This is a genomic window from Streptomyces scopuliridis RB72 (assembly GCF_000718095.1).
GTDB classification, from domain to species: Bacteria; Actinomycetota; Actinomycetes; order Streptomycetales; family Streptomycetaceae; genus Streptomyces; species Streptomyces scopuliridis.
The window spans coordinates 57,672-115,342 of record NZ_JOEI01000011.1 but is presented as its reverse complement, the minus strand read 5'-3'; the positions used below and the strand labels follow the sequence as shown (position 1 = coordinate 115,342).

The 57,671-nt window shown below is 69.5% G+C and carries 48 protein-coding genes and 3 pseudogenes (2 of these 51 cut by a window edge); 30 read left to right on the top strand and 21 right to left on the bottom strand.

All coding sequences use genetic code 11. From position 1 onward, the window contains the following. A protein-coding gene (locus IF11_RS0116025) for a glycoside hydrolase family 48 protein (RefSeq protein WP_078490714.1) crosses the window boundary here: on the bottom strand, nt 1-2,062 show its 5' portion. The gene continues 941 nt to the left of window position 1, outside the view; 2,062 of the gene's 3,003 nt are visible here — the first part of the coding sequence; its start codon is at nt 2,060-2,062; its stop codon lies beyond the left edge, outside the window. Nucleotides 2,063-2,322: 260 nt separating this feature from the next. On the opposite strand from IF11_RS0116025, the gene IF11_RS0116020 reads away from it, so the two are divergent. From IF11_RS0116020 to pspAB, 4 genes are all read left to right on the top strand, one after another. Further along, entirely contained in the window at nt 2,323-3,828 is a 1,506-nt protein-coding gene (locus tag IF11_RS0116020) for a cellulase family glycosylhydrolase (RefSeq protein ID WP_030352271.1), read from the top strand. Continuing rightward, nucleotides 3,825-5,567, top strand: coding sequence for a glycoside hydrolase family 6 protein (locus tag IF11_RS0116015; RefSeq protein WP_030352270.1), 1,743 nt, complete (start codon nt 3,825-3,827; stop codon nt 5,565-5,567). The genes IF11_RS0116020 and IF11_RS0116015 overlap by 4 nt, the downstream gene beginning before the upstream one ends. A gap of 166 nt (nt 5,568-5,733) precedes the next feature. Beyond that, nucleotides 5,734-6,639 carry a zinc metalloprotease HtpX gene (htpX, locus tag IF11_RS0116010; RefSeq protein ID WP_030352269.1) on the top strand — a complete coding sequence of 302 codons (906 nt, stop codon included), beginning with the start codon at nt 5,734-5,736 and terminating at the stop codon, nt 6,637-6,639. Between the two features lie 118 nt (nt 6,640-6,757). Further along, a complete protein-coding gene (gene pspAB / locus IF11_RS0116005; RefSeq protein ID WP_030352268.1) occupies nt 6,758-7,342 on the top strand; it encodes a PspA-associated protein PspAB in 585 nt (194 codons plus the stop codon). A 42-nt stretch (nt 7,343-7,384) separates the two neighbouring features. Here pspAB and IF11_RS0116000 read toward each other — a convergent pair whose 3' ends face one another. Both IF11_RS0116000 and IF11_RS0115995 read right to left on the bottom strand, forming a co-directional pair. Continuing rightward, entirely contained in the window at nt 7,385-8,749 is a 1,365-nt protein-coding gene (locus IF11_RS0116000; RefSeq protein ID WP_037727853.1) for an MFS transporter, read from the bottom strand. Nucleotides 8,750-8,988: 239 nt separating this feature from the next. Continuing rightward, nucleotides 8,989-9,348 (bottom strand): ArsR/SmtB family transcription factor, encoded by a 360-nt coding sequence (locus tag IF11_RS0115995; protein WP_030352266.1) that lies wholly within the window; start codon nt 9,346-9,348, stop codon nt 8,989-8,991. 86 nt (nt 9,349-9,434) lie between these two features. On the opposite strand from IF11_RS0115995, the pseudogene IF11_RS42100 reads away from it, so the two are divergent. Then, a pseudogene (locus IF11_RS42100) lies at nt 9,435-9,548 on the top strand (IS5/IS1182 family transposase); the annotation flags it as partial. Nucleotides 9,549-9,671: 123 nt separating this feature from the next. Beyond that, the gene (locus IF11_RS0115990) at nt 9,672-10,178 is read left to right on the top strand and encodes a DUF6624 domain-containing protein (protein ID WP_030352265.1); all 507 of its coding nucleotides are present in this window, start codon (nt 9,672-9,674) and stop codon (nt 10,176-10,178) included. Nucleotides 10,179-10,260: 82 nt separating this feature from the next. On the opposite strand, the pseudogene IF11_RS38940 reads toward IF11_RS0115990, so the two are convergent. Next, nucleotides 10,261-10,419, bottom strand: a pseudogene (locus tag IF11_RS38940) (transposase); the annotation flags it as partial. A gap of 57 nt (nt 10,420-10,476) precedes the next feature. After that, on the bottom strand, nt 10,477-11,097 hold the full coding sequence (locus IF11_RS0115985; RefSeq protein WP_030352264.1) for a TetR/AcrR family transcriptional regulator: 621 nt from the start codon (nt 11,095-11,097) through the stop codon (nt 10,477-10,479). A gap of 118 nt (nt 11,098-11,215) precedes the next feature. Between IF11_RS0115985 and IF11_RS0115980 the strand changes: the two genes are divergently transcribed. Then, the gene (locus IF11_RS0115980) at nt 11,216-12,238 is read left to right on the top strand and encodes a glycoside hydrolase family 113 protein (RefSeq protein ID WP_030352263.1); all 1,023 of its coding nucleotides are present in this window, start codon (nt 11,216-11,218) and stop codon (nt 12,236-12,238) included. A gap of 328 nt (nt 12,239-12,566) precedes the next feature. Here the strand turns inward: IF11_RS0115980 and IF11_RS0115975 are convergent, their stop codons facing one another. Beyond that, a complete protein-coding gene (locus tag IF11_RS0115975) occupies nt 12,567-13,430 on the bottom strand; it encodes an SMP-30/gluconolactonase/LRE family protein (protein ID WP_030352262.1) in 864 nt (287 codons plus the stop codon). 54 nt (nt 13,431-13,484) lie between these two features. Next, nucleotides 13,485-14,303 carry a helix-turn-helix transcriptional regulator gene (locus tag IF11_RS0115970; RefSeq protein ID WP_030352261.1) on the bottom strand — a complete coding sequence of 273 codons (819 nt, stop codon included), beginning with the start codon at nt 14,301-14,303 and terminating at the stop codon, nt 13,485-13,487. Nucleotides 14,304-14,445: 142 nt separating this feature from the next. On the opposite strand from IF11_RS0115970, the gene IF11_RS0115965 reads away from it, so the two are divergent. Beyond that, nucleotides 14,446-15,267, top strand: a complete 822-nt coding sequence (locus IF11_RS0115965) for a hypothetical protein (protein WP_051745967.1) — start codon at nt 14,446-14,448, stop codon at nt 15,265-15,267. An 84-nt stretch (nt 15,268-15,351) separates the two neighbouring features. Here IF11_RS0115965 and IF11_RS0115960 read toward each other — a convergent pair whose 3' ends face one another. Both IF11_RS0115960 and IF11_RS0115955 read right to left on the bottom strand, forming a co-directional pair. After that, nucleotides 15,352-16,224: a S1 family peptidase gene (locus IF11_RS0115960; protein WP_030352259.1), complete on the bottom strand. Its 873-nt coding sequence runs from the start codon at nt 16,222-16,224 to the stop codon at nt 15,352-15,354. A 177-nt stretch (nt 16,225-16,401) separates the two neighbouring features. Next, nucleotides 16,402-16,659, bottom strand: coding sequence for a hypothetical protein (locus IF11_RS0115955; RefSeq protein ID WP_030352258.1), 258 nt, complete (start codon nt 16,657-16,659; stop codon nt 16,402-16,404). 143 nt (nt 16,660-16,802) lie between these two features. On the opposite strand from IF11_RS0115955, the gene IF11_RS0115950 reads away from it, so the two are divergent. Next, on the top strand, nt 16,803-17,417 hold the full coding sequence (locus IF11_RS0115950) for an ArsR/SmtB family transcription factor (RefSeq protein WP_030352257.1): 615 nt from the start codon (nt 16,803-16,805) through the stop codon (nt 17,415-17,417). 69 nt (nt 17,418-17,486) lie between these two features. Here the strand turns inward: IF11_RS0115950 and aspA are convergent, their stop codons facing one another. From aspA to IF11_RS0115910, 8 genes are all read right to left on the bottom strand, one after another. Then, nucleotides 17,487-18,911, bottom strand: a complete 1,425-nt coding sequence (gene aspA / locus IF11_RS0115945) for an aspartate ammonia-lyase (RefSeq protein WP_030352256.1) — start codon at nt 18,909-18,911, stop codon at nt 17,487-17,489. Nucleotides 18,912-19,014: 103 nt separating this feature from the next. Further along, nucleotides 19,015-20,118 carry an asparaginase gene (locus IF11_RS0115940; protein WP_051745966.1) on the bottom strand — a complete coding sequence of 368 codons (1,104 nt, stop codon included), beginning with the start codon at nt 20,116-20,118 and terminating at the stop codon, nt 19,015-19,017. Between the two features lie 18 nt (nt 20,119-20,136). Next, the gene (locus IF11_RS0115935) at nt 20,137-21,627 is read right to left on the bottom strand and encodes an amino acid permease (RefSeq protein WP_030352254.1); all 1,491 of its coding nucleotides are present in this window, start codon (nt 21,625-21,627) and stop codon (nt 20,137-20,139) included. Then, nucleotides 21,624-22,361 carry a FadR/GntR family transcriptional regulator gene (locus tag IF11_RS0115930; RefSeq protein WP_030352253.1) on the bottom strand — a complete coding sequence of 246 codons (738 nt, stop codon included), beginning with the start codon at nt 22,359-22,361 and terminating at the stop codon, nt 21,624-21,626. The genes IF11_RS0115935 and IF11_RS0115930 overlap by 4 nt, the downstream gene beginning before the upstream one ends. Before the next feature lie 69 nt (nt 22,362-22,430). Then, complete coding sequence (locus tag IF11_RS0115925; protein WP_030352252.1) at nt 22,431-23,387, bottom strand: TauD/TfdA dioxygenase family protein; 957 nt, start codon at nt 23,385-23,387, stop codon at nt 22,431-22,433. A 277-nt stretch (nt 23,388-23,664) separates the two neighbouring features. Then, nucleotides 23,665-24,528, bottom strand: a complete 864-nt coding sequence (locus IF11_RS0115920; RefSeq protein WP_030352251.1) for a helix-turn-helix domain-containing protein — start codon at nt 24,526-24,528, stop codon at nt 23,665-23,667. Between the two features lie 141 nt (nt 24,529-24,669). Continuing rightward, complete coding sequence (gene def / locus IF11_RS0115915) at nt 24,670-25,326, bottom strand: peptide deformylase (protein WP_030352250.1); 657 nt, start codon at nt 25,324-25,326, stop codon at nt 24,670-24,672. A gap of 157 nt (nt 25,327-25,483) precedes the next feature. Continuing rightward, nucleotides 25,484-25,969: an SPW repeat protein gene (locus tag IF11_RS0115910; protein ID WP_030352249.1), complete on the bottom strand. Its 486-nt coding sequence runs from the start codon at nt 25,967-25,969 to the stop codon at nt 25,484-25,486. Between the two features lie 154 nt (nt 25,970-26,123). Here IF11_RS0115910 and IF11_RS0115905 point away from each other — a divergent pair, with 154 nt between their 5' ends. Genes IF11_RS0115905 through IF11_RS0115895 form a run of 3 tightly spaced genes read left to right on the top strand, consistent with a single transcriptional unit; the run spans nt 26,124 to nt 29,480 of the window. Further along, the gene (locus IF11_RS0115905) at nt 26,124-27,869 is read left to right on the top strand and encodes an FUSC family protein (RefSeq protein ID WP_030352248.1); all 1,746 of its coding nucleotides are present in this window, start codon (nt 26,124-26,126) and stop codon (nt 27,867-27,869) included. 33 nt (nt 27,870-27,902) lie between these two features. Continuing rightward, nucleotides 27,903-28,412 carry a MarR family winged helix-turn-helix transcriptional regulator gene (locus IF11_RS0115900; protein ID WP_030352247.1) on the top strand — a complete coding sequence of 170 codons (510 nt, stop codon included), beginning with the start codon at nt 27,903-27,905 and terminating at the stop codon, nt 28,410-28,412. Nucleotides 28,413-28,472: 60 nt separating this feature from the next. Beyond that, nucleotides 28,473-29,480: a 1-aminocyclopropane-1-carboxylate deaminase gene (locus IF11_RS0115895; protein WP_030352246.1), complete on the top strand. Its 1,008-nt coding sequence runs from the start codon at nt 28,473-28,475 to the stop codon at nt 29,478-29,480. Between the two features lie 35 nt (nt 29,481-29,515). On the opposite strand, the gene IF11_RS0115890 is transcribed toward IF11_RS0115895, so the two are convergent. Beyond that, complete coding sequence (locus tag IF11_RS0115890) at nt 29,516-30,436, bottom strand: AEC family transporter (RefSeq protein ID WP_030352245.1); 921 nt, start codon at nt 30,434-30,436, stop codon at nt 29,516-29,518. A 305-nt stretch (nt 30,437-30,741) separates the two neighbouring features. Between IF11_RS0115890 and IF11_RS0115880 the strand changes: the two genes are divergently transcribed. Together IF11_RS0115880 and IF11_RS0115875 are read left to right on the top strand one after the other, a co-directional pair. Further along, the gene (locus IF11_RS0115880) at nt 30,742-32,034 is read left to right on the top strand and encodes a cation:proton antiporter (protein WP_030352243.1); all 1,293 of its coding nucleotides are present in this window, start codon (nt 30,742-30,744) and stop codon (nt 32,032-32,034) included. A gap of 50 nt (nt 32,035-32,084) precedes the next feature. Beyond that, the gene (locus IF11_RS0115875) at nt 32,085-33,629 is read left to right on the top strand and encodes a carboxylesterase/lipase family protein (RefSeq protein WP_030352242.1); all 1,545 of its coding nucleotides are present in this window, start codon (nt 32,085-32,087) and stop codon (nt 33,627-33,629) included. Nucleotides 33,630-33,738: 109 nt separating this feature from the next. Here the strand turns inward: IF11_RS0115875 and IF11_RS0115870 are convergent, their stop codons facing one another. The 3 genes and pseudogenes from IF11_RS0115870 to IF11_RS36690 form a co-directional block, all read right to left on the bottom strand. Then, the gene (locus tag IF11_RS0115870) at nt 33,739-34,884 is read right to left on the bottom strand and encodes an NADH:flavin oxidoreductase (RefSeq protein WP_051745964.1); all 1,146 of its coding nucleotides are present in this window, start codon (nt 34,882-34,884) and stop codon (nt 33,739-33,741) included. Nucleotides 34,885-34,973: 89 nt separating this feature from the next. Then, on the bottom strand, nt 34,974-35,531 hold the full coding sequence (locus tag IF11_RS0115865; RefSeq protein ID WP_240627547.1) for a TetR/AcrR family transcriptional regulator: 558 nt from the start codon (nt 35,529-35,531) through the stop codon (nt 34,974-34,976). Nucleotides 35,532-35,604: 73 nt separating this feature from the next. After that, a pseudogene (locus IF11_RS36690) lies at nt 35,605-36,466 on the bottom strand (M20/M25/M40 family metallo-hydrolase). Nucleotides 36,467-36,517: 51 nt separating this feature from the next. On the opposite strand from IF11_RS36690, the gene IF11_RS42095 reads away from it, so the two are divergent. From IF11_RS42095 to IF11_RS0115785, 16 genes are all read left to right on the top strand, one after another. Continuing rightward, nucleotides 36,518-36,958, top strand: coding sequence for a hypothetical protein (locus IF11_RS42095; protein ID WP_240627549.1), 441 nt, complete (start codon nt 36,518-36,520; stop codon nt 36,956-36,958). 18 nt (nt 36,959-36,976) lie between these two features. Next, nucleotides 36,977-38,065 carry a winged helix-turn-helix transcriptional regulator gene (locus tag IF11_RS0115855; RefSeq protein ID WP_051745963.1) on the top strand — a complete coding sequence of 363 codons (1,089 nt, stop codon included), beginning with the start codon at nt 36,977-36,979 and terminating at the stop codon, nt 38,063-38,065. A 212-nt stretch (nt 38,066-38,277) separates the two neighbouring features. After that, nucleotides 38,278-40,008 (top strand): aa3-type cytochrome oxidase subunit I, encoded by a 1,731-nt coding sequence (gene ctaD / locus IF11_RS0115850; RefSeq protein WP_030352238.1) that lies wholly within the window; start codon nt 38,278-38,280, stop codon nt 40,006-40,008. A gap of 58 nt (nt 40,009-40,066) precedes the next feature. Continuing rightward, nucleotides 40,067-40,408 carry a hypothetical protein gene (locus IF11_RS0115845; protein ID WP_030352237.1) on the top strand — a complete coding sequence of 114 codons (342 nt, stop codon included), beginning with the start codon at nt 40,067-40,069 and terminating at the stop codon, nt 40,406-40,408. Between the two features lie 454 nt (nt 40,409-40,862). Continuing rightward, entirely contained in the window at nt 40,863-42,713 is a 1,851-nt protein-coding gene (locus IF11_RS0115840) for a phage tail sheath C-terminal domain-containing protein (protein ID WP_030352236.1), read from the top strand. 28 nt (nt 42,714-42,741) lie between these two features. After that, complete coding sequence (locus tag IF11_RS0115835) at nt 42,742-43,266, top strand: phage tail protein (protein WP_030352235.1); 525 nt, start codon at nt 42,742-42,744, stop codon at nt 43,264-43,266. A 148-nt stretch (nt 43,267-43,414) separates the two neighbouring features. Then, on the top strand, nt 43,415-44,161 hold the full coding sequence (locus IF11_RS0115830; protein ID WP_030352234.1) for a T4 family baseplate hub assembly chaperone: 747 nt from the start codon (nt 43,415-43,417) through the stop codon (nt 44,159-44,161). Continuing rightward, nucleotides 44,154-44,906, top strand: a complete 753-nt coding sequence (locus tag IF11_RS0115825) for a hypothetical protein (RefSeq protein WP_037727850.1) — start codon at nt 44,154-44,156, stop codon at nt 44,904-44,906. Before IF11_RS0115830 ends, IF11_RS0115825 begins: the two co-directional genes overlap by 8 nt. Nucleotides 44,907-44,910: 4 nt before the next feature. Beyond that, a complete protein-coding gene (locus tag IF11_RS0115820; protein ID WP_030352232.1) occupies nt 44,911-45,795 on the top strand; it encodes a Pvc16 family protein in 885 nt (294 codons plus the stop codon). A 33-nt stretch (nt 45,796-45,828) separates the two neighbouring features. Beyond that, nucleotides 45,829-47,832 (top strand): ATP-binding protein, encoded by a 2,004-nt coding sequence (locus tag IF11_RS0115815; protein ID WP_030352231.1) that lies wholly within the window; start codon nt 45,829-45,831, stop codon nt 47,830-47,832. Continuing rightward, complete coding sequence (locus IF11_RS0115810) at nt 47,823-48,122, top strand: hypothetical protein (RefSeq protein ID WP_030352230.1); 300 nt, start codon at nt 47,823-47,825, stop codon at nt 48,120-48,122. Before IF11_RS0115815 ends, IF11_RS0115810 begins: the two co-directional genes overlap by 10 nt. Next, on the top strand, nt 48,119-54,820 hold the full coding sequence (locus IF11_RS0115805) for an eCIS core domain-containing protein (RefSeq protein ID WP_030352229.1): 6,702 nt from the start codon (nt 48,119-48,121) through the stop codon (nt 54,818-54,820). Before IF11_RS0115810 ends, IF11_RS0115805 begins: the two co-directional genes overlap by 4 nt. Nucleotides 54,821-54,826: 6 nt before the next feature. Continuing rightward, nucleotides 54,827-55,516, top strand: a complete 690-nt coding sequence (locus IF11_RS0115800) for a hypothetical protein (protein ID WP_133243189.1) — start codon at nt 54,827-54,829, stop codon at nt 55,514-55,516. Next, a complete protein-coding gene (locus tag IF11_RS0115795) occupies nt 55,513-56,205 on the top strand; it encodes a hypothetical protein (protein WP_030352227.1) in 693 nt (230 codons plus the stop codon). Before IF11_RS0115800 ends, IF11_RS0115795 begins: the two co-directional genes overlap by 4 nt. A 6-nt stretch (nt 56,206-56,211) precedes the next feature. Further along, the gene (locus IF11_RS0115790) at nt 56,212-56,559 is read left to right on the top strand and encodes a LysM peptidoglycan-binding domain-containing protein (RefSeq protein WP_030352226.1); all 348 of its coding nucleotides are present in this window, start codon (nt 56,212-56,214) and stop codon (nt 56,557-56,559) included. After that, nucleotides 56,552-57,671, top strand: partial view of a hypothetical protein gene (locus IF11_RS0115785; RefSeq protein ID WP_030352225.1) — the 5' portion only. Its footprint extends 20 nt past the window's final position; only the first 1,120 of its 1,140 coding nucleotides appear in the window; it begins with the start codon at nt 56,552-56,554; its stop codon lies off the right edge, out of view. The genes IF11_RS0115790 and IF11_RS0115785 overlap by 8 nt, the downstream gene beginning before the upstream one ends.

Here is a 57,671-nt window from a genome sequence, read left to right as displayed (position 1 = left end):
TACGCCAGGCCCAGCCGGCCGAGGCGTCGGTGGCGCCGCCCCAGGCGTAGTACCAGGAGAGCAGATAGTGCGAGCTGTTCTTGCCGCTGCCCGCCGGGCAGGCCGTCTCGCCCACGCAGTCGCCGACCTTCTTGAAGTACTTGTCGTACATCGCGTAGCGGAGGTAATCCCCCATCTTGGCCGCCTTGGCGACATTGGCGGCGACCTCGCCGCCCTTGCCCTGCTCCTTGGCCCATTCCGAGGCCCAGTAGGCGGCCTGGACGGCGCGGGCGTCGGCGTCCGGCGCGTTGGTGAACTTCCACTGCTTCGCGTAGGCGGCATCCCCGGTGAACAGATCGAGATAGCCGTTCTTGCCGCCGTACTTGAAGGAGTCGCAGGTCGGCTGGGTCACCGTCTCCCAGACGGATTCCTGCGGTCCGCGCTGGAAGGTGTTGATGTACGAGGGCCCCTGGTCGGCCGGTCCCGCCTCGCACTTCCCGGGCGAGTTGCCGAAGCCGTAGACGTTGTCGACGTCCTGGATCCAGTGCATGCCATAGATGTCATCGGTGCCGTAGGCGCTCTTCAGCTCGCCCGCGAGGGGGTCGTTGCCGACCGGGACATTGGTGTTGAGCTGCGAGGGGTACTGCGAGGGCAGATCCCACTCGGGGGCGTACGTGGCCGGTTTCGACGCGTTGTAGAAGCTGTTCGTGGGCTGGTCGGCGTGGGTGGGGATCATGTACTTCTCCATGGTGGCCCACGCGCCGTTGAACTTGCTCCAGTCGCCGGTGACCTTGCCGTACATGGCCTGGAGCCAGATCAGATAGCTGTACGCCTCGGAGGTCGTCTCATGGCCCTGGTCGGGCGCCTCGACGATCAGTGTCTCCACCGAGTGGTACGGGATGCCCTCGGGCGAGAAGTAACCGGCGGCCGGGTCGGTGATCTTGCCGTACAGATCGAGGAACCGGGCGTCATAGGCGCCGGCCGCGGCCAGCTGGGTGACGGTCACCTCGGCCTTGGCCTGGCCGGGCGCGGTCGCGGTGAAGGTGGCGGCGCCGGTGCCGGTGGCCGCGGCGGAGACGGTCACCTGCTGGGCGGTGCTCCAGTTGGCGCCGGTGAAGGTGAGGGTGGAGCCGGAGGTGACGGTGAGGCCGGTGTTGCCCGCGGTACGGGCCACGGTGACCGTCACATCGGCGGCGGGACGGGTGGAGAGCTTCACCCCGAAGGTGCCGGTCCTGCCCTGCTGTACTCCGAGTTGGGCGGGGCTCGCGACCAGCGACGGGCCGGCGGTGACCCGTACCCCGACCGGGGTGGACTCCGCCGCGGCGCCCTGGCCGTCGTACGCCTTCGCGTAGAGCGAGAGATCGCCCGCGGGGACGTTCGCGTAGTCGAAGGTGTACGGCGAGGTGGTGTCGGTGCCGAGCAGCTGGGTGTCGCTGTAGAACTCGACCTTGGAGATCCCGGCGCCGTCGGCGGCGACAGCGGTGGCGGCCATCGGGATGGTGCCACCCGCGGTGATCACGGCGCCGGGCGCCGGGCTGGTCAGTACGGCGAGGGGCGGCTGATGCGCGCCCGTACAGCTCACGCCGTTGACGGCGAAGACGGTGGGCGCGGCGTTGGCGCCGCTGTAGTCGAAGTTGGCGCCGGCGGTCGCCGCGGCTCCGGGCGCGATCTTCGCGTTGTGCGCGGCGTTCTTGACGGTGACGGTCCTGCCGGCCTGGCTCCAGGTGCCGTTCCAGCCGTTGGTGAGCTTCTGGTTGCCCGCGTAGTCGTAGCTGAGCGTCCAGCCGTCAATGGGGTCCGTACCACGATTGGTGATCGTGAGGTCGGCCGTGAAGCCGGAGCCCCAGTCATTGGTCTTGTAGTCGACGCCGCACTGGACGGCCGCGGCGTGAGCGGGGGTGCTGTTGACCGCGGTCAGACCGAGCGGCAGGGAAAGGGCCGCGGCCAGCGCGGTGAGCAGCCGCCGGATGCCGCGCGGTCGGATCGTACGTGGCCGGACTCCACGCGGCCGGACTCCATGCTGCCGACTGGATCTTCCGGGTGGCGGTGGTGCCCCTGGTGGTGAACCTCGCAAGCCGAGCATGGGGTGGTCCTCCTCGCGGTCCGGTGCGGGTGGTGTGGGGGGTGCGAACCAGTGGGAGCGCTCCCAAGCGTTGAGCGGGACCGTGGACCTGTCAAGAGTTTGAACACGACGCACGTCCGGGCGAGTTGACCGATAAAAGAATTCAACTGGACTGTTGACTCATGCGACTTCGGCGCTACCGTCGGAAGCCAACCAGTGGGAGCGCTTCCATCAGTCATACGCCGTGTCAGGCGGCGTATCGGCCATCGAGGAGTCGCTCCATGCGAGCACCACCGCGCCTCACCGCACTGCTGGCCGCCGCGGCCCTGGCCGTGGCGGGCACCGCTCTCGCACCGCAGCTGACCACGTCGGGAACCGCGGCCGGCTGCACCGTCGCCTACAGCACCACCAGCCAGTGGGACAGTGGCTTCCAGGGCGCTGTCACGCTCACCAACAACGGGTCACCGGTCGAGAACTGGACACTCGCCTTCGACTTCCCCGGGGACCAGAAGGTGACCCAGGGCTGGAACGGGAAATGGTCGCAGTCCGGGAAGACCGTGACCGCCGTCAACGAGAGCTGGAACGGGAAGATCGCCAACGGCGGCTCGCTCAGCGCCGGGTTCATCGCCTCCTGGTCCGGGTCCAACCCGGCGCCCACCGCGTTCAGGCTCAACGGCGTGGCGTGCGAAGGCGGTCCGGGAGGGGGCGATCCCTCCGACCCGCCGACGGATCCCCCCACGGATCCGCCGACCGATCCGCCGGGACCGGGCGGCGCTCCACCGAAGCTGCGCGCCTCGGGCAACAGACTGGTCGACGAGAACGGCGCGACCCGCCGCATGCTCGGGGTCAACCGCTCCGGCGGCGAGTTCGCGTGCATCCAGGGCTATGGCATCTTCGACGGTCCGGTGGACGACGCGTCGGTGCGGGCCATCGCGGACTGGAAGGTCAACACCGTACGGGTACCGCTCAACGAGGAGTGCTGGCTCGGCCTCTCGCATGTGAAGCCGGAGTACGCCGGCGCGAACTACATCGCGGCGGTCAAGCAGTTCGTGACCAGGCTGGAGGCGCACGGCATCACGCCGGTCGTCGAACTGCACTGGACCCACGGCAAGTACACGGGCAACGACAACCACTGCCCGGACACCGAGTACGCGACCTGTCAGAAGCCGATGCCGAACGCGCGGTACACACCGGCCTTCTGGACCTCGGTCGCGCAGACCTTCAAGGACGACCCGGCGGTGGTCTTCGACCTCTTCAACGAGCCGTTCCCGGACCGGGCCACCAGCAATCTCGACGCGGCCTGGACCTGCTGGCGCGACGGCGGCAGCTGTCCGGGGATCGATTTCGAGGTGGCCGGAATGCAGTCGCTGGTGAACGCGGTACGGGCCACCGGTGCCCGGAACCTGGTGCTGATCCCCGGCATCGCCTACTCCAACGACATGCGGCAGTGGCTGAAGTACCGGCCCGCCGACCCGGCGGGCAATCTGGCCGCCGCCTGGCACACGTACAACTTCAACGTCTGCGCGAGCGAGAGCTGCTGGAACGAACAGCTCGCGCCGGTGGCCGCCCAAGTGCCCTTCGTGGCAGGCGAGATCGGCGAGAACACCTGCTCGCACGGCTATATCGACCGGGTCATGGCCTGGCTCGACAGCCATGGCGCCTCGTATCTCGGGTGGACCTGGAACACCTGGGACTGCTCCTCGGGGCCCGCTCTGATCAGCGACTACAACGGCACGCCCACCAACTTCGGCGCAGGACTCCGTGACCATCTGAAGGGACTCTCATGAGCCGCACCCCCACCCCTCCGCGACGTGCACGAGGCGCGGCGCTCGCCGCGTTCGCGCTGGTCGCCGCCGCGGCCGGCACCGCGACCGCGCTGGACGCGCCCACCGGCGCCGCCGCGGCCGGCTGCACCGTCGACTACCGGATCCAGACCGCCTGGAACGGCGGCTTCACGGCCGATGTCAGCGTGACCAACACCGGCGACGCGATCAGCTCCTGGAAGCTGGAGTGGAGCTTCGCCGGCGACCAGAAGGTGACGCAGGGCTGGAACTCCACGATCACCCAGAGCGGTACGGCCGTCTCCGCCGCCAATGTGTCGTACAACGGCGCGCTGACGACCGGCTCCTCGGCGTCCTTCGGCTTCAACGCCTCGGTCACCGGTTCCAACGCGGTTCCGGCCGCCTTCAAGCTCAACGGTGTCACCTGTAACTCCCCGGGTGGCGGCGGTCCCACGGATCCGCCGACCGACCCGCCCACCGATCCGCCCGCCGGCGCCAAGGTCGACAACCCGTACGCGAACGCCGGGGTGTACGTGAACCCGGAGTGGTCCGCGAAGGCCGCCGCCGAGCCCGGTGGCAGCAGGGTCTCCAACCAGCCGACCGGTGTGTGGCTGGACCGGATCGCGGCCATCGAGGGCGTCGGCACGGGCATGGGGCTGCGCGACCACCTCGACGAGGCGCTGCGGCAGGCCGCGGGCAGGCCGTTCGTCGTCCAGCTCGTGATCTACAACCTGCCGGGCCGTGACTGCGCCGCGCTCGCCTCCAACGGAGAGCTGGGCCCGACGGAGATCGGCCGCTATCAGAGCGAGTACATCGATCCGATCGCCGCCATACTCGCCGACAGCAAGTACGCCGGTCTGCGGATCGTGACGACCGTCGAGATCGACTCGCTGCCCAACCTGGTCACCAATGTCACGCCCCGGCCGACCGTCACCCCGCAGTGCGATGTGATGAAGGCGAACGGCAACTACATCAAGGGCGTCGGTTACGCACTCAACCACCTCGGCGCCATCCCCAACGTCTACAACTATGTCGACGCGGGCCACCACGGCTGGATCGGCTGGGACGACAACTTCAACGCCTCGGCACAGGTCTTCAAGCAGGCCGCGACCGCCGAGGGCAGCACGGTCGACAAGGTGCACGGCTTCATCGTCAACACCGCCAATTACGGCGCGCTCAAGGAGAACAACTTCACCATCAACGACAACGTCGCCGGCAAGTCGGTCCGCGAGTCGAAATGGGTGGACTGGAACCGCTACGTCGACGAGCAGTCGTTCGCCCAGGCGTTCCGGCAGGAGCTGGTGGGCGTCGGCTTCCCGTCGGGCATCGGCATGCTGATCGACACCTCCCGCAACGGCTGGGGCGGCTCGGCCAGGCCCGCCGGGCCCGGCCCGCAGACCAGTGTGGACACCTATGTGGACGGCGGGCGCTACGACCGCCGGATCCACCTGGGGAACTGGTGCAACCAGTCCGGAGCCGGACTGGGCGAGCGGCCGAAGGCGGCGCCCGCCGCCGGGATCGACGCGTACGTGTGGATGAAGCCCCCGGGCGAGTCGGACGGTTCGAGCAAGGAGATCCCGAACAACCAGGGCAAGGGCTTCGACCGGATGTGCGACCCGACGTACACCGGCAACCCCCGGAACAACAACCACATGTCCGGCGCGCTGCCGAACGCTCCACTGTCCGGTGACTGGTTCTCCGCGCAGTTCCAGGAGCTGCTGAAGAACGCGAACCCGGCGCTGTAGCTGTTGTGGCCGCCGTAGCTCCTGAAGCGAGCGGCGGCGGGAGCCAGGCGTGGGACCGGCGGAAGCCCTACGGGGAGCCGGTCCCACGCCTTCCATATATTCCACTTATTCCGTTTCGCCGGGAAAGGAGGAAAATGACAGAAGACAGAACTAATGGAGGCGAGCGATGACACAGACCCGCTACACCCAGGACCGCGGTCTGACCACCCGCATGGTGACCACCATGTTCCTGATCGGCCTGCTCTATGTGGTCCTGGTCGGTGTGCTGCTGGCCGTGCTGGGGAAGTTCTGGCCGGTCATCCTGATCCTCGTCGGAGGGCTGTTCATCGCGCAGTTCTGGTTCAGCGACAAGATCGCGGCCTTCGGGATGGGCGCGCGCGAGGTCACCCCCGAGCAGGCTCCCGCGCTGCACGGCGCCGTCGACCGGATCTGCGCGCTGGCCGATATGCCCAAACCCAAGGTCGCGATCGCACAGAGTGACATACCGAACGCCTTCGCCACCGGCCGGAGTGAACGCAGCGCGCTGGTCTGTGCCACGACCGGTCTGCTCCGCAGACTGGAGCCGGAAGAGCTGGAGGGCGTCCTCGCCCATGAGATGTCGCATGTCGCGCACCGCGATGTCGCCGTGATGACCATCGCCTCGTTCCTGGGCGTGCTCGCGGGTCTGATCACCCGGATGGCGCTCTACAGCGGGCTGTCCAGGAGCGCCAGGAACGCCGGCCCCGCCGGGATCGCGATCATGCTGATTCCGCTGGTCAGCGCGGTGGTGTACGCGATCGGCTTCCTGCTGACCCGGCTGCTCTCCCGGTACCGCGAGCTCTCCGCCGACCGTACGGCCGCGCTGCTCACCGGCCGGCCCTCGGCGCTCGCCTCGGCGCTGACCAAGGTGAGCGGCCAGATGGCGCGGATCCCGACGGAGGACCTGCGGAAGGCGGAGCCGTACAACGCCTTCTACTTCGTGCCCGCGTTCGCCTCGCGGGAGAGCCTGGGGCAGCTGCTCGCCTCGCACCCGACGCTGGAACAGCGGCTGGACCAGCTCGCCCGTATCTCCGCGGAACTCGCCCGTCCGTGAGCACCTGGTCCGGTGACCGCGTGATCCCGTGACCGCGCCCGTGACCGCGTGATCCCGTGACCGCGTGATCCCGCCCGATCGTCACTGTGTCCGATCGTCACTGTGAGGAGCTGGTCCTGTGGGCCTTCTCGACGTCATCCTCGGCCGGAGCAAACCGGTCATCCCCAATCTCGACCAGCTCTTCGCCCTCCCGTCCGCCGCGCTCACCCTCCAGGCCGGGGCCGGATACACCCCCACCGGCCTCGGCTCGGTCTGTTTCGCGGGCGTCGAGGGCGGCGGCTTCGCCCGGATCAGGCAGGACGTACAGGAACTGCTCGACGCGGACACCGGCCAGGACAGCCGCCCGGTGGAGTTCAGCCAGGACTCGTACGGCTACACCTGGCTGCTCGCGCGACGGGCGCCGGACGACACGGCCACCCTGGTCAACGATCTGCACGCGGTCAACACCCTGCTCCAGGACGGCGGCTTCGGCCCGCAGCTGCTCTGCTCACTGCTCAGTTTCCGGGACACCGAACAGCGGCCGCTCGCTCTCGTCTATCTCTACAAGCGCGGCAGCTTCTACCCCTTCGCGCCCCTGCCCGGCACCGCCGAGAAGCGCGACAATCAGCGGGAACTCCAGGTCAGAGCGGTGCTCGGGGACGATCTGCGGATCGAGCCGGATCTCGCGCGCTGGTTCCCCGTCTGGGGTGCGCCGGGGCTCTGAGCGGACCATCGGGCTCCTGCCGCCCACCACTGGACCAGGCGGTCAGCCCCGCTCGGAGGATCGCCGGGGCGTGGGCCAGTGGCTGTGCAGGGTGTCGATACGGTAGTCGTGGCCATGCCACCAACCGTCACGGACGCGGATCGCGTCCCGTACATGCGGATGCTCGGCGGGGAGTTCGTCATGCAGGTGGTCGAGATGGCCGGGGTCCTGACGCGGCCAGATGGCCAGTGCGGTGACGGCGGCGGCGAGTGCGACGGCGGCCAGTGCGGCAGTCGCCACAGACATGCCCGCCTTTGCCGCCAGCCAGCCGGCGAGCGGGTAGGTGAGCAGCCAGCAACTGTGAGAGAGGGAGAACTGCGCGGCAAATGCGGCCGGGAGGTCAGCGGTCGTGGCGGAGCGTCTCAGGAGTCGTCCGCCAGGGGTGAGGACCATGGAGGATGCGGCGCCGAGCACCGCCCACGCGGTGAGCAGGGCCGGCCAGGCCCAGGGGCCGGGTGTGACGGCTGTGCCGAGGGCAAGGGCGGTCAGCACACCGGTCAGGGCGAAGCTCGCGGGCAGCATCACCGTGCGGTCATTGACGCGATCAAGTACTCGCGGCAGCGACAGCGCGGCGACCATGGATCCGGCTCCGTAGGCGCCCAGCGCCAACGAGACGTCGCCGACGGTCCGGTCCAGGTTGTCGCGCACCAGCACCACCGTGTTGACGGTGACCATGGCCCCGCCGGCCGCGACCGCCAGGTCCAGCGCCAGCAGGGCACGGAGCCTGGGGGTGGCCAGGAACAGCCGCGTACCGAAGGATGCCTTCGCGTACACGCCACCACCGCGTTCGACGGGGGCGGGCCGCGGCAGCAGCACCGAGACCACCAGTGCGCCCGAGGCCACAAAGCCCACCGTGGTGCCCACGAACAGCCAGTTGTAGGAGATCAGGGTGAGCAAGCCGGCGGCCAGCGCCGGGCTGAACAGGCTCTCAAGGTCGTACGCCAGCCGCGAGAGCGACAGCGCGCGGGTGTAGTCGCGCTCCTCGGGAAGGACTTCCGGAATCGTCGCCTGGAACGCCGGGGTGAAGGCCGCCGAGGCACATTGCAGCAGGAAGACCAGGACATAGACCTGCCATACCTGGGAGACGAAGGGGAGCGAGAGCGCGACACCGGCGCGGATCAGGTCCATCGACACCAGCAGCGCGCGCCGCGGTATCCGGTCGGCGAACGCGCCGACGGCCGGGGCGACGCCCACGTACGCGACCATTTTGATCGCCAGAGCCGTACCCAGAACGGCGGAGGCGTTCGAGCCGGCCATGTCATAGGCGAGCAGGCTCAGGGCCACCGTAGCGAGTCCGGTTCCGACGAGCGCGATGACCTGGGCCGTGAAGAGATGCCGATAAGTGCGGTTGCGCAGCACAACGAGCATGCGACGTGCTCCTTGGTCGGCGGGCGGAATACGCTCAACCAATCTAGTGCACGTGTGCGCATTCATGCACGCATTGGAGTCGGATCCGGCCGGGAGAGAGAGCGTGCCGACGCTGGTCAGACATGGCTACAGTTCGCGCTCGCGCGGCGGCATCCGCAACCTGGCTGGACTTCGAGATGGTCCGCACGGTCGCCGAACAGCACAGCGAGGTCCACGAGGCCGTACCCGACCGTAGGGAATCAGTCGTGCCAGGGTTCCCCGGTGACCTGGTGGTTCGCGTGACTGATCGCTTCAACGACCAGGCGACGCAGGTGTCCGTCCGTGAGCGCGTAGACGACATGGCGGCCGTCCTTGCGCGCCTGCACCAGCTCCGCCAGCCGCAACTTGGCCAGATGCTGGCTCACCGCGGGCCGCGCCGCGCCGCATGCGGCCGCCAGTGCGGTCACATCGGACTCACCCCGGGTGAGCAGCCACACCAGATGCAGTCGGGTGGGGTCGGCGAGCAGCGAGAACACCGACGCTGCTGCCGCAAGCTCGCGGACGCTGGGCGTGTGCTGATGCACATCACTCGCTGTTGACGATTCTTTGCGTCCGGACATGAACACATCTTAGGCATCCGCACCTGGGAAACCCCCGCCACTGCGCGCGATGCTCGGACCGTCTCCGAGATAAAGCGCGGGGGGGGACGATCAATGCCCTCAAGGTTTTCCGAGCGGTGGCTTCGCAATACGACAAGCGCGCCTATGTCTTCCACGGCACCGTGACCAGCACGGCGATCCGGCTTTGGCTCCGGGGGTAGATCCATTATCCCGGTGCGTGGAGGTGCCTGTCACCGTTCTACGGAATGATCTTTAAGACCGATATGCGCCTTTAGGGTTGCGGGAAACAAGCACAACGCACCTACCTGACCTGGGAGTCGAGAATGGCGCACGACATTGCCGCGCTGGCGACGGAACTGGCCGACATGGCCGCGGCCGATCACCGGTCCTCAATCCGCGCGAACAGCGATGACCCGGCCGAGCAGTTGGCGTGGCGCCGGCTGACCGCACGGCACGGTGACCGGCTCAGCGAGATCATGAATGAGTACGGCTGGCCGACGGCAGAACTGGTCGGCGAGGAGGCCGCACGCGCGGCGTGGCTGATCGCCCAGCACGCCGACCGGCAGCTCGACGTTCAGCGACGGGCCCTGCAGCTGATGCGGCAGGCGGTTTCGGAAGGGTCGGCCGGCCCGCGCGAGCTGGCCTTTCTGCGCGACCGGACGCTGGTCAATGAGGGCCGTAAGCAGGTCTACGGCACTCAGATCGCTGGCGTGAAGGACGGGTCACCGGTTCCGTGGCCCTGTGAAGAGCCCGAGCGCATGGACGAACTCCGTGCGGAAGTAGGCATCGAGCCCTTCGATGAATACGTTGCCAAGTTCGCGATGGCCTGACGACCCGTTCTCAGCCGCATCCTGCGGATCATTTGCCCGGGGGCTCACCTGCCCCGGGGCAATGATCCGCCGGACAGGCCCTGGGCATGTTCCGCCACGGAATGCCGGTCCGGACCCGGAAGCGTATGCCGTCGATCAGCTGCCGCCGGGTCCAGGTCGGCGGCCGTCCGGGCTCTTTGTCCGTGGGCAACAGCGGCTCCAGCGCCGCCCATCGCTCGTCCGTCAGATCCCCTCGCGCCATGGGCCGAGATCATCGCATGGCTGAGATGCGCCGGTGATGTCTTCAGGCCGGATGTCTTCAGGCTGGCGGTGCACTTCGGCCGCGCACCAGTGGCAGGTACACCTCGTCGACGATCTCGATGAGGACCTCGTCGGGGGCGCTGGGGGCCCCGCGCACGACGAATTCGTTGCGCAGCAGGGTCATGGCGATGGTGGCGACCCTGGGGTGGAGTGCTTCGGGGGAGGCTTCGCCGCGTGCGATCGCGCGCCCAAGGATCGTCAACCAGGGGGCGGCCGCCGCATCGCCGGACTGTTCCTGGAGTTGCGCCAGGAGTTCCGTGGCACCGCCGGCGGCGGCAAGCAGTTCGCGCAGGATCGCGCCTTGGGGGGAGCTCCAGTAGCGGTTCGCCCGGCGTAGCCACTCCAGGACGTCGCTTCGCAGGCTGCCGGTATCGGGCGGCTGGACCGTCGTGGCAAGCCGCCGGTAGGCGGCGATGGCGAGGGTGAGGCGGTTGGGCCAGCGGCGGTAGAGGGCGTTCTTGTTGGTGCCGGCACGGGTGGCGACCTTGTCCATGGTCAACCTCGAAAATCCGGCCTCAGTGAGTTCGTCCGCCGCCGCGCGCAGGATCGCATCCTCCAGGGCGGCTCCGCGTCGCCGCGTCTGCCCGGCATCCGACGAACCCCTCGGCCTCTCCGGCATGACCCCTACTCGCTATCGGCACTCTGCGTACCTTCCTATCTTGACCGCCTGCATCGATCCACAGCAATTAGGGTACGTTCAGTACCGTAAATCTTCTCGATCGAAGAGGAGGCGACACATGCACGCCAAAGGCATCAGCTACGACACCGGATTCGTCTACAACGGCCGCCTCGGCCGTGAGCGATTCGACGCGGAGGTGGTGCGGCGCGAGCTGACGATCATCCGCGATGACCTGCACTGCACCGCGGTCCGCGTCATGGGCGGGGACCCGGACCGGATCGAACTCGCCGCGGGATACGCCGCCGACCTCGGGCTTGAGGTCTGGTTCTCCCCCTACCCGCTCGAACTGACCACCGGCGAAATGCTGTCCCTCTTCGCCGACTGCGCAGAGCGCGCAGAGCGGCTCAGGCAACGTGGAGCCGACATCGTGTTCGTCACCGGCGCCGAATTGAGCCTGATGAACAAGGGATTCCTGCCCGGCGACAGCACCGACGACCGCGTCGCGCTCCTGAGCCGCCCCGAGCGGGTGCGCGAGTGCATCGGCGAGGCCGGCGCCCGGGTCAACGAGTTCTTGGCCAAGGCCGTGACAGTGGTCCGCGAACGCTTCGGCGGCAAGGTCACCTACGCCGCCGTTCCGCTGGAGAACGTCGACTGGGCCCCGTTCGACTTCATGTCCATGGACCTCTACCGGTCGGCCGAGATCGCCGACCAGTTCGCGGCAGGCATCCAGCACCTCGTCGCGCAGGGCAAGCCGGTGGCCATCACCGAGTTCGGCGCGGCCGGCTACCAGGGCGCCGCCGACCAGGGTGCTCGCGGCCTGGAGATCGTCGAATACGACGGCGACACCCGCGCACCGCTGCGACTCGACGGGAAGCACGCCCGTGACGAAGTCGGTCAGGCCGCCTATCTGCGTGAACTGCTGGAAGCGTTCGACGCCGGAGGTATCGACAGCGCCTTCGTCTTCACCTTCGCTCTCTACGACTTCCCGCACCGCCCCCACGGCGACCCCTGCGACGACTTGGACCTGGCCAGCTACGGCATCGTCAAGGTCCTCGAAGACCACCCCGGCGCCACCTACCCCGACATGCCGTGGGAACCCAAAGCCGCGTTCACCGCGGTCGCCGACTACTACCGCGACTGAACGGCGCTGAAACGGCCACGGAGAGATCCCGCATCGCCGCCGGGGAGCGAAGCGGCAGCCGCTGGCCCGGGTGCTAGGCCCTGTCCGGCCGAGCCGCGCCCGGGGTCCGGGGCAGCTGGCGCCGAGGAGATCCAGCAGGTTGACGGGATCGGCACGGAGAAGGCTCCGCTGATCGTCGCGGAACCAAGCGCACCACACTCCTGGTCGCCGGTGAGAAGGCCGGATCCAAGCGGACCGAGGCCGAGGCGCTGGGGATACGTAACGCCTCGCCCGAGGAGTCCGCCGTGCTCGTGGCCGGTCTGCTCGAAGACGCCGGACGGCCGCGTCGCTATCCGGCGTACGGCAGCGGGGCGAGTCCGGCGATCCCCGGTGCGATGGTGAACACGGCGCCCGCCGCCGGGTCGTCGCCGTCCGCGAGGTCCTGGCGCGAGGTGGTGATGAAGAGCCTGCGATAGCCGTCACCGCCGAACGAACAGGCGCTGACCTGGCGGGCGTTGACCTCGACCACCTCGTCCAGGGTGCCGTCGGCGGCGTAGCGACGGACGGCGGAGCCGCCCCACAGGGCGACCCACACTCCCCCTTCGGCATCCACGGTGAGGCCGTCGGGGGAGCCGTCGGCCGGGTCGATGGTGACCCAGGGCTCGGGGGTGGAGAAGCGTCCGGTCGAGGGGTCGGTTGTGATCCGGGCGATGGTCTGGGTGGGGGTGTCTACGTAGTAGGCGAAGTCACCGTCCGGGGCCCACGCGAGGCCGTTGGAGATGGTGACCCCGGTGTGGACGACCGAGGTGGCGCCGTCGGGGGTGAGGCGGTGCACGGAACCGGCACCGGGGCGGGTGTCGTACGCCATGGAACCGCAGTAGAAGTTGCCGGCCGGATCGCAGGCCCCGTCGTTCATCCGGACCGTGGGGTCGGTCCACAGCTCCTTGCCGGGCGTGACCGTGCCGTCCTCGGCCACCAGCACGAAGCCCCGCTCGACGGCCGCGACCACACCGCCGGAGCGCCGGGGCCGCCAGGCCGCCGCGACCTCGCCGAGATGCCACCGCTCGTACGCGCCGCCGCCGTTCGCTTCGGTGTCGAAGGTGAGGAGGTCTCCGGCCAGCAGGTCGACGATCCTCAGCCGCCCGGCGCCGGGATCCCAGCCGGGGCCCTCGCCATGATGGGTGACGACCCCGGTCCACTGCTCGGCACGCATGGCGGCCCCTCTCGTCTCGGCCTTCCGAAACCTTCGATCGCGATCACACGCATGCTAGGCGGCCAGACTTCGCAGCGCCTTCTCCTCCGGCGTCCCCGGAGCCGCCGTATAGACGAGCAGGCTCAGCTCCGTGTCCTGCGGGAAGCGGGTGATCTCGTACGAGAGGGTGAGCGAGCCGAGTTCGGGATGATCGATGCGCTTGAGCCCGTACGCCTTGGTCCGCACCGTGTGCCGGGCCCAGTGGTGCCGGAACTCCGCGCTCCCGGCCTTGAGTTCATCGACCAGCTCCCACAGCTCGGGATCGTCGGGGAAGACGCCGGCCGCGATCCGCAGCTGCCCCACGGCCTCGCGGGCGATCATGTCGCGATCGGGATAGCGTCTGCCGATCGTCGGGTCGAGCAGATGAAGCCGCGTCAGATTGCGCTCAGGCGCGGGCAGTCGGCCGAAGTCGGTGATGAGTCCGCACACCGGCCGGTTCCAGGCCAGGACATCCATCCGGCGTCCCATGACGAGCGCGGGAGCGCTGATCCAGTCCAGCAGCCGCTGGATCTCCGGGCGCGGCCCGTCGCCGCCGGGGGTTCCGGTGACCGCTTTGCGGGGGCGGGCCAGCCGGAAGAGATGGTCCCGTTCGTCCTGGTCCAGCCGGAGCGCGTCCGCCACGGCTCCGAGTACCGCGTCGGAGACGCTGTGGTTGCGGCCCTGCTCCAGCCGTATGTAGTAGTCGACGCTCACACCCGCCAGATGCGCCAGCTCCTCCCGGCGCAGACCGGGCACCCTGCGCTGTCCTGATCCGGAGGCGAAGCCGACGTCCTCGGGCCGGATCCTCGCTCGGCGCGAGCGCAGGAAATCCCCCAACTCTCCTTGTTTCCTCATGGAGTTCATTGTCCGTCCTGGGGCTCGTGGTTCCTGGGTACGTCAGACCCCAGGCAGGGTGGAGCACACCGACGGGACGGCCCGCCGGGTGAGCATGAGGAGGTGACCGGGCCCAAGGGCCCACGGACGGACGGAGAGACGCATGACGCGCGAATCCACCAGGCACGGACGTCTCGCGACGCCGGTAGTCGCCGCGGCGGCGCTGCTGCTCGGGGCGTTGACGGCCCCCGCGGGCGCGGCGGCGTACGGCCCGCCGCCCGACCCCGCGCCCGGCGGACCGCAGCGGCCGTACGAGCCGGACGTCCCCGGGCCCCGGAACATCGACGCGCTCGCCGCGACGGTCACCCCGGACGGTGCCACGGCGCGCGGTGTACGGGTCGCCTTCGACCGTACGAGCCGCTCCGAGACGGGCGGCGCCCCGGCCGGTGCCCGCCGCTTCGTCTTCCTCTTCGACGACTCGATCCGCTTCCGGCCCGAGTCCTTCCCCGTCTGCGCCCGCTCGGTCATCGAGGAGAAGGGCGTGACGGCCTGCCCCGTGGGCTCGCGGGTAGGGCGGGGCACCAGCCATGTGTACCCCGAGGGCACGGCGGAGGTCCTCGCCTTCAACACCCGGTACGCGAACGGTTCGCGCGGCGCGCTGGTTGTCATCCCGGCGTCGCGTACGGTCCTGGAACTCACCTGGGAACGCGTCACCCGCCCCTATCAACAGCGTGGCTATCTCTGGGCACTTGACGAGATCCTGCCGCCGAGCGCCATCCCTCCCCAGGAGCGGGCCGGGACCAGGCGCTTCGAGCTGGAGTGGGGCGCCACCCGGCAGGCCGGCGGCCGGCCGGTCAGCTTCGCCGAGACATCGGCCAAGCCCGGCGAGAAGGTGCGGATCGGACTGTGGAGTTCATTCGTCACGGGGCAGGTCGTCCTGCCACGGACAACGGTGGTCGTCGGCGAGCCCGGCGGGCGGCCATGAGCTGACCGGTGTGGGGCACGCCGCGTGCCGACAGCGCCGCCGGTCCCCCGGCGGCGCCACCGCCGTGCACGCGGTCCGCGGTCCTTACGGCTTGGGCAGGGTGCAGCCGGTACGGGTCAGGTCGATCTTGCTGCCGGTGCCGACGCACGCCACGATCCCGTACGTCTCCTGGGCGTAGTTGATGCCCTGGCGTACGGTCACCGTGCCGTTCTCGTCCACCTCGCACGGATTGTTGACCGTGCAGCGCCCGCCGCTCTCATTGCCGGTGTTGTTGACGGCGACGACCTTGCCCGTGGTGTTGTCGATGACGGGCGAGCCCGAGGTGCCGCCGATCGTGTTGCACGCGGAGGTGTAGCGGACCGAGTCCTTCCAGGTCCAGCTCCCTTCCTTCAACTGGTAGGCGAATCCATCGATGTTGCAGCTGTAGATCCGCTTCCAGTAGCCGGAGACGACCTTGATCGCGGTGCCCTGGACCGGGCGGGTGGCGTTGAGTTCCAGCGCCGATATCCCGTACGCGCTCTGTATCTGCGCGTAGGTGCTGGTGAGTTGGTACAGCGAGACATCGGTGTCGGTCATCGTCGCGTACGCGATCTTGCTGGCGCGCAGGGTCGCGACACCGGTGCCCGAGGAGTTCAGCAGGCTGAAGGTACGGGTGGACGCCCTGTCCACGATGACCTGGCCGGCGGCGGGCATACCGGTCTCCAGGCAGTGGCCGTTGGACAGTACGAGAGCGGGGTCGCTCGGTTGCGAGGCGGGCGTACGGACAACGGAGCCGGAACAGTTGCTCAGCGCGACCGTTCCTGCGAAGTCGACTGCCTGGACCTTGGCTTGGGCGGTAGCCGCGGTCCCGGCGGTCTTCGTGGGCGCGCCCGCGTCATGGCTTGTGGCCATGGCGGGTGCCGCTCCCGCTCCGAGGAGCAGAACGGCGAGCAGCGCGCCGAGGAGAGGCTTTCTCATGTGGGGTCCCCTCTGTGACCGAAGTTCCTTCGGTTTTGTCATGGGCATTGTTGACGCATGTGTGGCAGCGGGCAACCATGCCTCGGCCGGACCCCCTCTCACGGACCCCCGGGATTCCGGCCCCTGACATGACGGTGGGGGCGGTGCCGGCCGGCACCGCCCCCACCGTCAATTCCTTCAGCTGATCAGATCGTTCCCGGCCTTCACCGCGTCGGCCCCGGCCTTCACCGCGCCCTTCACGGCACCCACCTTCTTGTCGACCTTGTCCCCGAGGACGCCTTCCACGACAGGCTCGGCCTTGGTGCCCAGGGCCGCCGCGGTCTGCGCCGTGCTGCTGAGGGTGGAGCCGAATTCGACCGCCTGGGCGGCGGGGGCGACGGCGGCGAGCAGCGCGGAGCCTGCCGCGGCGGCGGTGAGAAATCGATACGCGTTCATGATCGGTGTAACGCGTGGAGGCGACAGAGGACACGCGTTCCTCCACCGGCGGAGGGACACCGCGGGCGGGCTGCACGGGCGGGCAGCACGGGCGCGGCTCTCGCGGAAGCGGCTCTCGCGGAAGCGCACCCTACGATTCCGGTATGACCGACGAACCCACGCCGGAGCGCGCCGCACCGCCCGCCGCCAAGCCCACCCGGCGCCTCGACGCGCGCAGCCTGCGGGGGCTGGCCCACCCCTTGCGGATGAGCATCTTCGAAGCGCTGAGTCTCGACGGCCCCGCCACCGCCACCCTGCTCGCCGAACGCCTCGGCGAGAACACCGGCACCATCAGCTGGCATCTGCGCCATCTCGCCGAGCACGGCTTCATCGAGGAGGAGACGGGACGCGGCACGAAGCGGGAGCGGTGGTGGCGCAGGGTCGATGTCACGAACGAGCTCAACGTCAATGATTTCCACGACGATCCCGACGCTCGCGGTGCGATGTCGGTCTACACCCAGGAGCTGATGCGGCAGTACTTCAACCGCGTCATGGACTGGCTCTCCGAGGAGTGGGAGGACGGGTGGCGGAAGGTCGGCACCGTCTCGGACTGGCGTGATCTGCGGATGACACCGGACCAGTTGCGGGCCCTCAACGAGGAACTGGCGGCCGTCATCGCCCGCCACACCCCCGCGCCGGACGCCGAGCCCGCCCTGGACGCGCTCCCGGTCGTCGTACAGCTCCAGTCGTTCCCCCGCAGGGAGCACGGCTCGCGGTGAGCGGGGGCGCGTCCGGGGCGTGGGCAGCCGGGGCCCTGGGCGCGGCCGGGGCATGAGCGCGGCTCCGTATCAGGCCGCACCCGTGCCCGTAGCCGTACCCGTACCCGCGATCACCTCCGGGCGCAGCAGGGCCATGAGCCGGTCGGCCGGCAGCAGCCCGCGTTCCAGGACCAGTTCGGCGACACCGCGCCCGGACGCGAGGGCTTCCTTGGCGATCTCGGTCGCGGCGAGGTAGCCGATATGCGGATTGAGCGCGGTGACGAGCCCGATGGAGTTCTCCACGCTCGCGCGCAGGGTCTCCTTATTGGCGGTGATACCGGACACGCAGCGCTCGGCGAGCGTGACACAGGCGGCCCGCAGATGGGTGATGCTCTCCGAGAGGGAGTGCAGGATGATCGGTTCGAAGGCGTTGAGCTGGAGCTGCCCCGCCTCCGCCGCCATGGTGATGGTGACGTCGTTGCCGATCACCTCGAAGGCGACCTGGTTGACGACCTCCGGGATCACCGGGTTGACCTTGCCCGGCATGATGCTGGAACCCGCCTGCACCGGCGGCAGATTGATCTCCGCGAAGCCCGCGCGCGGTCCCGAGGAGAGCAGCCGCAGATCGTTGCAGCTCTTGGAGAGCTTGACCGCGATGCGCTTGAGCACGCCCGAGAGATGGACGAAGGCGCCGCAGTCCTGAGTGGCCTCGACGAGATTGGCCGCGGTGACCAGGGGCAGTCCGGTGATGGCGGCGAGATGGCGGCGGGCGGCCTCCGCGTAACCCGCCGGGGCGTTGAGACCGGTGCCGATGGCGGTCGCGCCGAGGTTGATCTCATGGACGAGGCAGACGGCCTCGGCCAGCCGGCACTCGTCCTCCTCCAGCATCACCGCGTACGCGGAGAACTCCTGGCCCAGGGTCATCGGCACCGCGTCCTGGAGCTGGGTCCGGCCCATCTTGAGGATCTCGCGGAACTCCTCGGCCTTGGCCGCGAACGCCTCGCGCAGGATCGTCATCGCGTCGAGCAGTTCCCGTACGGCGATGATCGTGGCGACATTGACGGCGGTCGGGTAGACGTCGTTCGTCGACTGGCTGAGGTTGACGTCCTCGTTCGGATGCAGCTCGCGGTAGTCGCCCTTGGTGTGGCCGAGGATCTCCAGCGCCCGGTTGGCGATGACCTCGTTGGCGTTCATATTGGTCGATGTACCGGCGCCACCCTGGATCACGTCCACGACGAACTGGTCGTGCAGCAGGCGCTCTTCCCTGATCTCCCGGCAGGCGGCGGAGATGGCGTCGGCCTTCTCGGCGGTGAGCAGCCCGAGATCCTGGTTGGCGCGGGCCGCGGCTTCCTTGACGGCCGCGAGCGCGTTGATCAGATGGGGGTAGGCGGAGATCGGCGTACCGGTGATGGGGAAGTTCTCCGAGGCGCGCAGGGTGTGGACTCCCCAGTACACGTCGGCGGGTATGTCGCGGTCGCCCAGCAGATCGTGTTCGCGGCGGTGGCCTGCGGTCATGTCACGGGTCCTTCGTGAGAGAGCTGAGGGTGGGTGTCCCGTGGCGACGGGACGGCGGACGGAGCAAGGCGGGACAGCGGAACGGCGAAGCGGTGGAACGGAGTTACGCGACGGACGAGGCGCCTGGCTCGCCCTGCGCGGACGAAGCGGGCTGAACCGAACCGGCCGAAGGGGCGAAGAAGGGGGCCAGCGCGCCCGCCGCACGCAGGGTTCCGACCTCCTGTCCGCCCCCGATGACCGGCGTACGGTCGAATCCGGCCAGGATCTCCGGGGCGATCCCGCACCTCGCGAGGGCCGCCGCTGCCACCGGCATCCTGGCGCGGTCGGCGCCGTCGGCTATCTTCACGCCGACGGCCCGCCCGTCCGGCAGCGCCGCGATCTGTACGCCCTCGAACCCGTCCTTGGCGAGCAGTCCCGGGACCGCGCGCATCAGCCGGGCCACATCACGGCCACTGCCGGAGACCATCTCCGGGTGCTCGCGCATGGCATGCGCGACCCGGCCCTCGTCGGTCCCGGGCGCGGCCGTCGCGATCCGGGCCACGGCCCGGGTGAGACCGTGCAGGGATACGGCGAAGAGCGGCGCGCCGCAGCCGTCGACCGTCACCCGCGCGATGCCCTGTCCGGTCAGCTCCTCGACGGTCGAGGCGATCTCCCCCTGGAGCGGATGCCCGGGGTCGAGGTAGTTCTCCAGCGACCAGCCCCTAGCCCTGGCCGTCATCAGCATGGCGGCGTGCTTGCCCGAGCAGTTCTGGGCGAGCCGGCTCGGGCCGCGGCCGGCGCGGATCCACTCGTCCCGCACCGCCGGGTCGTACGGCAGATCGGGCACATTCCGCAGATCGCCCTCGGTCAGCCCGGCGGCGTCCAGGATGCGGCGGGCCGTGGCCAGATGACGTTCCTCGCCGGAGTGGCTGGCCGCGGTGAGGGCCAGCGACTCGCTGTCGAGCGGCGGCAGTCCGGCCCGCAGCAGCCCGACGGCCTGGACGGGCTTGAGCGCCGAGCGCGGGTAGAACGCGGCCTCGATGTCGCCCGCCCTGAACTCCACACTCCCGTCCGCCGCGAGGACGACGACCGAGCCATGGTGGACGCCCTCGATGACGCCTCCCCGTACGACATGCGCGACGGGGACATGCGCCGGCTCGCGGACGGCCGGGGGCTCTCCTTGGGTGGGACGTGGCGGGTTGACACCCGCTGGAGTGGTGTGGCTCATGCTCAGCTCTCGTTGTCGTTACTTGGTGCCGGTGGTGTTACCGGCACCGGCAGCCGCTTCCCGTACGGTCCCGACCCGGCCCCGTACCAGGAACCAGCCCCCGACCAGCGCCGCCCCGATCGCGGGCAGGGACAGCACGGTCGTACGTCCCGCGCCGCCGTCCGCGTACATCAGGACCAGCACCGACGCGAGGAAGACCAGCGTGACGATCTCGGTCCACGGCGAGCCGGGGAGCCGGTAGCCGGGGCGTACGAGCTCCCCGGCCTGCGTCTTCCGCCAGAAGAGCAGATGGCAGACCATGATCATGGCCCAGGTGCTGAGGATGCCGAGCGCGGCGAAGTTCAGCACGATCTCGAACGCCTCGCTCGGTACGAGGTAGTTGAGGCCGACGCCCAGCACACAGATCGACGAGGTGAGCAGGATGCCGCCGTAGGGCACCTGGCTGCGGCTCATCACCCCGGTGAACTTCGGCGCGGAGCCCGACATCGCCATCGAGCGCAGGATGCGACCGGTGGAGTAGAGACCGGAGTTGAGGCTCGACATCGCGGCGGTGAGGACGACGAGGTTCATCACCCCGCCGGCCGCCGGCACGCCGATATTGGACAGCACGGTCACGAAGGGGCTCTCGCGGGCGGAGTACGCGTCCCAGGGCAGCAGCATCGTCAGCAGCACGACGGAACCGACGTAGAAGAGGGCCACGCGCCACATGATGGAGTTGATCGCCTTGGGCATGATCTTCTCCGGGTGCTCGGTCTCGCCCGCCGTGACACCGACGAGTTCGACGGAGGCGTACGCGAAGACCACCCCCTGGATGACCAGCAGCATCGGGAGCATCCCGGCCGGGAAGAGGCCGCCGTTGTCCGTGATCAGCGAGGGGCCCGGGGTGTGGCCGTCGACCGGCTGCTGGGTGACCAGCAGGAAGATGCCGATCAGCATGAAGAGGACCAGCGCACCGACCTTGATGATCGCGAACCAGAACTCCAGTTCGCCGAAGATCTTCACGGAGATGAGGTTCACGGTCAGCACGACAGCGAGCGCGATCAGGGCGATCACCCACTGCGGGACATCGGTGAACATGCCCCAGTAGTGGGTGTAGGTCGCCACCGCCGTGATGTCGGCGATTCCGGTGGTCGCCCAGTTCAGGAAGTACATCCAGCCCGCGACGAACGCCCCCTTCTCGCCCAGGAATTCACGGGCGTACGAGACGAACGCCCCGGAGGACGGCCGGTGCAGGACCAGCTCTCCGAGTGCGCGCACCACGAGGAAGGCGAAGACACCGCACACGGCGTAGGCCACGGCCAGCGAGGGCCCGGCGTCGGCGAGCCTGCCGCCCGCGCCGAGGAACAGCCCGGTGCCGATGGCCCCGCCGATGGCGATCATATTGATGTGGCGGGACTTCAGGGACTTGCTGTATCCGGCGTCCCCGGCGTCGATGTGCGCGCCGTCCGGCTTCTGTTCCCGCCCTGATGATGCTGACGGTTGCGGCTTCTGGAGGGATTGTTCACTCACGCCGGGTCTTCACCTTCTGTGGGGGGAACCGCGCGCCGCGGCGAGCGCACGATGGTGGTCAGCGTCGACTCGACGCGGGCCAGATGGTGGGTCATGGCTTCCATGGCGTCGTGCTCGGAACGGTCGACGAGCGCGTCCACGATCGCCTGGTGCTCCTGGTTCGACTGCTCGCGCCGGCCGCCCAGATCGTTGAGGAACGCCGACTGGCGGGCCAGCGCGTCCCGGATCTCCTCGATGACTCGCCGGAAGACCGGGTTCTGGGCGGCCCGCGCGACCGCGAGATGGAAGAGTGTGTCCATCGCCACCCACGCGGTGGTGTCGGTCTCCCGCTCCATCCGCTCCAGCAGATGCGCGAGATGGTCGAGGTCCTCGGGGGTGCGGCGGAGCGCCGCGTACCCGGCCACCGGGATCTCCACATGTCGGCGCACCTCCAGGAGGTCGCTCGCGGAGTAGTCACCGAAGGTCGGGTCCTCGACAGGGCCCTGGGAGACGACGAAGGTGCCCTTGCCGGTGCGCGAGACCGTGAGCCCCATGGTCTGGAGCGCGCGCAGCGCCTCCCGGAGCACGGGTCTGCTCACTTCCAGGCGGCGGCAGAGCTCCGCCTCGGAGGGGAGCTTCTCCCCCACGGCGTACTCACCGCGCTCAATCGCGCCGCGCAGATGACCGAGCACCGCTTCCAGGGCGCTGATCCGCTTGGGCGCCTCGCCAGCTGTCTGGCTGTCTGACAGGTTCACCCGCGCATCCTGAACCCCCCGGGAGATCGCTGTCAAGAAGGGCAACAGCCTCGGCGGCTGGGGCGGCCGTCAGAAAGGCCGGTCGCCCGCGATGGCGACGCGCTCGGCCACCCGGCGGTGCGGAGCGTAGTCATTGACCGCGTAGTGCTGGGTGGCGCGGTTGTCCCAGAAGGCGATGTCCCCCGCCTGCCAGCGGAACCGCACCTGGTACTCGGGCACATGCGCCTGCTGGAACAGCAGGCGCAGCAGCCGGTCGCTCTCCGCACGCTCCAGCCCCACGATCCGGGTGGTGAAGGAGGTGTTGACGAACAGCATCCGCCGGCCGGTCTCGGGGTGGCGCCGTACGACGGGATGCTCGACTGGCGGGAACAGCTCCTGGAACGGTGCAAGTTGGGCGGGCGAGGAGAACCGCGCGAAGCCCGGGACGAAGTCGTGCACGGCGCGGGCGCCGTCGATCCGGTCCTTCACGTCCTGCGGCAGATTGTCGTACGCCGCCGCCATGTCGGCCCACATGGTGTCACCGCCGACCGGCGGCACCTCGCGCAGTTGCAGCACCGCTCCCAGCGCGGGCCGCTCGCGGAACGTCACGTCCGTGTGCCAGACATTCTCGAAGGTGGGCACCGCGCTCCGGTCGAAACGGACGACCTCCGGGGCGTCGCCGGTGGCCAGCAGCGGATTGGTCTCCAACTCGCCCCAGCTGCGGGCGAAGGCGCGCTGCGCGTCGGACGACAGATGCTGACCGCGGAAGAAGAGCACCTTCCACTCCAGCAGCGCCCGGTTGAGCTCCTCGCGTACCGCGGGGGCCGGCGGGAGGGACAGATCGAGCCCCCGGATCTCGGCGCCGATGATCCGCCCTTGCGGGACGACCTCGAAGAGTTCGTACGGCCGGTCCTCCCACTTCTCCGGGACGCGGCGCAGCGCACGGGGCCCTTCGTACAGGCCGTCGGCGGGGATGCGGTGATCACGCAGGACGGGTGACGCGGGCGATACGGAGGCGGTGGAAGGGGTGACGGAGGGGGCGGCGATGGTCACGGGTCTCCTCTGGGAAACGACGGCAGGCATCACACGGGGCGGTTCAGGGGAGGTACGGTCCCGGAGCGGACGGGCCCGGCGACGACAACGGGCCGGTGGGCGCTACGGGTGGCGTCGCGGGTCAGCGACAGGAACGGGCCGGGGGAGATCCCACCCGGCCGCGGCGACGCAGAAAGCTGAGGCCGCGGGGCGCGCACTCACCGTGGGGGCCGCTGTGGCGCGGCTCCGCTGCACGGAAGGTCGAGTACGTACCCATGGCACGCACCGTACCTCAGATCGTCCGGCGGAACGTGGCGAGGAGCTGTCTGGTCCGGCGCGCGGACTCCGCGTGGGCCACCATCCGGTCCATGACCTGCATATGTTCGGTGACCTCGGCGTCCTGATCGAGATAGAGGGCGCCGGTCAGATACTCGATATACACCATGTCGGGCACTTCGGGCATATCAAAGCGGAACAGTACGAACGGGCTGTAGGTGCCGGGGTGATGGCCGGCGGCGAACTCGGCTATCTGGATCGTCACATTGGGCAGCTCCGTCGCCTCCAGCAGCCGGTCGATCTGTGCCCGCATGATCTTCGACGAGCCGACGGGTCTGCGCAGTACCGTTTCGTCCAGGACGACCCAGAGGGCCGGGGCATCGGTGCGGGTCAGGAGCGCCTGGCGCCGCTTGCGCAGCGCGACATGGCGTTCGATCCTGCCGGGGTCGGTCATCCGGCCCAGAGCGCCCGCGGTGAGGACCTCGCGGGCGTACTCCTCGGTCTGGAGCAGCCCCGGCACGAAGTGCGGTTCGTAGGAGCGGATGGTCGTGGCGGCCTCTTCGAGACTCACGTAGCCGCTGAACCAGTCCGGGAGTATGTCGTGGAACCGCTGCCACCAGCCCGGTTCGTTCGCCTCGTCCGCGAGCCGCAGGAAGATCTCGGCCTCGTCGGCGGGCACACCGTAGGCGGGTAACAGGATCTGCACATAGGGGATCTTGAGGGAGACCTCGGCCGTCTCCATCCGGCGGACGGTGGCGGCGGTGACACGCAGCAGTTTGCCCGCCTGCTCCCGGCTCAGGCCCGCGCCCTCGCGCAGGGTCTGCAACTGCTTGCTGAGGACGAGTTGGCCGATCGTCGGCGCGGAGCGCGGCTCGCTCACGTCCCACCTCTACGCACCACAGCACCCCCCGAGCGCCACCGTTACATCGGGGCAGTCTGCCACAGCAACTCGTGTGGGGACATGGAAGTCTGACGGCTCGTTCGGAACTCCGGGGAGTGGTGTATCAGCCGCGCGAACCGGTCAGCGAGTGGCGAGCGTGAAGCCGAGCTCCTCGGCTGCCAGGGCGGGGGTGGGCTGTGACCACCGCGCGACGGCGTGCTCGGTGCTGGACAGCGAGCGCATCTCGGCGAGGTCGAGATAGAGCGTCCCGCCGAGATGATCCGTCTCGTGCTGGACGATACGGGCGGGCCACCCCGAGAACTCCTCGTCGAGTTCCCGTCCCCGCTCGTCCTGCCCGCGCAGCCGGACCCGTGCGTGCCGTACGACCACCGCCTGCCAGCCGGGGACGCTCAGGCAGCCCTCGAAGAACGCGGCCCGGCCGTCGCCGAGCGGCTCGTACGACGGGTTGACGAGCACGCGGAACGGCTGCGGCACCCGGCTCCGTGCGGCGCGCACCTCGTCACTCACCTCGGCGGGGTCCTCGATGACCGCGAGCCGCAGGGGGATCCCCACCTGAGGCGCCGCCAGTCCGACGCCGGGCGCGGCATGCATCGTCTCGCGCATCACGCGCACCAGGCGCTCCAGCCGGGCGTCCCCCAACTGCCCCTCGTACGGGGCCGCGGGGCGCCGTAGCACGGGGTCGCCCGCGGAGACGATGGGAAGCGGCGAGGGCCCGTCGAGAGGCGAGGGCCCGTCGAGAAGGGAGTCGACGAGATCGGTGAGTTCGGTGCGCGTCATGGCCTGCATGGGCCCACTTTCCCAGACTCCGGGAAGAGGGCTGTCCGCCGGGCACGAGGCCGCACCCGCTTATCGGCGGCGGCACGGGGACGCCGCCCGCCGTCAGGGAGTGACGGCCGGCCCGTCCGGCATCCCGGGACGGGCCGAACCGCTCGACTCAGGCCCTTCTGCGGCTGCGGCCGCTCTTCATCGCCGCGGCCGCGCACACCAGACCGAGCAGGAGGGTCAGCCCGCCGATGACCGCGTTGGTCCAGATGATGCCCTTGTCCGGACCCGTGCCGACGATCCATGGCGCGATGATCAGCCACACACCCATGGCGCACATGGCCCAGCTGAGGCCGTACATCCGCTGCGGCATGACGGTGAAGCCCACCGCCATCACCACGAGCGCGATCCCCATGATGAGGTTGTGCGCCGCCAGTGCCGGCTGCGTGGCCGTGAAGTGGATGATCCAGGGCGACAAGGCGCAGAACAGGCCGACGAGAAACACCGGTCCGTCCACAAGCGCCACGTCGCGTCCGCCAAGCATGCGGGCGTAACGCTCCCGCATCTCCGGAACATCGGGATGACCGGCCAGGTCCTGCCCCGTTTGTGAGACGTCCTGCTGTGAGACGTCCCGCCTCGTGTGTGAGACGTCGGCCATACGACTCGCCTCCTTCGATTGCGCAAGTCAGACCGCGATGCGCGGCATCGAGCCGCAACAGATCCATTCTGCGCGCTTTATTGGCTTTTGTGTAGCGGTGAGATAAGAAGAGCGAAATATCTTTTACTCATAAAACACATGCTAATCTTCTTCCATGGCGAAGCACCCCCCATGGATCCGCCCGCTACCGGTCAGGAGCACGGTCCGGCTGCGGCGGCCGGTGGACATCTGGCACAAGCCGGCGCTCAGCGCGGCGGCGGCGCTCGCCGTGCCGGATGTGACGCTGCTGGCGCTCGGCCGCCTGGATCTGATCCTCTACACCTCGGCCGGGGCGATGTGCGCGCTCTACGCGCACGGTCTGCCGTACGCCGCCCGCGCCCGCACGCTGGCCCTGGTGGTCCTCGGCATGGTCGCGAGTCTCGGCGTCGCGCTGACGGCCGCCTCGCTGGTCACCTCGCCCGCGCTGCTGGTGCTCCTCGCCTCCCTGGTCGCCGCCGTCCACAAGATGGTCTGTGACGCGACCCGGACAGGTCCGCCGGGCAATCTGATCCTGACCTTCATCTCCGCCTCCGCGTTCTTCGTGCCGCAGCGTCCCGGGGAGATCCCCTTTCATCTCGCGCTCGCGCTCGCCGGCGGGACGGTGGCGTGGCTCATCTGCATGGCTCCCGGGCTGTTCCGGCCGCACGGTCCCGAACGGATCGCGGTGGCACGGGCGTTGGAGGCCGCCGCCGCGCTGTGGCGGGAGCGGCCGGAGGAGGCCGCGCTTGCGGCGGGACGGACCGTACGGGTGCTTCCGGCCCGTGGGGCCACGGCGGGTGCGGTCAACGCCGCCTGGCACACGCTCTTCCAGGTCCGGCGTTCCGACGCGACCCGCGCCGGGCTCGAACGGCTCCTCGTCCACGCGGAGTCGGCCCTCGCCTCGCCCGCCGCGGGCCGTACGGACTCCCCCGCCCGGGAAGCGGAACGGTGCGGCGAGCTGGCCCGTACGCTGCGCCGCGGCCGGGCCCTGCCCCGCATGGATCTGACGCCCGGTGAGGAACACGAGCTCTCCGGTGTCGCCGCCGAACGGCGGGCGGTGTGGCGGCCGCGGCGGCCCGCACCGGACCGTCCCGGTGGCGGACAGGGCCTAGTCGCCCGGCTGCGGCCCGGCTCGCCCCTGCTGCCGATCGGCGCCCGGGTCGCCGTCGGCTGCGCGCTGGCGGGCTGGGTCTCGCTGGCCGCCGGGGTCGGACACCCGTACTGGGCCGTGGTCACCGCGGCCTCGATCTATCAGGCCAACACCACCCTGTCCTGGCAGCGGGCCGTCCAGCGCGCCCTGGGCAACGTCCTGGGACTGGCCGTCTTCGTCGCGCTGCTGCCGCTGATCCGCACCGGCGCGCTCACGATGGTGCTGCTCGCGCTGGCGTGCCAGGTGGGCGCGGAGGCCCTCATCACCCGTAACTACTGGCTCGGTTCTGTGTGTGTCACGCCCATGGCGCTGCTGCTGACGGAGTTCGGCAATCACCTGCCCGCCCGGACCCTGATCGCCGATCGTGCGGTGGACACCGTCGTCGGGGTGGCGATCGGGCTCGCCTGCTGTGTGCTGGTCACCAACCGCCGGGCCACCGACCGTATCGATCTCGCCCTCGCGCGGGTCACGGCGGCGGAGAGCGCCGCGCGGCGGTCGCTCGACCCTGTCAGGAATCCGCCGATTGCCGCTGCCGAGCCGTATGAGACCGGCTGGGCGCGTGACCGGCTGACGCACTCGCTCGTCGAACTGCGCGAGGCCGTCGAGGTCGCCTCGGGTGAGTGGTGGCAGCGCGCGCTGCCCGCCGAGCGCGTCGCCGCTGCCGAGCGCGACGGCCACCGCACCCTCGCCCTCCTCGTCCGTCACACCGCACCGGCCGCGCCCGTACTCTAGGCCGCGCCAGAACCGGAACAGAGGAGCGTACCCGTGGCCGAGGACATCGTCGCAGGCGTGATGCGGCAGTGGCAGCAGGTACTGCCCGAACTGGACACCGCCCCGATGGCGGTCATCGGGCGGCTCAACCGCTGTTCCGCGCTCCTCCAGCAGGCCGCCGACGCGCCCCTCCGGCGCGAGGGACTGACCCGGCCCGAGTTCGACATCCTGGGGACCCTGCGCCGTACGGACCGGGAGCTGACCCCGGGCCGGATCGCCCGGGAGACCTTCGCCTCCGGGGCGGCCGTGACCAAGCGGCTGCGCCAGTTGGAACAGCGGGGACTGATCGCCCGGCGGCCGGACGACCGGGACCGCCGGGTCACGCATCTGTCCCTGACCGACGAGGGACGTGAGCTGCTCGACCGGCTGCTGCCCGAGCAACTGGGGTACGAGGCAGCCTTGCTGGACGGACTCGGCACCCGGAATCAGGAGCGGCTGGCGGGCTCGCTGGGCGAGTTGCTGGTGCTGCTGGAGGGTCGGCTGGGAAGCCTGCTGGACTCTTGACGGGGCGCGCCGCGGGGAAGGCCGTACCGGACACGCCTTCCCGCAGAGAGGACCTCCCCCGTGGCCGTCGAGGATTTCCCGCGCTATCCCCTGCTCTTCGGACCGAGCCCGGTCCACCGGCTGGACCGGCTGACCGAGTTCCTCGGCGGCGCCCGCGTCTGGGCCAAGCGCGAGGACTGCAACTCCGGTCTCGCGTACGGCGGGAACAAGACGCGCAAGCTGGAGTACATCGTCCCCGACATCCTGGCGCAGGGCGCGGACACGCTCGTATCGATCGGGGGGCATCAGTCGAACCACACCCGGCAGGTGGCCGCCGTCGCCGCTCATCTCGGGCTCAAGGCCCGGCTCATCCAGGAGAAGTGGGTCGACTGGCCCGACCCGGTGAACGACAAGGTGGGCAATATCCTGCTGTCCCGCATCATGGGCGCCGATGTCCGGCTCGGCTCGGCGGGGTTCGGTATCGGGATCAAGGACTCCTGGCAGCAGGCGCTGGAGGAGGTACGGGCCGAGGGCGGCGCACCGTACCCGATCCCGGCCGGGGCCTCCGAACACCCGCTCGGCGGGCTGGGGTTCGCGAACTGGGCTTACGAGGTGGAGCGCCAGGAGGCCGAGCACGACGTCTTCTTCGACACGATCGTCGTCTGCAGCGTGACGGGCTCCACACAGGCCGGGATGATCGCCGGGTTCGCGGGCCAGGACCGCCCGCGGCGGGTGATCGGCATCGACGCCTCCGCCAGGATCGACGAGACCCGCGAGCAGGTCGGGCGCATAGCCCGGCACACCGCCGATCTCATCTGCGTCCGGCGCGAGCTGCGCGATGACGAGATCAGCGTGCTCGAAGGATGGGCGGGCGACCGCTACGGCGTCCCCGTGGCATCGACACTGGAGGCGATCCGGCTCACCGGCCGGCTGGAGGGGATGATCATCGACCCGGTGTACGAGGGCAAGTCCATGGCCGGGCTGATCGATCTGGTGCGTACGGGCGAGATCGGCGAGGACTCGACGGTGCTGTACGCGCACCTGGGCGGCCAGCCCGCGCTCAACGCCTACAGCGGCGCCTTCGACTGATGGTGTGACGCCGTACACCGCGTGATACGACCCCGTCAGCCGAGGAACGCCGCCACGACCACCAGCCCCGGCACCGACAGCATCGTGGACAGCAGAATCGATTCGCGGGCCAGCCGCTCGGCGACGCGATAGCGGGAGGCGTACGTATAGAGGTTCTGCGCGGCCGGCAGGGCCGACGTCACCACGACATCGAGCAGGGCCGCGCCGTGCAGCCCGAAGACCAGGGCCCCGAGCGCCCAGGCCACCAGCGGCTGGCCCACGGACTTCAGGACCGCGGACAGCAGCACGGGCCGGCGGTCGGGGCCCCGGCCCGGCAGGGCGCTGCCGTACAGCGAGATACCGAAGGCCAGCAGCACCGCGGGGACGGACATATTGCCGATCAGTATCAGCGGGTCCAGCACCGGCCCCGGCACCGTCACCCCCGTCGCCGCCACCATGACGCCGCACAGCGAGCTGGCCGCGACCGGGTTGCGCAGCGGTGTCGTCACCCGCTGCCACACCGGTCGCTTCTCGCCGGAGCCCGAGAGATCGAGCACCGTCAGCGCGATCGGTGTGACCACGATCTGCTGGAAGAGCAGCACGGGCGCCACCAGTGAGGCGTCGCCGAGGACATACACGGCGATCGGGATGCCCAGATTCCCGGCGTTGACATAGCTGGAGCAGAGCGCGCCGATCGTGGTGGCCCCCACGTCCCAGCGGCGTACGAGCGCGACCGCCACGAACACCCCGGCGGCGGCCGCCGTACTGAGCGCGGTGATCAGCAGTCTGCTGGAGAGGACCACCGACAGATCGGCCTGCGCGAGCGTCGTGAACAGCAGCGCCGGCGTGGCCACATGGAAGGCGAGCTTGGTGAGCACCTCGCGCCCGTTGTCCCCGAGATATCTGCGCCGTCCTATCAGATAGCCGACTCCGATGACGACCGCGATGACGCCGAATCCGGTCAGTACTCCGCGCACCGCGAGCCCCTGTCGGTGGAGAGGGCAGCCCTCGGTAGCGGTACGGATACATGGGTCATGCAGCCAACCTTCCCGAGGAACATCACCCGGGGTCAACGTGATCTCGCGCACCGAGACCGGCCGACCGGAGATCCGGCGTCGGATCGCGGTCCTGACGCACGGTGCGTTCCACCACTCGGGTGAAAGCCTTGATCTCTTCCCCCGGGTGGATCCTCAGGACGCCACGACCGCCGAGAATCAGGCCCCGCGCCCTGTCCGACCGGCAGGACCCAACCGACGACGCGGCCATGGTTACGGAGTCCACGGTGGATGCAACCTTCTCGCTGATCCTGCTTCTTCTCTTCCTCTGGAGTCTGTTCTCGCAGCGGCTGGCGCGCGTCGAACTCACCGCCCCGGTGGCCTTCGTACTGCTGGGTCTGCTGCTGAGCAAGGGAATCGGTGTACTGGACCTGGCCCCGTCGCCGGTGACAGTGCGCACACTCGCCGAGGTGACGCTGGCCTGGGTGCTCTTCACCGATGCCGCACGGCTGTCCTTCCGGGCGCTGCGCCCGGAACTCGGCCTGTATGTACGCCTTCTGCTGCTCGGGCTGCCGATGTGCATCGGTCTCGGCACCCTGCTGGCCATGGGTCTGCTCCCCGGGGTGTCGGGGTGGGCCGCGCTGTATGTCGCCGCCGCACTCGCTCCGACGGACGCCGCGCTCGGCGCCACGATGATGGTCGATCCGGTCGTGCCCGCGAGGATTCGCCGGCTCATCAACGTCGAGAGCGGCCTGAACGACGGTATTGCCACCCCGTTCGTCGTACTCGCCCTGGCAGGAGTGGCCGCGGCCGGGAGTACGTCGGATACGCATACCCCCGGTGGCGCCCTCGTGGAACTCGCCATCGGCCTGATCTATGGCACGGTGCTCGGGCTCGTCGCCGGATGGGGGCTGCGCCACGCCCTGCGCAAGGGCTGGGCCACCGAGGATGTCGCCGGGTCGGGTGTCCTGGCACTGGCCCTCCTCAGCTACACCTCGGCCATCGCGATCGGCGGCAACGGCTTCGTCGCCGCCTTTGTCGCCGGCCTGGCCTTCGGCTCGACGCACGGCGCCCCACAGCGTGTGCTGCTGTTCGTCGAGCAGACCGCCTCGCTGTTCTCCGTGCTGGTGTGGCTCCTCTTCGGTGCCGTACTGGTACCGGCCGCCTTCGATCACCTCACCTGGCAGGCAGCGCTCTACGCGGTACTGAGCCTGACGGTGGTACGCATGCTGCCCGTGGCCCTGTCCCTGGCCGGGAGCGGTCTGGACAGGAAAACCGTCCTGTTCGTGGGCTGGTTCGGCCCACGCGGGCTGGCATCCGTGATCTTCGGTCTGCTGGCGGTCGAAGAACTCGCCCCGCCGGCCTGGCAGACGATCGTCCCCGTGGTCGCCTGCACCGTGCTGCTCAGTGTCCTCGCACACGGCATCACCTCCTCCCCTCTCGCCCAGCGCTATGGAAAGGCGTCAGCGGTCACCGGCGCGCCCCCGGCAGGCCCGGCGGAGAACGAACTGCCCATTCGGGGGATGGGGGCAGGCAGTATCAGTGGCCGCCGGCGCGGCGGGCGGGACGGGCGTACGTGACGGGGCCACGCGCGGGCAGCCTTCACCGTGAGGGAAAAGGAGCGTGACGGATGATCAGTGAACCGGACCCCGTCGTGGGCGGGGAGCCCGTCGTCCGCACCGAGTACGGCCGGGTGCGCGGCCGCATCGAGCGCGGGGTCGCCGTCTTCCGCGGTATCCCGTACGCGGCGGCGCCCGTCGGCCCGTACCGGTTCCGCCCGCCGGCCCCGCCCGCGCCGTGGGACGGTGTCCGCGATGCCTCCGCCTTCGGGCCGACCGCCCCGAAGCTGCCGTACGCCCCGCCGCTGGACCGGCTGCTGCCCGATCCGTCCGTGCCGGGGGACGACTGTCTGAACCTCAATGTGTGGACCCCCGATCCGGGCGGCGCCGGGCTGCCCGTCATGGTCTGGATCCATGGCGGCTCGCTGCGGCACGGCTCGTCGGCCGTACCCACGTACGACGGCGCCGCGTTCGCCCGGGACGGCGTGGTCCTCGTGTCGCTGAACTACCGGCTCGGCGTCGAGGGGTTCGGGGTGTTCCCCGACGCGCCCGCCAACCTGGGTCTGCGGGACCAGCTCGCGGCACTCGCGTGGGTACGGCGGAACGTGGCGGCCTTCGGCGGCGACCCCGGACTGGTCACCGTCTTCGGCGAATCCGCCGGGGCGTTCTCCATCGCCGGGATCCTGGCCTCGCCGCTCTCCGCCGGCCTGCTGCGCCGGGCCGTGCTCCAGAGCGGCGTCCCGTCCGCCGTCACCCCGGCCAGGGCCCGGCGCACCACACGGCGCATCGCCCGGCGGCTGGGGGTCCCGGCCACGGCGGCGGCCCTCGCCGGGGTGGACCGCGACCGGCTGCTGCGGGCACAGCGCGAGGCGACCGCCGGCAGTCCACTGGTCGGTGGTGCGAGCTTCGATCTCGTGGTGGACGGCGAGGTGCTGCCCCGCGACCCGGCCGCCGCGCTGGCGGCGGGGCAGGGCGCGGAGATCGGTCTGCTGATGGGGACCACCTCGGAGGAGTACCGGCTGTGGTTCATACCCGGCGGTGCGCTCGACCGGATCGGTCCGGTCGCGCTGCGGCTGGCCATGGCCCGGTTCCGGGTACGGGGCCGGACGGCGGCGGTGTACCGGGCCAACCGGCCGGGCGCGTCGCCCGGGGAGCTGCTCGGCGCGCTCGCCACCGACCGGCTGCTGCGTATCCCGCTCACCCGGCTCGCCGACGCGCGCCGGAAGGCCCCGGCCGCCACGTACTTCTACGAGTTCGCCTGGCCCTCGCCCGTCCAGCGGCCAGGCCCTGTCCGGCCGATCTTCGCGGGCCCGCGACGCCTGGCACCGCAGGCTGATCCACGAAGATCGGCCGGACAGGACCTGGGCGCGTGCCATGCCCTGGAGATCGGCTTCGTCTTCGACACTCTGCGGGAGCCGGCCACGGTCTCGCTCACCGGCACCGAGGCGCCGCAGTCCCTCGCGGACACCATGCACGCCGACTGGGTGCGCTTCGCGGCCACCGGGGATCCGGGCTGGCCCGCCTGGGACGCCTCGCGCCCGGTGATGACGTACGGCCCCGGCGCCCCCGAGGTCGTGCACGCCCCGCGGGACGACGAACGCCGCGCCTGGGACTGACGGATGGCACGGGCGGAGAGGGGACGGGCCGGCCCCTCGGCGTACGTACCGAGGCGGCCGGCTCGTCCCGTCGTTATGCGGGTCGGCTCCGCCGGTCAGCGAAGTGCGATCAGCGCAGTGCGGTCAGCGCGCCGCTGTCGAAGGGCACCAGTTCGTCCGTCCGCCCCTCGATCGTCTTCACGGCCCACTCGGGGTCGGCCAGCAGCGCGCGCCCGACGGCGACCAGGTCGAACTCGTCCCGCTCCAGCCGGTCCAGCAGCGGTTCGATACCCGCGACGCCCTTCACCTTGCCCTGCTCGACGGCCTCCAGGAAGACGCTGTCCAGTCCGACGGAGCCGACGGTGATGGTGGGCCGGCCCGTCAGCTTCTTCGCCCAGCCGGCGAGATTCAGCTCCGAGCCGTCGAACTCCGGCTCCCAGTACCGGCGTGTCGAGGCATGGAAGACATCGGCGCCCGCCTCGGCCAGCGGGGTGAGCAGGCGTTCCAGCTCTTCGGGGGTTTCGGTCACCTTGGCGGTGTAGTGGTGCGCCTTCCACTGGGACAGCCGGAAGATGATCGGGAAGGACGCCGACACGGCCGCGCGCGTGGCAGCCACGATCTCGGTGGCGAAGCGCAGCCGCGACGCCTCGTCGCCCCCGTAGGCGTCGGCGCGCCGGTTCGTACGGGACCACAGGAACCGGTCGATGAGGTAGCCGTGCGCTCCGTGCAGCTCGATACCGTCGAAGCCGAGGCGCTCGGCATCGGCCGCCGCGGCGGCGAAGGCCGCGACCACCTCGTCGATCTCGGCGAGGCTCATCGCCCGGCCCTCCGGGTTGCCGTCCAGACCCAGCCCCGACGGGCTGACCGCCTTCGCCACGGACTCGTCGTCGGTCACCCGGCCGGTGCCCTCCTGCCAGAGCTGCGGAACGATCCGGCCGCCGGCGCGGTGTACGGCGTCGACGACCCGGGCCCAGCCGGCGAGCGCGTCCTCCCCGTAGAAGCGCGGGATCCGCTCCTCACGCCCGGAGTAGGGATGGTCGACATGGGTCCCCTCCGTGATGATCAGCCCCACGCCGCCGGCCGCCCGGCGCGCGTAGTACTCCGCCACATCGGCGCCGGGGACACCACCGGGCGAGAAGTTGCGTGTCATGGGCGCCATGGCGATCCGGTTCGGCAGGACCAGGTCCCCGATGCTGAAGGGGCGGGAGAGGATCTGTCCCGCCCTGCTCGCCTGTTCGTTCGGGGTCGCTGATGTCGCCGGTGCCGTCGATGTCACGGATGGTCTCCCTCGGATGGCTGGAGAGTGGTCAATCACTCCCCGCGCTCAACGAGGTGGGTCCGGAGCGTATTCCCTTGCCCGGAAGCTCACCCTGGCGGGGAGTGGTGACCGTGCCCGGGGCCGCAGAGGGTGCGGGCCCACGGGGAGTCCACCGCCGCCACGTCGAGGGCGGCGAGTACGTTCCCGAGCATGCCGTCCGCGAAGAACCCGCGGATCCGTTCGTCCGAGGCGAGGGACGCCGCCCGCACGTACTCCACCTGCTTCGCGTAGCAGTCGCGCACGGCCGCGCGGATCGCCGGCTCGCTCGCGGCGCCGTTGGCCTGGAGCAGCACCATCACCAAGTCCCGTTCCTCCGCGGCCAGTCCGCGGAAGGCCGACGCCATGGTGGTGAGCACCTCGGCCGGATCGGTGCTCTCCGCCGAGGCCAGACAGCGTGACATCCGCTCGCGCATCAGCCACGCGCAGTGGTTGATCAGCGCGATGAACAGGGCTTCCTTGTGCGGGAAGAGCCGGTAGAGATAGGCCTGCGAGATTCCGGCGGCCTCGGCGACCTCGGTGGTGCTCGTCCCGTAGTACCCACGAGCCGCGAAGGCCTGCATGGCCGTGCGCAGCACCGTCTCGCGACGCTCGTCCGCGGTCGACAACCGGCGTCTTCCCGAGGGTGACATGTGAGTAACCAATCACTCTTTTGTCGACACTGTCAATGAATCGGCACTGTCAATGAATCGGCACTGTCGGCGAATTGTGCCCGGCGAGACCCAGCAGGATGCCGGCGGTCAGGGCCACCCGGTCGGGGAGGTCGGCGACGATGACATGTTCGTGCCGCGCGTGCGCCCCGTCGCCGGTGGCGCCCATGCCGCGCAGGACCGGGCGGCCGAGCGCGGCGACGAAGTTGGCGTCGCTGCCGCCGCCGACGAACAGCTCAGCCAGGGGCGCCCGGATGCGGGTCGCGACAGCATCGGCCAGCGCGAAGAGCCGGCGTCCGGCGGGGCCGGGCCGCATCGGCGGACGGTTCCAGCCGCCGTCGACCGTGACGGTGACCCGGGGATCGGTGGCGGCCAGACCGGCCAGGACCCGTTCCATCCGGGCGGTCTCCTCCTCCGTACCGACACGGACGTCGATGAGGGCACTCGCCTCGCCCGCGATGACGTTACGGGCCGTACCGCCGCTGATCCGGCCGACGTTGACGGTCGTCCCGCGCGCCAGGTCGGCGGCGGCGACGAGGGCGCGGATGACATCGGCGAGTCCGTGGATGGCGCTGGCGCCCTTGGCCGGGTCGAGTCCGGCATGGGCCTCGATGCCCTTCGCCGTGACGGTGAAGATACCGACGCCCTTGCGGCCCGCCTTGATGCCCCACTCGCCACCCGGTTCGAGCACCAGCGTGGCCGCGGCGCCTTCGGTGGCCCGTTCGATGTACGGCCGGGAGACGGCGCTGCCGGTCTCCTCGTCGCCGTTGAACACGAAACGTACGGGTGGGCCGCGGCAGGCCGAGCGCGTAGAGGGCGCGCAGGGCCCACATCCCTTGCGCCAGACCGGCCTTCATGTCGAACGCCCCGGGGCCCGAGGCCGTGCCGTCCATGACGGTGAACGGCCAGTCGGCGATCGTACCGGCCGGCCACACGGTGTCGTAATGGCCGACGACCGTGACCAGCGGGGCGGCGCCGGTGGCGGCCTCGGTGCCGGGGTATTCGGCCTCGATGACATCGCCGGGTCCGGGATGGCGGTGCCGTACGGTACGGCCCGGCTCGCCCAGCCGCTCGGAGAGCAGCTCCAGGAGCAGCCCGGCGGTGGCGTCGAGGAGCGCCTTGTCGTCGCTGGGCGACTCCTGTTCGACCAGCCGGCGCAGATCGGCGAGATAGCCGTCCCGGTGGCCCTGGTCATGGCACCACGACGCGATACGGGACAGGGCGTTGCCGTCGGGGGTGGATTCGGATGCGGACATGTTCTCCCTCGCTGCCACGCCTCCTGTGTCTGCAGGAGTATTGATCCGCCATCAGATGTGAGTGCGGGTGAATGTGTCAACATCCAAGCCGCACATGACGGTTTCGACCACGAAGCCTCTCGTCCGTGAGGCGACTAGGATCAGGGCATGCCCTCGCTCACCGTCACCACGCGGCGGTCATCGGCGCGCCCGGCGGCACAGTTGCTCGATGACGTCGATCTCGATCTGGTCGCGGCGCTCCAGATCGCGCCCCGCACCCCCGTCAACGCGCTCGCCGACGTACTGGACACCTCGCCGAGCACCGTCGCCCGGCGGCTGTCCCGGCTGCGCGAGGAGCGGTTGCTGCGGGTGGTCGGCCGGCTGGACTGGTCGCTGATCACGACGGAGAACCCGCGTCAGCTCTGGATCACATGCGAGCCCGGGCGCTCCGAGGAGGTCGCGCGGCGCATTCTGGAACTGACCGAGGTGCAGACGCTGTTGCTCACCACCGGCAGCGCCGATATCTACTGCAGTGTCTATCCGCTGCACGGCACCGACATCTTCGCTCTCCTGACCCGGCGCCTGCCCGGTATCCCCGGCATCGTCTCCGTCGAGTCCCAACTGGTTCTGCGCGCCTACACCATGGGCCAGAGCTGGCGGCTCCACCGGCTGAGCGACGAGCAGACGGACCGGCTGCGCGAGCACGCCGTACTGATCACGAGGGAACGATTCACCTCGCCCGGTCAGCTGTCGGAGCTGGAGCGGCGCACGCTGGAACTGATGGCCGCCAACGGCCGGATCCCGGCCGCCGACATCGCCCGCGAGCTGGACGTGAGCCGCTCGACCGCCTACCGCACGGCGCAGTCGCTGCTGGAGTGCGGCGCGCTCCGGCCCCGGGTGGACATAGAACCCGCGGTGCTCGGGTTCCCGCTCAACGCCCTGCTGTCGCTGACCGTGTTGCCCCAGGCGATCCCCGGCCTCTTCGACACCCTGGGCAGCCATCCCTCCGCCCGCTATGTGTCGATGGTGGCCGGCTCCTCGTCGGTGATCCACTACGGCGTCTTCCGTGACGAGGAGGACCTGGCGCGGTTCATCACCACGGATCTCGGGGCCTTTCCGGGGATCACGACCGTCAATACCTGTGTGGGCGCCCGGGTGCTGCGACGTCATTGGAGGGCACGTGACGGTGTCCGGCTCGGCGAACGCGTCGACGGATTCCTCTCCCGGGCGGCGATCGGGGACCGCACGATCGGGTGAACATCGCCTGGCGACGATTGCCGGGCGCGCGGGCCCCGATACGTGGCGAGGCCGCCCATCGGCCCAGCGCCAGCACGCTTCCGGGGAATTCCTCCGGCTCCGATGACGATTCTCGCGACGCGCCGGAAGGGAGAAGGTCGCACCGGCCCGGTGAAAGCAACGCCATGCTGCTGCCGAGTTCACACGCGACTGTTGACCGGAGGAGCGTTGCAGTGACCACGACGGGCACGGAAGAATCGGCGGAGGCCGACGACAGCTACGAGAATGAGCTGCCGGTACGGCGCAGGGAGCCGGGCAGAGTCATCGTGGGGTGGCTGACCACCACCGATCATAAGACGATCGGCACGCTCTATCTCCTGACGTCGTTCGGATTCTTCATCGTGGGCGGGGTGCTGGCGCTCTTCATGCGAGCCGAACTGGCCCGTCCCGGAATCCAGATCATCTCGCCCGAGCAGTTCAATCAGGCGTTCACGATTCACGGCACGATCATGCTGCTGATGTTCGCGACACCGCTCTTCGCCGGATTCACGAACTGGATCATGCCGCTGCAGATCGGCGCGCCCGATGTGGCGTTCCCACGGCTGAACATCTTCGCGTACTGGCTCTATCTGTTCGGGTCGCTCATTGTCGTAGCCGGTTTCCTCACTCCGAACGGCGCGGCGGACTTCGGGTGGTTCGCGTACTCACCGCTGACGGACGGGGTCCGCTCGCCGGGGGTCGGCGGCGATCTGTGGATCATGGGTCTGGTTTTCTCCGGCTTCGGTACGATCCTCGGCTCGGTCAACTTCATCACCACGATCGTCTGTATGCGCGCGCCCGGCATGACGATGTTCCGGATGCCGATTTTCACCTGGAACGTGCTGCTGACCGCCGTACTGGTCCTGTTCGCCTTCCCCATTCTGGCCGCCGCGCTGCTCGCGCTGGAGGCGGACCGTAAATTCGGTGCGCATGTCTTCGACCCGGCCAATGGCGGAGCGCTGCTGTGGCAGCACCTCTTCTGGTTCTTCGGCCATCCCGAGGTCTACATCATCGCCCTGCCGTTCTTCGGCATCGTCACGGAAGTCCTGCCGGTCTTCAGCCGCAAGCCGATCTTCGGCTATATCGGTCTGGTGGCGGCGACGATCGCGATCGCGGGGCTGTCGATCACGGTCTGGGCGCACCATATGTTTGTGACCGGCGGTGTGCTGCTGCCCTTCTTCTCGTTCATGACCTTCCTGATCGCGGTGCCCACCGGCGTGAAGTTCTTCAACTGGATCGGCACGATGTGGAACGGCTCGCTGTCCTACGAAACGCCGATGCTCTGGTCGATCGGCTTCCTGGTCACGTTCCTCTTCGGCGGTCTGACCGGCGTCATCCTGGCGTCGCCGCCACTGGACTTCCAGGTGTCCGACTCCTACTTCGTGGTGGCCCACTTCCACTATGTGGTGTTCGGCACGGTGGTGTTCGCGATGTTCGCCGGATTCCACTTCTGGTGGCCGAAGTTCACCGGCAAGATGCTGGACGAGCGGCTCGGGAAGATCACTTTCTGGACGCTCTTCGTCGGATTCCACGGCACCTTCCTCGTCCAGCACTGGCTGGGCGCCGAGGGCATGCCGCGCCGCTACGCGGACTATCTCGCCGCCGACGGTTTCACCACGCTGAACATGATCTCCTCGATCAGCTCGTTCGTCCTCGGCCTCTCGATGCTGCCGTTCTTCTACAACGTCTGGAAGACCGCCAAGTACGGCAAGCCGGTCGAGGCCGACGACCCCTGGGGGTACGGGCGTTCGCTGGAGTGGGCCACTTCCTGTCCCCCGCCGCGGCACAACTTCATCACGCTGCCGCGTATCCGTTCCGAGTCCCCCGCGTTCGATCTGCACTACCCGTCCATCCGGCTGCTCGACGAGGCGCTGAACAACCCGAGCGTCTCCGCGACCGCGGCACCGGGTGACCAGCGGAAGTGACCGGCCCGGTCCCTTGTACGGGGAGAGCAATACGTACGGGGAGAGCAAGGAGAAATGCGTGGAGCCCGACAAGGACAGCGCCCGCGGTCTCTACCAGATCGAGGGCTATCTGCTCTGGAGCGCGGAGATCGAGGACGTACGCCGGCAGGCCGCCCGCTTCACCGCGCAATTGCCCTGGCTGACCACGGCCCAGCGCGAGGACGTGGAGCGGGTCTACACCGCGGACCGGGCGGCAGCCTCCCGGGCGATGCTCGTACGTATCTCCGACCGCGCTACCGAACTGCGCCGCGAATACACCGCGCACTACCGGCAGCTCAGAACGCGCGTGGTGGCGACGGCGGTTGTGGCCGTCGGGGCGGCGAGCGCTGCCTGTAGCGCGGTCACCTATCTGACCCGCTGACATAAGCCGTACAAGTGGCACATATCGCACTAACAGGACACAAGGCGGCGCGCCGGACGGATTGCGATTCGGCTTGTTTCTCTTCACAGGATCGAGTGGTCCTGTGAAGCGGTCGTGAATTCACCTTCATATCCGTCCGGCGATACCTCTCTGACCACGCCCTATCGCCTCCGAACGGCATCGCGGCAAATGATCACCCGATGACCGAATCACTCTCTTGACCATCCCTTGACGCACAATCCAGACTCGCAAGCGGCACTCATGCATCAGGAGCCACTGACGCATACGCATGCGCCATTCGCATACGCATGCGGATGGCCCTGCGAGACCGATATCGCACGGGGTGTGTGACGGGGGAACAACAACGGGAAGCGCGTAGTCGAGTTCGGCACATATGCGCATTCCCTTCACTTCCCCTCCTCATCTCTTGGTGCGCGAAGGGAATGGAGGGGGAATGCCGACGCACATGGGCTATCCCGGCGTTTACATCGAAGAGCTTCCCAGCAGCACCCGTACCATCGCCTCGGTCACCACCTCGGTGACCGCGTTCGTGGGGCACACCCGCCGGGGTCCGCTCAATCAACCCGTGCGGATCACCAGCTTCGCGGACTTCGAGCGCCGCTTCGGCGGGCTCACCTCCCAGAGCGCTGTCAGCTACGCCGTCCACCAGTTCTTCGGCAACGGCGGCTCCGTCGCGGTGATCGTGCGCGTGGCCAAGGCCGGCACCGGCGAAGAAGCCTGCGTCACACTCGAATCCACCGAGGGGCACAGTCAGTGCCCGGTGCTTGAGGTACGTGCCAAGGAGCCCGGCGTCTGGGGCTCGGGGCTGCGGGTCGCCGTCGACCACGACACACCGACCCCGGACAAGACGTTCAACCTCCGGATCCTCGACGCGCGCGGCGGCGCCCGCGAGACGTTCACCGGCCTGTCGATGCATACCGGCCACGGACGGTTCGTGGAGACAGTCGTCAACGCCGGCTCCTCCCTCGTCCGTGTGAAGGCCCTGGACGAGGACAGGCCCGACCCCTCCGGCACCGTCTCCAAACCCTTCTCGGCGGAACTGCCCAATCTGAACGTCGAGTTGAAGGTCAAGATCGGCGATGTGGAGCGTGAGTTCACGCTGTACGAACCCGATCACGACGGCGAGGCGCCTGGCAATGTCACGGAGCTGGCCCTCCTGCTGGAACGCAAGCTGCGCTCATTGCCGGACGCCCCGGGGAAGCACACCTTCGCCGGCGCCGAGGTGACCGCGTTCGGCCGGCGGATCCAGGTCGTCGCCGGGTCCGTCGACCCTGACGACGTGGTGCGCTTCGTCGGTGAGTGCGCCAATGACCTGGGCCTTGAGGCGTCGGTCAACCCGCCCGTCTTCCCGCTCAAGGGCGGCAAGGACGGCGATCCGCCCGGACCGCGCGACCTCATCGGCAGCGAGGCGCGCAAGACCGGTGTGCAGGCGCTGCGCGATGTGGACGACGTCAATCTGCTGGTCCTGCCCGAGCTTTCGGCGTACGAGTCCACGGAGGACATGGTCACCGTCCTCTCCGCGGCCGAGCAACTCTGCCGCGAGCGGCGGATCTTCCTGCTCGTCGACGCGCCGTCCACCTGGGGCAGTGTGGACGCCGCACGGGCCGGGATCGGCGCGTTCGAACCCGTACGCAGCGATCACGCCGCGCTGTACTTCCCGCACCTCCAGCTGACGGATCCGCTCACGGGACGGCTGCGCTCCTTCCCGCCGTCCGGGGCCATCGCCGGGGTCATCGCCCGTACCGACGGCGAGCGCGGTGTGTGGAAGGCACCGGCGGGGACCGAAGCGCGGCTGGCCGGGGTGCGGTCGCTGACCGTCAAGCTCACCGACCGGGAGAACGGACTGCTCAATCCGCTCGGTGTGAACTGCCTGCGCACCTTCCCGGTGGTCGGACCGCTGGTCTGGGGCGCCCGTACGCTGCAGGGCGCGGACGCGCTCGACAGCGAGTGGAAGTACGTGCCGGTACGCCGGCTCGCGCTGCATGTCGAGGAGAGTCTCTACCGCGGGCTGCAGTGGGTCGTCTTCGAGCCCAACACCGAGCAGTTGTGGCAGCAGATCCGGCTGAAGGCCTCGGCCTATCTCAACGATCTGTTCCGGCAGGGCGCTTTCCAGGGCGGCACACCGCGCGAAGCGTACTTCGTCAAGTGTGACAAGGACACCACCACCGAGGCCGATATCGAGCGCGGAGTGGTCAATGTCGTGATCGGCATCGCGCCGGTCAAGCCCGCGGAGTTCGTGATCGTGAAGATCCAGCAGGTGGCCGGGCAGTTCGACCTGTCGTAACCGAGGAAAAGGAACACGAAGGAAACCGATGGCTGAGTTCCAGATCAACGCCCATCGCTTCGACCCCTACAAGAATTTCAAGTTCCTGGTCCTGTGGGACGGTCGAACGGTCGCGGGCATCAGCAAGATCAGTCCGCTGAAGCGCACCACCGAAGTGGTCAAACACCGCCACGGTGGCGACCCCAGCTCACCGCGGAAGTCGCCGGGCCGCTCCGAGTTCGAGGGGGTCACGCTCGAACGCGGTGTCACCCACGACCCGGAGTTCGACCGCTGGGCCAACAAGGTCTGGCAGGTCGGGGCCGGGCTCGGTTCGGAGGTCTCGCTGCGGGACTTCCGCAAGGACATCATCATCCAGGTCCTCAACGAGGCCGGGCAGGTCGCCGTCTCGCACAAGCTCTACCGGGCCTGGGTGAGCGAGTACCAGGTGCTCGGCGAGCTGGACGCCAACGCGAACGCCGTGGCCATCCAGAGCGTCAAGCTCGAATGCGAGGGCTGGGAGCGGGACTACGAGGTGGAGGAGCCGGTCGAGCCCTCGTTCACCCATCCGGCCTGATCCGCGCGGAGCCGCACCACCGATACACCCGCATCACCGGCACCACCCGCAGCACCTGCTCCACTCGCGCTACCCCCCTACCCGCACTACCCGCACTACCCGCACTACCCGCACTACCGATACCACCTGCACACCGGAGGAATGAGCGATGACGCCGACGGGGCCGGCCGAGCTGCTCGCCACCTGGGAAGCCGGGCTGGCGCAGCAGGAAGCGGGACGGTCTCTGCTGCTGCACCGGGCGGCACGCCCGGGGGCCGGCACCGACGAGTTGCTGTCGATGCCGGTCGGCACGCGGGAGGCGGATCTCTTCGCACTGCGCCGGGCGCTGTTCGGCGAGCGCATGCAGGTACGCGTCGAGTGCGCGTCGTGCGAAGAGGCGATGGAGTTCGATCTCGACGCGACGCTGCTGGGCGTCCGGGGGCGGACTCCGGACGGGCCGCTGCGGGTGGAGGAGGGCGACTGGGTGGTGGAGTTCCGGCTGCCCACCGTCGCCGACCTGGCGGCGGCCGGCTCGGCGCCGGACGCGGCGGAGGCCCGTCGGCTGCTGGTGGCGCGCTGCGCGGTCTCGGCCGTACGGGGCGGGGAGACGGTGCCGCCGGAGCGGCTGGCCGGGCTGCTGCCCGCGAACGTACAGCGGCGTCTCGCCGAGACGGCGGCCGAGGCCGATCCGGCGTCCGATGTGACGCTGAATGTCAACTGCCCCGAGTGCGGCGGGGCCACCCCCGCCGCACTCGACATCACCTCATATCTGTGGACCGAACTGGACACCTGGGCACGGGACTTGCTGCTCGATGTCCATCTGCTCGCGAGCGCCTACGGGTGGAGCGAGCCGGAGATCCTGGCGCTCAGCCCGCTGCGGCGTCGTTACTACCTGGAGCTGTGTGCCGATGCCTGACTACTTCGACCGGCTGCTCGCCCGGTATACGCCGGTGCCCGGGGTGGGCGGCGCCGAGGGCGCCGAGGGCGTCGGGGGCATGGCGCGGGTCCGGCCACGGCTGCCCGGCCCGTACGAGCGGGTGGAGGCGCTGCGGTCCGGCCCGCAGGAGCCCGACGAGCCGGCCGCGCTGATCCCGTCCGCTCCCCAACCCGCCTTTGGGTCGGGTGAGTTGGTGCGTCAGGAGCGCGAGGTGCGGACGGACCGGCATACGGTGGTACGGACCGAGGCGGTACGTCCGGGCGGCGAGCCCGAGCGGCCCGCCGGCTCCCCCGCCACGCCGAGCACGGGGCCGCTGCTCCCACCGTTGTCACACCGGACTCCGGGGCCACGTCAGGCGGCGGACGAGAGCCCGCGCGCACCGTGGCGCGCCGTGGCCGCCTCGGCGGCCGGCACACCGCGGACCGCGCCCGCCACCGCACCGCGCGCCGCCGCCCCCGCTCCCCCGGCCGCCACCACGCCGCTCAGACCGCGCGACGCCGACACCGCGGCCGCCCGGGGCGCCGCGCCGAACGGGGTGGGCCGGCGCGCGCCCAAGCAGGCCGAACGTGTCGTCCACGTACAGATCGGCCGGCTCGAAGTGAGCGCGGCGCCGCCGCCCGGCGGGGATCGCTCCACCGCCGCGGGCCGCCCCGGTCACACCGGACGGCGCGCGCCCGCGCTGACCCTGGACGACTATCTGTCGCGCGGCGAGAAGAGGAACTGAGGCCATGAGCAACGCACTTGCCGTCGCGACGGTCACCCAGGCCCTGGCTCTGCTGATCGAGAGCAATCTGGGGCCCGAGATGGATATCGCGGTCAAGGTGGAGACCCGTAAACCGCCGGCCGAGCCACCGGCCGAGCCGACCGTCAATGTCTTTCTGTACCAGGTCACTCCGAACGCCTCGATGCGTCACACCGATCTGCCGACGCGCGCGTCGGACGGCACGCTGGTCAAGCGGCCCGCCGCGCCCCTGGATCTGCACTATCTGATCAGCGCGTACGGGGAGGAGGCCGAGCTGGTCGGTCAGCGGCTGATCGGGTGTGTGGTCCGGACCCTGCACGAAATCCCGGTCCTGCCCCAGGAGTTGATCGAGCTGGCGGCCGAGCGTCCCTATCTGTCGGGCAGCGATCTGGCCGAGTCGCCGCAGCGGGTGCGGTTCACACCGACGGTGATGGACATCGACGAGACGTCCAAGCTCTGGGGGATGCTCCATCAGACGCCGTACACACTGTCGGTGGCGTACCAGGCATCGCTGGTGCTGATCGAGGGCCGCGAGAGGCCCGCCCCGGCGAAACCGGTCGAGCGGCGTACGGTACGGGCGCTGCCGTTCGGGGCGCCGGGCGCGCCGGTGCCGCCGACCGCGGGGGAACCGTCAGGCGTCGGCGAAACCGCCACGGAGGCGGAGGCGGGTCCGGAGACGGAGCCAGCGACTGCGACTGCGACGGAAACGGAGCCGAAGCCGAAGCCGAAGGCCGACGCACCCGCGAAGAAGCGCGCGGCGAGCAAGACCGCCGCCTCCAAGCCGGCGGCCAAGCGGGCCGCGTCCGCCTCTCGTACGCGTACCCACACCCGTGGGAAGCCCGGCGCGGGCGACGACGGCACGGAGAGCTGAGGCGCGGTGCGGGAGACGGGGGCGGGTGAGGGCATGGGGACGCACGGGGGAACGGACCGGGGCGCGGCGGAAAGCGTCGGTACGGACGGTCGCGCGCTGGCCGCGGCCGTACGCTCCGTCCTCGCGCGTGTCGACGCCCACGCGCGGCGCGCCGAGGACCGTACGCGGCCGACGGAGGGCGACGCGCCCGCGGGCACCGACATCGGCACCGGCACCGGCACCGGATATGCCGTCACCGGTCCCGGAACCCTGGACGCGCTCGTCAGATGCTTCGGGCTCAGCGCGTTCGAACGCGAGGTGATCCTGCTCGCCGCGGCAGCGGAGCTCGACCCCACCACCGGCTCCCGTTGCGCCGCCGCGAGCGGCGATCCCGACCGGGCGCACCCGACCTTCTCGCTCGCCCTCGCCGCTCTGGCGGAGCCGCACTGGAGCGCGCTGACGCCCGTCGCCCCACTGCGCCGCTGGCGACTGGTCGAGCTGGACGACGAGACGCGGCTGACCACCTCCCGGCTGCGCCTCGACGAACGCATCCTGCACTTCCTCGTCGGCTCGCCGTATCTGGACGCGCGGCTGCACGGCCTGTTGCGCCGTACGACCGCGCCGGACTCCCTCCCCGCCTCGTACGAACAGGCGGCGAGCCGGGTCGCGGCGGGGCTGGCGGGCGCCGGGCCGTACGCCCCGTTACGTGTCGAGCTGGTGGGCGGGGATCTCCGCTCCCGGGCCGATATCGCCGCCGCGGCCGCCCGCCGTTCGGGGCTCGGTCTGTACGCGCTGGCCGCCGACGATCTGCCCACCGATCCGGTGGAACGCGACCGGCTGGCCCGGCTCTGGCAGCGTGAGGCGATCCTGCTGCCCGCCGCGCTGCTGGTGGAGATCGGTGAGCCGGACCGTGAACAGGCCGCCGCCACCGACGCGTTCGTGGAGAGCGCGGGCGTACCCCTCGTGGTCTCCAGTCTCGATCCGCGGCAGACCGCCCGGCCGCGCGGCGAGCGGGTGTCCGTGCCGTCGCTCGACGCCGAGGAGCAGTTGGGGGTGTGGGCGCACGCCTTTCAGGATGTACCGGCGGTGTCGGAACACGACTTGAAGGACTTGGTCGAGCAGTTCTCGCTGCCGCCCCATCTGATCCGGTCAGCGGGCGCCGCCGTCGTACGGGATCTGTCCGGTGACGACGAGCCGGACGCGGCCCAACTCGCCTGGCGTGCCGGGCTCACCGAGGCCCGGATGGGCATGGACGAGCTGGGCCGGCGGATCGAACCGGAGGCGGCCTGGGGCGATCTCGTCCTGGCGGAAAGGCAGTTGAGGATCCTGCGCGAGATCGTCGCGCACGTACGGCAGCGGGCCACCGTCTACCAGGAGTGGGGCTTCGAGGCGACGCTGCGCCGGGGCCTGGGCGTCACCGCGCTCTTCGCGGGCGGCTCCGGTACCGGAAAGACCCTGGCGGCCGAGGTGATGGCGCGGGAACTGGGCCTGGATCTGTTCATCATCGATCTGTCGCAGGTGGTCAGCAAGTACATCGGTGAGACCGAGAAGAATCTGCGCCGGGTGTTCGACGCGGCCGAACGCGGCGGCGCGCTGCTGCTGTTCGACGAGGCCGACGCGCTCTTCGGCAAGCGCAGCGAGGTCAAGGACAGCCATGACCGGTACGCCAACCTGGAGGTCAGCTATCTGCTGATGCGGATGGAGGCGTACCGGGGACTGGCGATCCTCACCACCAATATGAAGCAGGCGCTGGACACGGCGTTCATGCGCCGCATCCGCTTCGTCGTCGACTTCCCCTTCCCCGGCGAGGCCGAGCGCGCGGAGATCTGGCGGCGGGTGCTGCCCCCGCGGGCGCCGATGAAGGGGATCGATCCGGCGCAACTGGCCCGGCTGACCGTGGCCGGCGGCTCGATTCGCAACATCGCGCTCTCGGGCGCCTTCCTCGCCGCCGAGGAGGGCGACCGCCTCCAGATGCGCCACATGCTGGAGGCGGCGCGCACCGAATACCTCAAGCTGGACCGCTCGTTGACGCCCTCGGAGGTGCACGGATGGGTCTGAACGAGGCACCGCTGAACGAGACGCCGCGCACCATACAGGTGGACATCGGCGAACTGGTCCTGGACGGCTTCGACCGCGTCGACGCGGACCGCGTCTCGGCCGCTTTCCAGACGGAGCTGTCCCGACTCGTACGGGACGGGGGCGTACCCCTGGCCACGAACGGCGGCCGTGCCCTGGACACCCTCTCCGGCCTGCCGCCCCTGCCCGCGACCACCTCACCACGACGACTGGGCGAGGCACTGGCACGCGCGGTGCACGCGGGGCTCTCGGGACGGGGTGAATCGCGATGAGTACCACGCACTCCGGAGCGCAGAACAGCCAGTCGAACCAGTCGACGAAAGACAAGCAGCGCAAGCGCAAGGCGCGGTCCAAGTCCCGTACCCCGGAACCGAAGAACATCGTCAGCGGCGCCGGCCAGCCCCTGGACCTGAGCGTACGCCGCGAGCTGGAGGAACAACTCGGCCACGACTTCAGCCGCGTACGCCTCCACACCGACCGCGACGCGGGCGCGCTCACGGACCTACTGGGCGCGGACGCGGTCGCGGTCGGCCAGGACATCTTCTTCCGCGAGGGCACCTACCGCCCGGGCACGACCGACGGCCAGCGCCTGCTCGCCCACGAGTTGCTCCACACGGTCCAGAACCCGGACGGCCTGGGCGCCCTGCGCGCGGGCCGCGACCTGGGCGCGGTGAGCCTGCCGCAACAGGCGATGGAACGCGAGGCGGAGTCGGCGGCGCAGGACCTCGTACGGGACGGAGAACCGGCGGCGGACGTACGACGGGACGAGTCCACACCGGGCTGGCTGCGGTACGCGACCGTGGACGCCGACCGGCGCCGCATGGAGGAGCTGGATCCCGCGACGGTGATCGACCGCCTGGCGAACGGCGTCCTGCGCTCCCTGCGCGGTGATCCGGAGGACCGGTCGGGTCGTGTACGACTTCAACTGGCGCGTATGGCACCGCAGGTGCAGGACATCGTCCTCGATCGACTGGAACTGCGGCTGCCCACCCCCGCACTCGACCGGCTGCTGGACCTGGTCGAGGAGACGGAGCAGGGGCCGTTGCCGCTGGAGGCCGCCGGGGCACCCATGGCCGTTCCCGGCGAGGCGGAGGATGTCGCGCAGGAACGTGAGCGCGAGTCGGCCCAGCGGCGGGGTGACGCGCGTAAGCCGAACGAGGACCGACGGGAGCCCGCTCGGCAGGATGAGCGGGACCGGCCCGGCGAGGGCGGCGGACGGACCGGGGCCGGGGACCGGGACGGCGCTGACGTCTCGGGCTCCCCTGAACAGGTGGCCGCCCAGAACCAGGAGGAGGCCGCCGGCCGGCAGCAGGACAGGTCGCAGTCCCAGCAGCAGGACAGGGATGCCTCCGCCCGCGATGACAAGGACGCCGCCGCGCAGGAGGACCGGCAGAAGGCCCAGGAGGACGGACAGAAGGACGACGCGACCGCGGCGGAGCAGGAGCAGGAGGAGGGTGCGGGCTCGGAGGACGAGGCACCGCAGGAGCCGGAACGGCAGGCGGGCGAGCGGCAGCCAGGGCAGGACGAGGCCTCGACGGTCGCCCGGAGCGCCGCGGCCGCCCCGGCAGCCGCTGACAGAAGCGGTACCGAGCCCGGCGAGAAGCTCCGGACCGGCGGTGACACCCGCCGGGCCCGCACCGCGGGTGACCCGGAGAATGAACAGGACGCCGACGACGAGCCGTTGGGCCTGGAGTCCGAGCCCACGGAGGAGGAGCCGGCCGCCGACGAGGACACGGCAGGCTCCGGCGCACGCGGTGCGGACAGCGAACCGTCGGGGCTGGACACCGCGGACGATCCCCGGCTGTTCCGGTTGCGGAAGAAGGGCGAACCTCGTCAGCCCGGCATCTCGTCCACCGAGGGTGATGCGGAGCCGGACGCACTCCAGGACGTCGCGGAACCCGAGGAGTCCCCGGCCGTCTCCGAGCGCACCGACGAGGAGGATTCGGAGAGCCGGACCGTCCAGGAGCTGTGGGACGTCATGGCCGGCGAGCAGGATCTCGGGCCGGAGGGTGACGCGGGGGTTGCGGCGTCGCCGGGCTCCGGGGCGGCCGTGGCGGACAGCACCGAGCGGGACTGGGCGAAGAGGCAGACGGAAGAGGAGGGCCGGGAGGACGCGGAGTCGCGGAGGCGCGACGAGGAGGCTCGTACCGCCGACGGCGCCGCTCAGGTACCTGCCGCCGGTGAGCCGGCCGCCCCCGAACAGCTGGCCAAGGCGGGCGAGGACGCCCGTACCCAGGGAGCGGCTTCGTCGTCGGCCGGCGGAGGCGCGGCCGAGAGCCGGACCGAAGGCGCCGGAAAGCCGGAAGGGGCCGCGAGCGGCGGCACGACCGGCCGGAGCGAACCGGAGTCGGCCACCGGAGCGGGGAAGGGCGCGGAGAAGCCGTCCGACAAGGCCGAGGACGCGGGGGGACGTGGCGGGAGCGGCTCGGACCAGGGCGCTCCGTCACCCACGCCCACGCCCACCCCTGTCCCCGGCGGCCAGGACGTCACCGAGGGTGGGGGACATGCCACGTCCCCCACCCCTCAGACCGGTCCGGACCAGGTCGCCGCACCGGGGCCCACCTCCGCGCCGGAACTGGCGCCGGGCAATGGTCCCGCGCCTATGGCCGGCCCGGGGGCAAAGACCAACTCCCCCAAGGCCTCGGGCGCTTCGGGATCGGGTTCGGGCTCCGGCGCACGTCCCCGACCGACGGGAGCCAAGCGACAGGCCGCCCGGCAGGCGGCCAAGACCGTCCGCCGGAGCGGAGGCGGCGGAGGGAGCAGCCGCTCGGCCCCGCCCCCGGCTCCGGCACGGGGCGGTGGCCGGGCAGGCGCGTCCGGCTCGGCGAAACCGAAGAAGGAGACCTCGGCCCCGGACGTCTCGAACGCGACGCCCGAGTCAGGCTTGGCCACGGCGGCGGGACTCAAGCCGCACCAAGCCCTGGAGACGCTGAAGGGCGTCGACGGCGCGGTCGGCCGTTCGGTCGACAAGGAACGGACGACGCTGCGCAAGGCACCGCCGAAGACGCAGCGCCCGTCGGGCTCCCCGAGGACGGTGCCGGGCGGCCCGACGGCGGCGGCTCCCGGCACCTACACCAACGCCAAGGTCGCCCGTACCGAGGCGGCCCGGGGCAGCACGCCCGAGATCACCGGCGAGCAGAAACCGGAAGGCGAGCTTCCCGGCGCGAACGTGCCGGAGCCCAGCTGGTGGGACATCGCCGTGACGATCGGCGCCCAGCTGTTCGGCAGCCTCCTGAAGGAAATCCTCCCGCTCGACGACCTGATCGACTCGATCCTGGGGCTCCCCACCAAGGACGAAGGGCTGCAGAACGCGCGGGTGGGCGACGCCCCCAGGCTGCCGCTGGAGAACGACTCGGATCCGCGGCGCACGGACGAGCAGAGCCAGAAGCTCGACGAGCGGAAGACCGAGCTCCATCAGTCGGGCCGTACGGACGCGGGCCTGCCGATGGGCGAGGACCAGATCTATCCGGACGTGCCGAAGGAGACCCTGACAGGCAAGGTGCCCGGCGGGAAGAAGTCCGCGAAGGCGAGTGGCCCGCGGTCGGTGTCCGGGGGCGTGCCGATCGAGTCCGCCTCCGCCGTGGCCGAGCACGACCGCGGCCCGCAGATCCAAGCGGGCTTCGCCGAGGGCCGGGGCAGGATGACCCAGGAGCGCCGGTCCAAGGACGAGAAGACGCAGCAGGACAAGCAGAAGTACGACCAGGACCTCCAGCGGGAGGTCTCCGCCAGCGGCAAGAAGCAGGCGGACGCACGCGACAAGGGCCGCTCCGACATCTCCGACTCCCGCGCCGACTGGCGCAAGGAGCAGGACGACAAGGTCGCGGAGATCGACGGCAAGAAGGGCAAGAAGTACGAGAAGGTCCGCCAGGACATCACGGACAAGGAAAAGAAGACCGACGAGGACGTCGACAAGCGCACCGAGGACGACAACCAGAGGATCGCGGACGAGCAGACCAACGCGGAGCAGGAGGCCGAGCAGAAGCAGGAGGACGGCAAGGACGACGCCGACAACTGGCTCGAAGAGGCCATCGAGAAGCTGAAGGAGTTCTTCGAAGAGCTCAAGAACGCCATCAAGACTGTCTTCGAGAGGGCACGGCAGGTCGTCACCGACCTCATCGACAGGTTCAAGCAGGCGGTCTTCCAGCTCATCGACGACGCCCGCAACTGGGTCATCGACCAGATCAACACCTTCGCCGACGCCTTGATCGCCCTCGGGGACGAACTGCTCGCCGACTACCCGGCGATGCGGGACAAGTGGCGCAACACCATCGACGGCGTGCGCGACTGGGCAGTGGAGAAGGTCAACGAGTTCGCCGACGCCCTCAAGGAGGTCGCCGGGAAGCTGCTCGACGGCCTGTGCGGCGCCCTGCTCGCCGGGCTCGACCTGCTGGAGACGGGGCTGCTGGCGGCCGTTGACGTCGCGGAGAGCGTCACGGTCGGCGCGCTGGAGTTCGGTGCCGCCGTCGTGCAGGGCCTCGGTGAGTGGGCGGCCATCTTCAACGACATCGTCTCCGACCCCGGCGACTGGATCAGCAAAGCGGGGGCCGCCGCCGAGACCGGAGCCAGGGATCACCTCTTCGAGGAGATCAAGACCGCCGTCAAAGCCTGGTTCAACCAGAAGGTCCAGGAAATCATCGGCATCCCGATGGAGGACTTCCAGGCGCTGCTCGACGGCGGGGTCACGGCGGAGCAGATGGGCCAGATGGCCTGGGACGAGGCCCTGCCGCAACTGCCGCTCATCATCGGCGTCCTGGTCGTCGAGAAGGTCGTGGCCAAGCTCATCCCCGGCGCCGGCTGGGTCATGGCCGTAATCGACGCCCTGCAGACGGCCTGGGGGGCGCTCAGCGAGATTCTCGCCGCCTTCGGGCTCTTCATGGACTTCTTGAAGTCGGTCAAGAGCGGCAACGGGGCGCTGCCCTTCGCGAAGGCGGTCGCGGCGGGGGTCGTCGCGCTGCTGGAGCTGGTCTACCAGTTCCTGATCGAGGGTGTGGGCCGGTTCATGGGCAAGGTGGCCGACCGCCTCGGCGACATGCTGAAGAACCTCCGCAAGAAGAAGAACCCGGGCCAGTCCGACACACCGGGCCAGCCGGACGCGCCCGGCAAGCCCAAGGACGACGAGCGGTCGACCACCGACAGGCCGGCCGACCGCACGGACCCGCGCAAGCCGACGCCGGACCAGACGTCCCGCCCGCAGCCGAAGCCCCGTCCCGGTAAGCGCTCCACCCCGGGGAAGAAACCACGCCCCTCGCACACCACCAGGCCGAAGAAACGCCGCGAGGATGACGAACGCCGCGAGGAGGGCCGCGAGGTCAACGCGGCCAGGCGGCGGGCGCGGGACGCGGAACAGAGGACGCGCGACGACGACCGGGACGACCGCACGGGCGGGCCCACACGTCGCGGCCCGGCCCGTGACACGCTCCGCCCCGACCGACGCCGCCCCGGCACGGACCGTACGAACGACCGCGACCGCGATCCGGGGAGCACGCGTCCGGGCGATCGGCGCACGGACGACAAGAGGCGTACGGACGACGACCGCAGGGACGACCGGCATCGCGACACCGACAGCAGCCGGGATCGCCGCTCCGGAGACCGCCCCCGCCGCCGCCCGCTCCGGCGTGCCCGCCAGACCGTCAAGTCGGCCGTCAACAGGGCGCGTCGCGCCACCAGCAAGCTCTTCGGCAAGGCCCGCCGCAAACTCGGCAGCCGCCTGAACGACCGCCTGCGTCACTTGAGGGATCTGTTGCGACGCCGCAGGGACCGGCTGCGGGACGACCGGTCCCGTCGCCCGGGCCGGGACCGACGCGACGGCGGCACCGAGTCCATCGAGCTCCCGAAGGTGCGGTACGCCGACGCCGACGACGGCGAACGGCACACCCTGATGTTCCACGGCCGCGGCATGGACGCGGGCCTGTACGTGCACAGCATTCCGGAAGGGATACCTGAGTTCCTGGCCGATTGGCGAGCGGACATAGATAAGCAGGATCCGTCGCCCGAGAAAGAAAACCAGGAGTTCTCCCTCAAGGCCGCCGCAGGAAAGTACAACAAAGCCATGAGAATCCAGAAGGGCATTCCGGCACAGGTGAAGAAGGAGGACAGGGACAAGTACAAAGACCGCAGGCGGGCCCTCAGGAAAAAGATGGCGGAGTTCGCCCACGTAGCACGGTTGCGACAGTACAACGACATCCCCGAACCCAAGTTCCCGGACTTCCACGATGTCTCTCCTGTTCGCGGGTCCGCCGGGCACCTCTCCGAGTACCTCGGGACCTCCGCCAAGACCGTGTTCGGCGGCCCGGGCGAGATTGCAAGAAAGGCAAAAAGCACGCAGCCGCCGGGTTGGAGCTACATCGACAAGAATGGATTGGGAGAGAACTCCGCGTGGGTGAAGATGCACCTGTTGCCAGAGCGGCTTGGCGGCAGGGCAACCGGGAATAACCTCGTGCCGGCCCGTGGCCCCCAGACGAACAATCTATTCCTGCGGAACATCGAAGACCAAGCCTACAACGCCATCCCGCAGCAAGAAAAGATAATCTGGTACAAGACGGAGGTCCGGTTCGGCCATTCGCGCCTCAAAGATTTCGTCGACTTCCCCAGCTATATCTACTCAGCGTACGGCGGATATGAACAAGTTCGAGGGACTGGGAAGAACCGGAGCGACTGGAAGAGGAAAGGACAGGAGAAGCAATTTGGTCGGAACGTTGCGCCGCCCCGTCAGGATGAAGGGGGAACTCTCTTCATCAACACGGCCGGCCGGACAACCATCGCCGGCATGCTCGAATGCTCCGAGAGGCTTGCCCAGCACGTCATTGATGCTCGCGCAAATGCGGGGAAGTTCAACGACCTCAAGGAGATCAAACCCATCCTGCGGACGTGGAAGCGGACCAATGGAGGCACCATCATGCCCCGCCTGGAAGCCATGCTTCCCAATCTTGATGCCTTGATCGGGCAGGGGAAAGTCGACCTGAGTGTGTGAGGAATCATGAATCCCGATGAAAAGAATCATACTTTTCCGTTCGAAGAGCGCTGTGCGAAGACTCTGGGAGAGATTCGCAGCTCCTCGGGGATCAGCGTGTCTGAGGCTCAGTTCGGCGCAATCCCGAGGCTCCTGGACGATCCAGTATTTGTCTTTGAAAGCCTCGCCGAGGACGATGGATTGCCGTTCAGTCCGGCAGTTCAGCAACACTTCTTCCGATTCGGCGACATTGCGGCTTACTGGCGATCAACGGACCCGGATTCCGAACTCGTCGGAGAGTTCCATCTGACCCATCTGTACAGCACCAGCCTCATGTCGTACACCTGGGAAGGAACCAACGACTGGGAGCGCGACCTCTACCGAGAGCTGAGGATCTTCGACGACACGCCTCGGACCGGAACCGGATACATGGCCACGCTGCGCGCTCCGCGTGGCACCACGGACCCGGAGATCTGGTTTTTCGATATGCACAACGGCGTCATGGAAATGGATCTCGACTACGGCACCTACCTGGACACTTTGTTGGTCACCAAGGGAACCATCGGCTGGCAGTACCTGTTCTGTGATGCAGGGTTCGGCGATCCCGGGTTCACGCCCGTCGCAAAGGGACTCAAGGAAATGCTGGAGGTATTCCCGCGGCTTTTCCCTGATCACGACTACTCGGGCCTGCAGGCCCGCCTCCGGGAGCGCATGTGACTCGTTACGCGGACATACCCAAGCCCATCCGTTCCGGGATCGTCATCGTCGATCCCGAGCGCGGCACGCCCCAGCGCATCATCGTGCTGCAGTTCAATCCCGACACCCTCGAACGCTCCGTCGCGCCCCAGGCCGCCGGCGGTAGCGGTGACTCCGGCGGAGGGGGGAGTGGAAGCGGGGACCGCAACGAGGCCCTACGCCTGAAAGGACCCGCGCAGGAGACGTGGAAGTTCACCGCTGAGATCGACGCGACCGATCAGCTGGATGTGGCCGCGCCCGATGGGATTCATCCTCAGCTGGCCGTCCTCGAAATGCTGGTGCAGCCCACCACCGCCCAACTCCGCGCCGCGTCGCGGTTGGCTCAGAACGGGACCATCGAGATCAGTCCGATCGAGACGCCGCTGACCCTCTTCACCTGGGGCAGCAAGCGCGTCATGCCCGTGCGGCTGACCGAGTTGTCGATCAATGAGTCGGCGTTCGACGTGAATCTGAACCCCATACGGGCCTCGCTCAGCATCGGGCTGAAGGTGCTGACGGTCAGTGATCTGCCCGCCGGGCACCGTGGCGCCGAGTTGTATCTCGCGCATCTGGCGCAGAAGGAGCGGCTCGCCGCCCGGGTGGCCGTCGGGCAGCTTGGGGCGTTGGGGCTGAGTGGTGGCGTTGGTGGCGGGATTGGGATGGGGAGGTAGGGCACAGTGGCTGAGCCGTATGAGAGTGCGTTGGACGGGATACCAGGAGCTCATCCGTACCCCCGTTCCAGTCGGTATCACGACGCCGAGATCGGGGTGCACGTACAACCCGACGGTACCGAAGTGCGGTATGCCAAGCGGCGGTTGCTGCCTCCGCTGGGCGACGTTCAGGCGACCGCGCCTCACACCGTCAACAGCGGTGAGCGGCTCGATCATCTCGGGCAGCGCTACTTCGGCGATCCCGGGCAGTGGTGGCAGATCGCTGACGCCAACCCCGTCCTCGACCCACGTGAGCTGACCGCCGAGCCCGGTCGTCAGATCGACATTCCTCTGCCGGGTGGATTCCATGGCTGATGAGCCGATCGGGAACGGGCCCGTCCATCTCACCCTGCGCATGGGCCCCAAGCTCACCCGGCCCGTCCCCGCCGAGGTGACCGAAGCGCTGCTGTCGGCGCAGATCACGACCACGTCCGGGGAGCGGAGCGGGTTCCAGATCGCGTTCGATCTGACCAAGAAGGGGATCATCACGCAGCGGCTGCTGCCCGAGGGGTTCTTCGATCCGCGGACGCGGGTGATCGTCACGGCGTCCGTCAAGGGGACGACGACCGTGCTGCTCGACGGGCTGATCGTGCGTCAGGAGGTCGGGGCCAGCAATCAGCCGGGGCAGACGACGCTCACGGTCACCGGCGAAGACCTCACCCTGCTCATGGACCTGGAGGAGCGGACCGACCGGTATCCCAATCTCGTGCCCTCGAAGCGCGTCGAGCGGATTCTCGCGAAGTACGCCGACTACGGGATCGACGCGCGCATCGTCCCTGAGCAGATTCAGCAGCCGGCCCGCGAGCAGTACCGCGTCGATTACCAGACCGGGACCGATCTCCAGTACGTGAACGAGCTGGCCAAGGCCAATGGGTACACGTTCTATCTCGACCCGGGGCCCGTGCCGGGACGGTCCAGCGCGTTCTGGGGGCCCGAGCGGCGGCTCGGGCAGCGGCAGCACGCGCTCAATGTGAATATGGACAACAACTCGACCGTCGACCAGCTGACGTTCGCGTACGACGGGACCGCCCGCGAGGAGCCGCAGGCGCGCGTGCAGGATCCCTCGTCGCGCGACTCCACGCTGCTCGCCCAGCCCGACATCAGTCCGTTGCGGCCACCGCTCGGCCGGCGGGCCACCCCGGCGCTCAAGCGCAGGACGCTGTCCGGTACCGCGAAGAAGGACCTCGGGCAGGCGAGTGCCGAGGCCCTCGCCAGGGCCGCGACCTCGGCGGACGCGATCTCCGGATCCGGGTCGCTGGATGTCAATCGGCATGGATATGTGCTGCGGCCAAGGGAGTTGGTGGGGGTCCGGGGGGCCGGGGTGACGTACGACGGCGACTACTACGTCAAGAGCGTCACCCACAACCTCAGGCCCGGCTCGTACCAGCAGAACTTCACGCTCTCCCGCGAGGGCCTCATCGCCCGCA

What these genes read in the sequence shown, in the direction of transcription:
- IF11_RS0116020 (WP_030352271.1), top strand. Translation starts at nt 2,323, where the DNA reads ATGCGAGCACCACCGCGCCTCACCGCACTGCTGGCCGCCGCGGCCCTG.
- IF11_RS0116015 (WP_030352270.1), top strand. Translation starts at nt 3,825, where the DNA reads ATGAGCCGCACCCCCACCCCTCCGCGACGTGCACGAGGCGCGGCGCTC.
- htpX (WP_030352269.1), top strand. Translation starts at nt 5,734, where the DNA reads ATGACACAGACCCGCTACACCCAGGACCGCGGTCTGACCACCCGCATG.
- IF11_RS0116000 (WP_037727853.1), bottom strand. Translation starts at nt 8,749, where the DNA reads ATGCTCGTTGTGCTGCGCAACCGCACTTATCGGCATCTCTTCACGGCC.
- IF11_RS0115995 (WP_030352266.1), bottom strand. Translation starts at nt 9,348, where the DNA reads ATGTCCGGACGCAAAGAATCGTCAACAGCGAGTGATGTGCATCAGCAC.
- IF11_RS0115990 (WP_030352265.1), top strand. Translation starts at nt 9,672, where the DNA reads ATGGCGCACGACATTGCCGCGCTGGCGACGGAACTGGCCGACATGGCC.
- IF11_RS0115985 (WP_030352264.1), bottom strand. Translation starts at nt 11,097, where the DNA reads ATGCCGGAGAGGCCGAGGGGTTCGTCGGATGCCGGGCAGACGCGGCGA.
- IF11_RS0115980 (WP_030352263.1), top strand. Translation starts at nt 11,216, where the DNA reads ATGCACGCCAAAGGCATCAGCTACGACACCGGATTCGTCTACAACGGC.
- IF11_RS0115975 (WP_030352262.1), bottom strand. Translation starts at nt 13,430, where the DNA reads ATGCGTGCCGAGCAGTGGACCGGGGTCGTCACCCATCATGGCGAGGGC.
- IF11_RS0115970 (WP_030352261.1), bottom strand. Translation starts at nt 14,303, where the DNA reads ATGAGGAAACAAGGAGAGTTGGGGGATTTCCTGCGCTCGCGCCGAGCG.
- IF11_RS0115965 (WP_051745967.1), top strand. Translation starts at nt 14,446, where the DNA reads ATGACGCGCGAATCCACCAGGCACGGACGTCTCGCGACGCCGGTAGTC.
- IF11_RS0115960 (WP_030352259.1), bottom strand. Translation starts at nt 16,224, where the DNA reads ATGAGAAAGCCTCTCCTCGGCGCGCTGCTCGCCGTTCTGCTCCTCGGA.
- IF11_RS0115955 (WP_030352258.1), bottom strand. Translation starts at nt 16,659, where the DNA reads ATGAACGCGTATCGATTTCTCACCGCCGCCGCGGCAGGCTCCGCGCTG.
- IF11_RS0115950 (WP_030352257.1), top strand. Translation starts at nt 16,803, where the DNA reads ATGACCGACGAACCCACGCCGGAGCGCGCCGCACCGCCCGCCGCCAAG.
- aspA (WP_030352256.1), bottom strand. Translation starts at nt 18,911, where the DNA reads ATGACCGCAGGCCACCGCCGCGAACACGATCTGCTGGGCGACCGCGAC.
- IF11_RS0115940 (WP_051745966.1), bottom strand. Translation starts at nt 20,118, where the DNA reads ATGAGCCACACCACTCCAGCGGGTGTCAACCCGCCACGTCCCACCCAA.
- def (WP_030352250.1), bottom strand. Translation starts at nt 25,326, where the DNA reads ATGACGCGCACCGAACTCACCGATCTCGTCGACTCCCTTCTCGACGGG.
- IF11_RS0115910 (WP_030352249.1), bottom strand. Translation starts at nt 25,969, where the DNA reads ATGGCCGACGTCTCACACACGAGGCGGGACGTCTCACAGCAGGACGTC.
- IF11_RS0115905 (WP_030352248.1), top strand. Translation starts at nt 26,124, where the DNA reads ATGGCGAAGCACCCCCCATGGATCCGCCCGCTACCGGTCAGGAGCACG.
- IF11_RS0115875 (WP_030352242.1), top strand. Translation starts at nt 32,085, where the DNA reads ATGATCAGTGAACCGGACCCCGTCGTGGGCGGGGAGCCCGTCGTCCGC.
- IF11_RS42095 (WP_240627549.1), top strand. Translation starts at nt 36,518, where the DNA reads ATGGCCGACGACCGTGACCAGCGGGGCGGCGCCGGTGGCGGCCTCGGT.
- IF11_RS0115855 (WP_051745963.1), top strand. Translation starts at nt 36,977, where the DNA reads ATGCCCTCGCTCACCGTCACCACGCGGCGGTCATCGGCGCGCCCGGCG.
- IF11_RS0115840 (WP_030352236.1), top strand. Translation starts at nt 40,863, where the DNA reads ATGCCGACGCACATGGGCTATCCCGGCGTTTACATCGAAGAGCTTCCC.
- IF11_RS0115835 (WP_030352235.1), top strand. Translation starts at nt 42,742, where the DNA reads ATGGCTGAGTTCCAGATCAACGCCCATCGCTTCGACCCCTACAAGAAT.
- IF11_RS0115830 (WP_030352234.1), top strand. Translation starts at nt 43,415, where the DNA reads ATGACGCCGACGGGGCCGGCCGAGCTGCTCGCCACCTGGGAAGCCGGG.
- IF11_RS0115825 (WP_037727850.1), top strand. Translation starts at nt 44,154, where the DNA reads ATGCCTGACTACTTCGACCGGCTGCTCGCCCGGTATACGCCGGTGCCC.
- IF11_RS0115820 (WP_030352232.1), top strand. Translation starts at nt 44,911, where the DNA reads ATGAGCAACGCACTTGCCGTCGCGACGGTCACCCAGGCCCTGGCTCTG.
- IF11_RS0115815 (WP_030352231.1), top strand. Translation starts at nt 45,829, where the DNA reads ATGGGGACGCACGGGGGAACGGACCGGGGCGCGGCGGAAAGCGTCGGT.
- IF11_RS0115810 (WP_030352230.1), top strand. Translation starts at nt 47,823, where the DNA reads ATGGGTCTGAACGAGGCACCGCTGAACGAGACGCCGCGCACCATACAG.
- IF11_RS0115805 (WP_030352229.1), top strand. Translation starts at nt 48,119, where the DNA reads ATGAGTACCACGCACTCCGGAGCGCAGAACAGCCAGTCGAACCAGTCG.
- IF11_RS0115800 (WP_133243189.1), top strand. Translation starts at nt 54,827, where the DNA reads ATGAATCCCGATGAAAAGAATCATACTTTTCCGTTCGAAGAGCGCTGT.